The organism is Phormidesmis sp. 146-33 (genome assembly GCF_052939515.1).
Window position 1 is genome coordinate 1 of sequence record NZ_JBJPHU010000027.1, and the last position, 57671, is coordinate 57671.

Consider the following 57671-nt stretch of genomic DNA (forward strand, 5'->3'; position numbering starts at 1 on the left):
TTTCATATAGAAGACTGGTCTCCTCTATCCGTAAATAGAGGAATTGCAGGCAGTGAAGAAGCTGTAATCTACTTAAGCCAAGAATTAGCTAAGTTGGGATACGAGGTGACTGTTTTTAATCGATGTAATGATATGGAAGGGGAATATGCGAGTGTCGTTTATCAGTCTGTTGATAAATTCAATCCTCAAGATAACTTTAATGTTTTAATCTTCCATCGCGCTTGGACACAGCCGATGCAAATGAACGTTAAAGCTAGAAAAATTGCTGTATGGATGCATGATAATCCTCAATTATTTCCCCCAGTAGAAGAGGCTCAACGTGAAGCTTTTTTAGCAAGCTTTGATAAACTTTTTGTGTTGTCAAATGCTCATGCATCCATGTTCCCTGAGTGGATTCCTAGAGAAAAAATGTTTTTAACCAAAAATGGAATTAACATTCAGGACTTTAACATTAATTCGATTGACAGAAACCCGAGAAGACTCATTTATATCAGTGACTATATGCGGGGTATAGAACATTTATTAAGACGATGGAGCGATGTTCTTCAAGAAGTGCCTGATGCCGAACTGCACCTTTTCTATGGATGGCAATTAATTGACGCTTTAGCGAAGTCTCCAATGGCTGAGAAGATTCCGAAGTTAAAAACACAGAAACAAGAACTCTTGCCTCTAATGCAACAGAAAAATGTTTATGAACATGGCAGAGTTGGACATCAGCAGCTAATCGAGGAATTGTTAAAATCTGGAATCTATGTTTACCCTTGCCACACACCAGAAGTTTTTTGCATCAGCGCTATCAAAGCCCAAGCTTGTGGTTGTGTCCCTATTGTGACCGATCTTGCTGCTCTAGATGAAACAGTACAATCTGGAATCAAAATTAAAGGATGTGCTGGCGATGAGGAAACCGATCGTAAGTTCATTGAAGCTGTCATAGACCTGCTAAAAAATCCTGAAAAACAAGAAGCTTTAAGGCAGAATGCATTCGCGCTTAAAGCTTCATTGGGCTGGGATCAAATTGCTCAACAATGGCATCAGCAATTTATCCGTTAGTTCCCCACATCAATTCAAGATTTTGGGAGTCTGGAGGTGACATTCACGGTTGGATCGAGGTCGCCTCCTGTTTTGTAGACATAGTTAAACGCACCTTGATCGCCGAGGAGTTGCGATCGCAAAAACAATCCGCTCCACCGTCCGATCGCTCCGCTTGCTGTCGCTTGATCGAGCGTGGGACGACTGGGATCGCGATCGCTATCTTGATTGGTAATGCCGTAGTGATTCGCGCCTTCAACAGTAATCAATGCTTTCGACGGGTCTTGAATTTTGACATAAGTAGAAGCAGTTTCACCTAAATCAGACACACCATCCAGTGTTCCTGCAATCAGTCCGACTGGAATTCCTTGATTATCAATGGGCGGAAACACACCGCTATTTTCCGCAGTCTGAAAATTGGTGCCATAAAAGATACCCGCTTTGAGTTCAGGTGGTCGAGTATAGTTACCGGAAGAGACCAGTGGACTATTAATATTTTGAATGGCCGCAAGTCCCGCAAATCCTCCAAATGAGTGTCCTAACAGTCCGAGTTTGCTGGTGTCTACAATTTCAAAAATCGGTGAGTGAGCATCTGTATCTTCTAGTTTCATCTGAGCCAAGACATCATTCACTTGCTGTTGATCTGCTAACAGCCCTGTCACCGTTTGTCCATTGGGTGCGGTAATGCTTCGCTCATTGTTCGGAACCACTACCACAAATCCATAGCTTGCGACTTCTTGGGCATAGTTAGAGTAGTCTGCTTTATCGATCAAAGCACCTTGGAGCATGAGCGCGATCGGTAGTTGATCCGCAGTCGCGTTCGGTAGGATTGGATAGTAGACATCTGCTTGATCACCATCGGCTGCAATGGTTGTGGTGTAGCGTTTTACCTGGTCATAGATGGGACAAGGGTTAAACGGTTCCGCTTGACTCAACCGTAGCACCTCGCCCTGTCCCGCGACAAAGCCTTTGTTTGAGATGTAAATGTCACCGTCAGAGCCAATTTCTAAGCCCGTTGGATTCAAAAGCGCGTCGGTGGCTGTGGTGCGCGTTTTGCCATCCGGAGAGAGATAAACTAAAGCACCTGAATCACTGCCTGTCAAAAGACCATCTGCATCGTACTCCAACACATACAAGCCACCTGCTTGATCAAAAGCCAGATCAACAATGTTGGTGAATCCACTTGCGTAGATTTCTGGCTGTCCTGCTGCATTGAGTCGGTAAACTTGTGCGGCTCCTGCTTGCAACGGGTATCCGGTGAGTTCACCCACATAAAAAGCGCCATCGGAACCAACCTTAATCGCAGTCGGAACAGATTGCTGCACCACGGTTTGACCTGTGAATGGATCGATCGCGCTTCGGCTTGGAAAGACCGTTTCTAGTTCTAATTGATTGCTAAAGGCCCGTTGACTCAGTAGGTTATTTCCGCCTGCGTCAATCACATAGACCGTATTATCCTGAACCAGCAAATCATAGGGGTTTGTGTTGATGTCTTGCCCGTCGGGATTGTTGTTGAGTTCATACGCGCCAAAATCGATTAACCGAGTCCAGGACGAACCGCCATCGAAATTGTCGATCGCAATCAACTGAGCAAAATCAGGCACTTGCACGATACTGTCTCGATTGGCAGGATTGCTGGCAAAACCAAGGAGCGCATAGGCATTTCCAGCCGCATCAAAGGCAACATCGTTTACCCCTGTTGCATCTCCACCATCGGGTAATGCCAGCGATGGCAATCCGGTTACGACCCGTTCAACAACCCCATCTTGAATGCGAATAATCGCGCCTGTTGCGCCATAGGATAGCACCGCGCCCGGTATACTAGGGGATGGAATGCTTGCACCCGTCCCTCCCCGACCTGCTTCGGCAATGTAAAGCGCCCCATCTGAGCCAAAGCTTAACTTCCGTGGGCCATCCAGACCGCTTGCTATGACCTCAATTCTCAGATTCTGAAGAGTTTCTACCGTTTCAAAATCCGAAGATGCAACTGTTTCAGTCATGACTTTTTCCCTCAGTATATGGTATCTACTTGCTAAATTAACGAGGCTTCCCTGTTTGCAGGGGGTACTCAAAGCTAATCTCCAGTCTAACAATAGATGTAAATCACATAAAGTCTCTAAAACCTGCTGATTTGTTACGAGGACGTTCAAGCAGCCAGACAATGAAAGGCGTATCTGCTTGAGTGTCGATCGTTAACTGTTGCACTGTATCCTGCAAAGTACAGCAATTCGAGTTGATATACAATGGTTCCATGTGACCAGTCGGTACTTGCTTCGGTTGAGAAGTCAGGTTGAATCGAGTATCCATCGATAGCCTCCCAAACAATTTGCTGCAAAAGCGGAGATTCTTACACGGTAGAAGTGATGCGCCGAACAATCTGTAATCGCGCCGTCGATAGCGTCTGCTGCTCATCCCGAACTTTAGCAAAGATCTCCGAAGGCAGTGATTCTGGAAAGCTGTCGGTGAACAAAGTTGGATTATAGCCGAGTCGCAACTGAGTTTCTTGTGCGATCGCATCTCCCAATAGTTCTTGTGCGATCGCGCTTCCCAAGGCAAGTCCATCTGTCAGACTGCTTGCGGTAATGCGATTACAATCCACCACGATTCGGTCTGCAACAGGCTCCGCACCAAACATTGCTAGCAGCGCCAGGGAAGACCAGTCAGTAGTAGCACGATGCCCCCGCAGTAAGGTAGCTGCCGCGAGTAGCAGCGCTCCGCTACAAATTGAAGTGACGTAACGAGCGCGTTCGCCCTGTCGCTGCAAAAATTGGAGAAATTCTGCATCTTCTAGTTTGGCAGTCACACCCAAACCGCCCGGAACAAACAATACATCTAACTCAGGCACTTTTTCAAAGGATGTATTTGGAATTAGCGGAAACCCGGTGTCAGAGTAGATTGGCTCAAGCGTTGGGGCAACTCGGTAAATCTGAGTATTTGGCATATGCGAAAAGATTCCGTAGGGAGCCATAAACTCTAACTCGCTAAGATTTGGAAACAGCATCATGCCAATTTTGATGGAAGGAGTTTTCTTCTGAAACATTGTTTACCTCTTCGGTGAGCTTTAGCTAACTCAGCCTGTGTCAAAGCTAGCTCAAGTAATTTCTGCTCTAGTTGAGCAAGATAAGTCTGAGGAGAGCGGCGGAATTGCTGCTGTTGCACTTGCTTTTGCTCTTGATGGAGTAATCTTTCGTTAGGTCACGATCGTGAACTTTCCAGTTCGCAAATCATACTGACCGCCCACAATTTTGAGCTTGCATATCTGAATCAAGTCAGCCAAAATCGTTGAACTCTCCGCGAGCTTCTGTGCCTGATATTGAATGTTTGCAATCACCGCATCTTCTGTAGGCAAACGGATATTGAGCGATCGCTGCTTCTTGGAGGCGCGATTACGATCGCTGCGGTTTTTGGCACGCTTCGTCAACGAATCGCTGATTGCCTTCGAGCAAACGCTGTAATTGTCCAAAAATGTTTCCCGGACTGACATAGCGACAGACAAAGTAAGCGTTGCCCTCATGTTCATCAATGCTGGCAGATCCGGCTTGACTCGTATCTTTCCACCAAATCGCTAGTTCTTACACAGGTGCAGCCATGCTCCCTTTCTCGCAGAATCAAGCTCTCCCCTTGCATAAATCTTCCTTGCAGCCTCATAGCTGTCACTTGCAACACAGTAGGCATAGATTCCATAAGATGAATATCGAACGTTCTTGCCGCTATTTTGTGTGAATGTACCCGACGGAAAATCAAATTCATACCAAGGATCGTCAGTGATAAATTTGTAGCTGAGTTTTGTTGGATCGGGTTCAACACCTTCAAGACCGATGACATGCCCGGACTCAGAAGTAAACCAGCCATGAGTGATCAACTGATACCCTTGACTCAGCGCCTCTCGCATATCGAGAATGCTAGCGTTGTCGTTGAAATGATACTCACGAATCTTGGATTGAAGATATTGTCCCATTGTGCTGGGCGAACCTGGGTTGCCGATCGCTTCGAGTGCTACCCGAACTCCCATAACGTCCTCTGTCCCGATAATTCTAGCAACACAGGCAGATTGACAGGTGTAGCCGTTGGGTTGAGCAACATAGTCCAAAACTCTGGTTGTGGGTGTTTGAGTTGTCATACTTTCTCCTGGGTGATTTGTAATGTTCAATTTGTCAGTGTGAAGCGCTATCAAAATCAAACAAAGTGCAGATTTTTCACTCGCACGCTAATCGATCAGTTTTTCTCGGCTAGTTCGCAGAAGTAAACTTCGTTTGTATAGCCGCGAATTTATTCGCCCGACATTCATACAAGGGGTTTACTTTACAATCGAGAGTTAAGACTTAAACGTTCTACTTTCGAGCATAGAGTTTTTAAGGACGACTAAGTTTGTGCGCTGAGTTTAGGTTATGTCATGATAGGATTTCTTCTGTTAGGTTTATGGTTTCAGTAGCGTTGAACGAAAGCTATTGTGATTTGCTTTCACGCTTTTGCCTGCTTATCATCTTGGCGTTTCCGTCGCAATTTTGAAATCTATAAACCTCATACAAAACCTCATATTCAAACTCATTAAAAATAATTTAGAGTTGTAAATATTGTCCGCGTTGCCAATCCCGATCGAATCTGCTTAAATCACCACAGGTAGAACATGAGTTCGCGATTAGCACAGAGCGCAACTGCGAAGCAACCGCGCTATCCAGCCAGCGTAAAGAGTCCCGTTAAAGCACATCATTGAGGATGCACTATGGTTCGGTTTTGGATGCTGGTCTTAGGGCTAATGACCATAGTTGGATGGAGCGGTTCCTGCGGAGTTGCGCTTTGCGCTAATCGCTCTGTGGCTCAAGTTGTGCCCGATCAGACCTTGCCTGTGGGAGAGCGATCTGTGGTAACAGATATCTCTTCGAGATCGCAAGTCTCCGGCGATCTTGATACTCAAATCGATGGCGGCGCAATCCGAGGAAACAACTTATTTCATAGCTTTCAACAGTTCTCAATTCCCACAGGTGGCAGCGCTTCTTTTAACAATGCTCCGACTATCACAAACATCATTACTCGCGTTACTGGAAATAATCTTTCTAATATTGACGGATTAATTCGTGCAAATGGAACTGCCAATCTATTTTTAATCAATCCAAACGGAATTCTATTGGGTACAAATGCTCGATTAGAACTGGGCGGATCATTTCTAGCGAGTACAGCAGAGAGTTTCACGTTTGCGAATGGATTTGAGTTTAGTGCAACGTCTCCTCAAGCTCCGCCATTGCTGGCGATCGGTGTGCCAAGTGGGTTGCAGTATGGCAGTCGTGCGGGGGAAGTACGATTAGCGCGAAGCGCAACTCCGCAGGAACCGCAAGGCGCAATTTTACAAGTTCCGAATGGTCAAACCTTAAACCTGACAGGTGGCAATGTTGCGATCGACGGTGGGCAATTATTAGCACCTGGAGGACGGGTCACGTTAGGCGGCATTTCAGCAGCAGGAACCGTGGGATTGAATTCCGATGGTAGTTCGAGTTTTCCCGATTCCATTGCACGAGCCGATGTATTGCTGACGAATGCTGCTTTGGTCGATGTGACTGCGGGTGGAGGGGGTGAGATTGCGATCGCCGCTCGAAATCTAGAATTAACCGCAGGCAGTCGTCTTCAAGCCGGAATCGGAGAAGGTTTAGGATCTGCACAAGCACAAGCTGGCAAGATCACCATTCAAGCAGCGGAAAACGTCACGCTTCAAGGATCAGTCATTGAGAATTCGGTTGCTGACAGCGGGATCGCGAATGGTGGTGACATCGTGATTGATGCACGATCGCTTTTTCTGACTAACTCAACAGTATCAGCTCGTACCTTGGGTGAAGGAGCAGGTGGAAATTTGATGGTGAAAGCCACGGACTCGATACAACTCATCGGAACGACGGCAGATAACCAGTTTTCCAGCGGCTTGTTTGCTCAGGCTAACAGTGGCAGTCGTGGCAATGCAGGGGATTTAAGCATTGAAACGAGAAATCTAATCGTCCGCGATGGGGCACAAGTATCATCTGGAACCTTTGGTGAAGGAGCAGGCGGGAATTTAACCGTGAAAGCCACGGACTCGGTGCAAGCTATTGGAATCAGAGCAGATGGTCGGTCTCCTAGCGGCTTGTTTACTCAAGCTAACAGTCGTGGCAATGCAGGGAATTTAAGCATTGAAACGGGAAATCTAATCGTCCGCGATGGGGCACAAGTAGGATCGGGTACTCGCGGTACTGGAGCGGGCGGAAATTTAACCGTGAAAGCCACGGACTCGATACAACTCATCGGAACGACGGCAGATAATCGGTTTTCCAGCGGCTTGTTTGCTCAAGCTAATAGAGGCAGCCGTGGCAATGCAGGAAGTTTAAGCATTGAAACGAGAAATCTAATCGTTCGCGATGGGGCACAAGTAGGATCTGCTACCTTCAGTGAAGGAGCGGGCGGAAACTTGACCGTGAAAGCTACGGACTCGGTGCAAGCCATTGGAGAGTCGGCAGATGGTCAGCTTCCCAGCGGCTTGTTTACTCGAACTAACAGTCGTGGCAATTCAGGGAATTTAAACATTGAAACGAGAAATCTAATCGTCCGCGATGGGGCAGAAGTAGCATCTGGTACTCGCAGTAGTGGAGCGGGCGGGAATTTAACCGTGAAAGCCACGGACTCGATACAAATCAGTAGAACCTCAAAAGATGGTCGGTCTCTCAGTCTCTTAACCGCAAGAACAGAGGCTAGCGGCAATGCTGGAGATATCACGCTGAAAACAAGGCAACTCATGATTGAGGACGGGGGAGAGGTCTCTAGTCAACAAACGACCGCAACGGCAACCGGAAGCGTTGGCAATATTCGTATTGAAGCAGAATCGCTTTCTGTGGGAAACAATGCAAGTATCACTGTCGAAGATCGAAGAACTATCGTCGCTCCTCAAAGAACCGCATCCGTTGGCAATATCAACATTCAGAGTAACTCTGTGAAAGTCGATCGCGGACTCATCTCTGCCGCAACTGCCAGTACCGATGGCGGAAACATTGATCTCGGTGTGCAAGATATATTGCTGTTACGGAACGGGGGTCTGATCTCGACCAATGCTGGAACGGCTCAAGCAGGCGGCAATGGCGGCAACATCACGTTTAACGGTAACTTCATTGTGGCAGTGCCGCGAGAAAACAGTAATATCTCAGCCAATGCCTTCTCTGGTCGCGGCGGCAACATTCGCATCACCACACAAGGACTGTTCGGGATTGAGCCTCGTTTCAGAGAAACATCTTTGAGTGACATTACGGCGAGTTCTCAATTTGGCATCAGTGGCACGATCGCGCTCAATACCCCAGATGTTGATCCGAGTCGAGGCTTAGTGACCTTGCCGACCGAACTGCGAGACACAAGCGGATTGATTGCCAGCGGTTGTCCAGCAGATGAAGGCAATTCGTTTTCGATTACTGGGAACGGCGGATTACCCGAAGATCCGCGACAACCCTTGATGGGCAACGAAGTTTGGTTAGACGATCGCGCCACGGGACAATCTCAATCCTCAATTCCTCAATCGGTGCCAACGATCGTAGAAGCACAAGGATGGATTCGCGATCGAGATGGAAGAATTACTCTAGTTGTCGATCGTCCGGGTGCAATCTCTCAAACTTCTCTGCCACTGACTTGTTTGTTGCCATTTGTAGGGAATGAGCGATCCGACCAATAACCCTGATTACGCAGACGTAGATTGTGCCATGCTAGAGATACGATACTTCGTGTGCAAAGAGGCAGCTTATGTATGCAGTCATTTCACGAGACAAAATTCGGCTTCCACCCGGAACCGTTGTACGGATGCCCGGTTCTTGGCAAGACTACTGTGCCCTCAGAGACAGCCGAGGCGATGGCTCCATTCCTCGAATTAAATACCGTGACGGAGAAATCTTACTGATGAGTCCCATGCCCCGACATGGACGGGAAGCGCATCTGCTTGCCAGGATTGTAGAGAGCCTTCTAGATCGGGACGATCGCAATTATGAAGCCTTCACTCCGATCACAATGGAAGTGCCTGAAGAAGGAGGCATTGAGCCAGACTATTGCTTCTACATCAACAATTGGCAAGCAGCCGTGGGTAAAGACCGCCTCGACTGGCAAACCGATCCATCCCCCAATTTAGTGATTGAAATTGATGTGACAACCTACACCGAGGCAGTTGACTATCTGCCTTACCGAGTGCCAGAGGTGTGGCTGTTCAAAAAGAATCGGCTGCTAATCCATTGGTTGGAAAATGGCGAATATACCCTACAAGAAACGAGCCAGTTTTTTCCCAATGTGGACATCAAGACGATCGTGGCTCATTGCTTGCAAGTAGCAGCAGAACGCGGCACAGGAGTTGCCCTACGAGAATTGAGAACTAGCCTGTTGCCTGAGTGATGCAGCAGTTCTTTACTGGGACTACCGCAGCGGCTCTGTGGCGATCGCTTCCAATCCGACGGTCGGTTGTGTCAGAAAACTTGCCCAGGTTTTGTCTAAATCTGCATTGTTTGGTTGCGATCGTTTAGCTTCTGCTAGAGTCGTCAGGGCATCATACCAAATTCCTTGTTTGCCATATTGTGCGGCTTGTTGCAAGGTAGTCTGTAAGCTGAGTTGTTTAGTAGGTTGTTCTCGACGAACCCAGGCAGATACAACCGGATCATTGGGGCTAGGTCGATCGCCACACACAAGCACGATCGCCCACTGATAAGTTTTTCCAACTTCTAGAGTCGGCGCATCCTCAGCCGCTTGGATACCAATCACGCCGGGTTGTCCGGTAATTGAGACAAAGCGTTGAGAATGATGCTGATTGCCCTGTTTGATGCTGAGAACAATTTGACGAGCAGACGTTTGTGGCACATACACCCAAAACGTGGGGCGCGCTAACCAGGTTAAGCCATAGTGATCGCCGGGAACAAGGGCAGTGAGGGAGGACTTCTCAGTTGTTTGTGTGGAGAGTGGACTATCTTGGGAACATCGTCGATCGTCCCGTGAGCCTGCTCCTCTAGTAGTGCCCGGTGTTCCTTCTTGTGGCGGTGGCTTAAAGAAAATCGGGGCATTTAAACCGTTGGAGCGTTCCAGCTGACTTGAGGATTGAGCAATGTTCTGAATTGCAGGTCGCGCTGATGCAGATTCAATGCCTGTTAGTAAGAGCAATGTAACGATGAGTGTTAACAATGCTTGAAAATTCATTGTCCTTCTCCTAATAAGTAAGTTATTTCTCAAGATGGTGGATTTTTTATCGAATCGCTTCTCATCTCATGTCAAAGTTTGGGATAGTTTAATTGAATGATTACTACAGCCTCTCACACCAACAATCCTAGAATAAAATTGACGAAGCTAAAATCCGTAAATCTCATACAAAATCTCATATTTAGAACAACTAATGCTCTTTTAATTGCTGGTCGATCGCTGCCTGATTTTCCTTCGTTTCCGATTGCTTCAAATACTCGATCGCAATGCGTCCAGCCGTTGGATAGTCTTGTCTGGCTCTCAAAAGTAATGTCAGAGTATGCCGAAATCGCAGGTGATCCAGTTGTTTACTTGTGACAAGCCATAGCGCGATCGCACTTCCCCACAATCCCAATAACGCAGGCGCAACAGGCAGCCACCATCCTAATAGAAACCCCCCATAGCATCCTCCTACAAGTCCACTACTGGCTAACACTATTCCCACAACCAACCGAATTGGAGATTTGAACCGCCAGCTAATCAAGGCTCCAACTCCTGTCCAGACTAAAATCCATATGCCTTCCAGGGGTTCAGACCAGGGGCGAATCAGCGGTCGTCCCTCTAGAGCAGCACTCAAAAGCTGGCTGACAATGTTGGCGTGTAACACAACTCCGGGCATTGGCTGAGATGCACCAAACCAGCGATCGCTAAAAGGCGTTTGGAAGACATCTTTGACACTTTCTGCGCTAGTTCCAATCAAAACAACCCGGTCACGAAGTGGAGCGTCTCCGCTCTCACGCAAACTTTCTGACGGGGCTTGACGCTTCAAAACTTGTTGCAAAGAGAACGTGGCAAAATTTGCTTGTGTCCCGCGATAGTTTAGAAGAATTTGATACCCCCCGGTTTCTGCACTGACATAGCCGCCAGCATTGCGTTCTAGTCGCTCGAAAATTACTTTACCCAGACGTAAGCGTCGATCCTCTGAATCTAATGGCTCAGGGGTAATCTTGTCAGATTTTAGATAGTGTAGTGCGAGTTGGGTAGATAAACTGTACTGAATGTTATTTTCGGACGAGACCGACAACAAGGCTCGACGCACTGTTCCATCACTGTCCTCAACTTGATCAGAAAAACCAACCTGCTGCAATTGGCGCAACATAGGAGGCGCTGCGACTCGACTCCCGACAACTTTCTCAATCCCAAATAGATTTGGTGTAGATCGAAAGACTTGCACCAGATCTGAATGTCCTGGCTCGACAGGCAAATCTCGATAGTTATCTAAGCCGATCGCTCGTGGTTTCTGTGCTTTGATCGCATTAATGGCTTGAGCTAAGACACGATCGGGAATCGGATAGCCAAACTGCTTGAGATCAGACTCCTCGATCGTAACAATGGCAATTCGTTCATCGCGCCGTTCTACAGGTCGCCACCGCAAAAACTGATCAAACAAATCCAACTCCCAGCCTTGCAACAATCCCAGAACTCGGAGCAATAGAACGGGCGCTGTAACTGCGATCGCGACTTTAGGAATCCAATGAAAGGGAATTCGCTGCTGAGGAACCTCCTGACTGGCTTTCTGTCTGGCTTCTGCCAAAATGTGATTTGCCTGTTCAATAGCTTCTAATGCGAGTTGGGCTTCCCATTTGGCAAGCTCCTGACTTGCGCCCAAAAACTGATAGTCCTGATCCGCGAGACTTTTTCCCAATGCCCAGGCGAGTGCATCTTGCAACGCTTGACCCCGTAATAGGCAGGCACTATCTTGTTTGCCACTGGCAACCCAGGCAGCACAAAGCGGCGCATAAGGGCGAAGATAGGCAAGTTGTTGGCTCACCCAATCTGGATGAAAAACGGCTCGATAGATGGGATTTTTGACGACAAGCTGCCCTCGCTGATTGGACACTAGCCCAGATAACAAAAGCTCAATTTGCTCATCGCTGCCATCAAAAGGGACTGTTGAATCTAGCACTTGCTGATACAGTCCGAGTAGTCGGGTTGATCGCTCCGGATTGCTCAACACACGATCGCGAATCGTTCTCAAGTGTTCTGGCTCATCCTGAAATTCCCAAGATTGAAGAATGCACTGCTGCACAACTCTAGCAATGTGCTGGCGATCGTCTATTTCTGAATCGTCTATTTCTGAAGTCGATCTCTTCGAGTTACCCGCAAGAGGTCGCGATTCCCCAACTAACCGACATAATTTTTGCGTTAGAAAAGGCTGTCCACCCGCCCATGTCAAAATTTCTTGAAGTGCTAGTTGAGGATCATTGACCGCATCTGTTAGGCCCCGCGCCAATGGTTGAGCTTCGGATAACTGAAAACCATCAAGCGCGATCGCCTGACCAATATTAAATGGCGTTCGCTGAGAATCAGTCATCAAATCTGAAGGTCTTGCCACCCCCAAAAAAGCGAATGTGAGCCGTTGATACTCCGGCTGAAGACTGCGACGGTTGTAGCAAGCACGAATCAGGGCAAAGAAATCTTGTATAGAAAACTCTAAACTACAAACACTATCGACCTCATCGAGAAAAATCACTAAATTTGGACGCGAATGATTTGCAGACGTAACATCAACTAAGAGTACAGTTTCAATCCATTGTCCCAGTCGTTGCACCGAAGAAAGATCCTGCCGCTCCTGCCACCAGGTTCTCAAATTGACCGACTGCACGAGATCAAACGCTTGCCAAAGCTCAACCGCCAACCCCTTGTACCACTGCTCTAGGGTTACGTTCTGGCTCCCAATGCGAGAGAGGTCGATCGCAGCACAGGCAACCCCCTGATTCTGAAGTTGATGAAAAGCCCGCACCATCAAGCTAGATTTGCCCATTTGTCGAGCATTGAAGATGTAGCAAAACTGACCTGTACTTAAGGCGTGATAGAGGTCAATATCTGCCTGTCGTTGCACATAGTTAGGATCATCGCAACGGAGGCTGCCCCCAACTTGATAGTGATTCATGTTACACAGCTATCTCCCTTCTTCACGCCTTTAGGAACCCTTTTCTCATTTAATCGCTTATGCTTGATAATTAAACCCGGCAACCTCATAAAAAATCTCATGAAAAAACTCATAAATCACTTTTTAGTGTGATTGACTTACGGAGTGTAGACGAAATAAGTTGTGGTCACTGCTGGTTCAAGACCGACACATTCATCCACTGAGGGGCGATTCTCCATGAAGCTAGATATAAAACTAGATATGAAGCTAGATAATCTTTTTGAGACTCTCAACCACAAACTAGTTTCTTGCAACAATCGACCATTAAATTCGACAGAAACGCTGCTTTTACAGGGAATCTGGCAATGTCAGACCTATAGCCAGATTGCTGACGAAATCGGCTACAGTCCTGGGTATTTGACGAATGTTGTTGCACCAGAAATGCTACATCGACTTTCTCAACTGACAGGTCAGCGTCTCACCAAGAAAAACTGTCGCATCATTCTAGAATCGTTTGTCGCTCAGTCTGTGCCTCAGTCTACCTCAGAAACTGATTCGCTAACTAGTTCGCCTAACTCATACACGCTTCCGATCGCCGCCACTGCTGCCCTATCGTTGCCCTCCTTTCCTAGCGGCCCGATCGCGGTCAACTCCCCCTTCTACATTGCCCGTCCGCAGATCGAAACCCAAGTCTTTGAAGAACTCCAAAAACCCGGAGCATTGGTACGAGTGAAAGCCCCTAGAGACATGGGAAAAACTTCTTTGCTCTTACAGGTGTTGCATCAGCTTGATCAGGTGGAATGTCACACGGTTTACCTTTCTTTGGGGCAGATCGATCAGGCCATCTGCAATGATCTGAATCGGTTCCTGCGCTGGCTCTGCGTCAGTGTATCCAGACAATTACAGCTAGAACCCAAACTTGATGAGTATTGGGATGATGACGTTGGCAGCAAAGTAAGCTGCACGCTCTACTTTCGCAATTATCTACTGAAAAAACTCAATGCGCCGCTAGTCTTAGCCTTAGATGAAGTAAACCGTATTTTTGAACATCCAACCGTTGCCCAGGATGTCTTACCTTTGTTGCGCTCCTGGTATGAAGAAGCCAAACGGCTCCCCATCTGGCAGAATTTCCGTCTGATCATGGCTCATTCGACCGAGGTGTATGTACCGCTTCAACTAAATCAGTCTCCCTTCAACGTCGGGCTTGCTGTCCAATTACCGAGCTTCAGTTTGGAGCAAGTCCAACAACTCGCGCAACGCTATCATCTCAACTGGGACAATAGCAACGCAGCCCATCAACTCATGAACCTGGTTGGCGGACATCCGGCCCTGATCCACGTTGCACTCTACTACCTGAGCCGAGGAGAGTTTATGCTCGATCGATTGCTCGAAGTTGCGCCGACTTCAACAGGCATCTATCAACATCATTTACAGCGCCACTGGGTCACACTTCAGGAACAGCCCGCCCTAGCTCATGCTTTCAAGAAACTTTTAAGTACGACTGAGCCGATTCACACTGAGTCAACTCTCGCTCACAAGTTGACCAGCATGGGGTTAATTCAACAATCGGGCAACGCAGCGATCGTCAGTTGTCAGTTATACCAGCAATATTTCCGGGAGATGCTTGATCACAGTGCCACGTAAATGGACACCAATCAGCAGATTATATCAAACTGCTCAACCAGTCGGGAAGGCTGGAATCGAACCATTTCTAGTGCAACTGAGCTATCCAACTTCACTTTCTCCACGCTTGGCATTACCTTTTCCAGAATGGGCGACGATTTATCCGCATTGGCTGCAAGGGATCAATTTTCGGCATTGCTGAATTGCAATATGAAATGCTAGATTTGCCCTCACCCTCACCCTCGCCCTTTGGGAGAGGGAACAAGAACTCTGGCTCTCTTCTCCCCAGGGAGAAGGGTCTACCGTGTATACACAAGTCTATACTCACTTCGTTCTAGTCGGCTTCAGCCCCCTAAATCCCCCATTCTGGGGGACTTTAAGCAAAAAAGACTTCCAGAATTTAGAACCCTGATCAGCATTCAAAATCCCCCAAATTTGGGGGATTTAGGGGGCGAAGGATTACGGCAAGTCCAGATCAATCGACTTATGTATACACGGTAGGGGGAGAAGGGTTGGCGAGGGCTGTGCCCCACTTCGTGAGGAGGGCAATTCATATTTGCATTCAGCAATGCCCAATTTTCTACTGTCGTGCATCACTCAATTCAGCCGTTGATCTAGCCTTTATTAAACTCAATTTGCCCGACATACTCGTATTGACCATACTGTTGCTTTCCACTAAACAGTGCGACTTCATAGGCTCCAGCACTGGGCAAAGGACAAGAAAGCTGTGAACCTTGACTGGTTTGCTCGACACAGCGTTGAGATTGGTTGCTGCCTTTGGCACTGTAGGTTGCCATCAGCCATCGTCGCTGCGGATTCTCAAGCTCGATCGCCGGATCACCTGACACATCTGTTTGCGATCGCGTCGGCGAAATCAGTTTCAGCCCTTGAGCAAAAAACTGTGGTTGCAGCATGGGCTGGCGCAAAAACTCACCCCGCGACAGCGGCTTTGCAAGTAGTTGCCACGCGACTTCTTGGGGAAAATGGCTAATTGACATGACGGTGGGCGGTGGAAACAGAAAGTCTGCGCGGTATCCCTTCTTGAACCCGGAAGCATCTACAGAACCACTATCCCAGGTCGCATCGATTAAGTACCAGGTGCCCTTCACCTTTGCGGCATTCCAGGCATGGGACTGACCATTGAGATCGCTCGTCTCAGTCCGAGCATCACCGACGACGTAGACGATTTCTTCCCCGATCGCGTTTCCCAGCGCTTCTAAAAGTTTGGCATAGCCCGCACAAACCGCTGTCCGTCGGGTAAACACCGTTTCAGCGTCTTGAGGTGGGTAACGCCCTGCAAAGTAGGAAGGCGCGTCATACGCAATGCGGTCAGCTACATAGTCGTGCAAAGCCTTGACCCGCAGAAATGGATCGCGCTCCTGTTGAGCAATATACTGAGCAACCGACGCAATGCTGGTTTCTACACTGGCCGGGAGAGTGGCGATCGCCGGATGAATCTGGGTGTTAGCCCAGGGCCACGGACTTGAACTTGGCTGCTCAAGCTGAGACGGTGCGGTAGGGAGTGGGCTGGGTTGAGGAGAGAGTTGGGGGTCAGAAGCAGGGCGAACTTCGCGACTGTCTGCATACTGTTGATAAGGATTTTGATGAACTGCAAGGTACAACCACTCCAACCGATTAGCCGCCTGAAAGAGCGATCGCCGCACCCATTCAACTTGAGTACCTTGTTTGCCGTCAAGCATCCAGTCGCCACGAGTGGACAGCGCTAGAAAGGCTGTTTGCGGGCGTAGGGCAAGTAGACAGCCCAAAAAGACGAGGTTGAGCAATAGGGTTCGCAAAATAATGCGATCGCCGCAGGTGATAATCTGCGGACGGCGTTGACGGCGTTTTCTGCCCCATAAGTCCCAGGCGATCGGGAGCAGGGGAAATAACAGAATGCCTGACAAGACGGCTAGCTCGATCGGCCCGTTTGTATAAGCAACAAGCGACGATGCCAGCCAAACGCCCAGAACTGGAGTCAAAAAAACCAGAACCGTCAGCAATCCTTTGATCATCAAGAATGGCAGGTCAAGCAAGATCAGGCGCATAGGTTGGATGAGTACGGGGAGTGTATCCCCATTAAAGTTCCCTTTCTGGCTACTACAGCCTACCAGCGGCAGGTTGCAGAAAAAATCGTTTTAGGGGATGTTTGAAAAGTCTAAATCTGGGTTGCCCCACCCGTCGAATATGGGCTTCGTTTCGAGATTGAAGCAGGATTTCTTGATGACAAATCGAATGGCTTTCAACTTGAGTGCTTACAGATTCGCTAGGCTCAAATGCTCTCTCGCCTCTGTCTTGTCTTAGCGATCGCGACGCTCTATCTCAGTGCAGTGGGAACTGAAGGGATCGAATCTGGATATCTTCATTTTGTTGACCCGCATTGGTTGCGCGGCAGTCGCTATCTCAAGATCCATTGGCGCTGGATTCATCAATCCTTGGTACAGGGTTGGAATCTACCAACTCGCTTAGAGTGTAGTTTGGTAGATGCTCAACTGCTAACGATCGACCAACAATGCCGCCATTGTCGCGCTCACCCAAGACAAGCCTGCACAAATCAACATAACTACCCGAAAAGTATCCACAAAAGCTAACTTAACGGCTATTTCGATAGCATTGAGTGTTTGTGGCGCAAGGTCTGGCAAGACGATCGCTTGTCCAAATTGGCTGGCTCCTGCTTGGAGTGCGATTTGCACCTCGGTGGATAGATTGAGACTTGCCGTGTGAGTGGTCAATGCTTCTGCAAAGGTACTGAGTGCTATCGAACCGACAATCGCGATCGCTAACACTCCTGCCGTCCGTGCTACGGCATTGTTAATTCCTGATGCAGTTCCGGCATAGTGTGTGGGCACCGATCCCATTACAGCCGTGGTCAAAGGGGCAACCGTCACCGCCATTCCTAGCCCAAAAACAAGGATGCCAGGGAAAAAAGTAGTCCAGTAGTCAGCAGATCCGTGAGTGAGTCCGACGATCGCCAGCAGTAGAAACCCCAGCCCAGTCAAAAAAGGGCCAATCATCAGGGGTAGTCGTGATCCATAGCGATCGGTTAACCTTCCAGCCCAGGGCGATAGTCCGGCTAACATGAGTGCAAAGGGCAGATCGGCAAGTCCCGCGATCGCCTGTCGATAGCCTTGTGCTTCTACTAGATTGAGGCAGAGGAAAAAAGGGCCGACACTAAAGGCTGCATACAGAAATAAGGTGAGAAGATTCGTACCGCTAAAGGTGCGCGACTGAAACAGGGAAAGGGGCAACATTGGGTGAGCGCTACGAGCTTCGACGATGCCGCAAAGAACTAGCGTAAAGGTGCCGACTAGTAGTGATCCACAGCTATGCAGATTGCTAAATCCCAATTTGGGCAGAGAGATAAAGCCATAGGTGAGTCCTGTCAGTCCTACCATCATCAGAATTGCGCCTGGGTAGTCAATTTGAGAAAAAGCGGTTTCATCCCGACTTTCTGGAACTTTCAGGTGAAGGATGAGCAGTGTAATCAATCCGATCGGTAGGTTAATCAAAAACACGCCGCGCCAGAGTCCAATATCTGAGAGACCGCCGCCCAAGACTGGCCCCGCGATCGTGACGATCGTCGTTGCTGCCGACCAGGTGCCGATCGCGTGTCCTCGCTTTTCTGAACTAAACGTAGCCGTGATAATCGCCAGGCTACCAGGAATCATCATTGCGCCGCCGATGCCCTGTATAGTTCGTGCCCCGATAAGTAGCTCGGTCGTTGGCGTTAGCCCACAAACTAGAGATGCCAGAATGAATAGGCTAATTCCTGCCATGAATACTTTTTTGCGTCCCAGCTTATCACCGAGTGACCCACTAACTAGAATGAGTGCAGCCAACATTAGCAGATAGACATTCACAATCCACAGTAGTTGTATTCCACTTGCCTGAAGATCTTTTTGTAAAGAGGGTAAAGCAACATTCAAGGCAGAGGCATCAATAAAAGCCATGCTGGAGGCAAGAATGGTGGAAAACAAGACCCAGCGTTCTCCTCCGGGCGAAAGATCATGTGCGATCGTCTCCTGCTGAACTTTAGTTGCTATCACAATGAGCGAGTTCTCCTAATAAAGCAATCATGACCAAAATTTTGTCTTTGCCGCAACATTGAGAGAAGACTTTAGTAAGGAATTTTAGTCGCCTGAACATCGATCGTGATGGGAGATGACGAGTAGGTTCGCGATTGAGCTGGCCCTTTTTTCTGAAACAAAGGTAATATCCTTGAATGTTGTTCAATCAAATACTGATCGAGTACTTCATCGATAATTTGTAGCTTCTCAACATTTGTATTGATGCGCTTGAGTGTTTCTGCACAAGTAGAATTTGGATGCCCCAGCATTGAGTGGCTTGCTTTAAATTCGGCGAGTCTCAAATGGATGATGCTCAAAAACTTTCCAAAGTTTGCTTGAACCATAGACTCGGTGGAGTAATTTGGAATCTTACTAGCCTCAAAGCTCTCATACTCAAGAGACTTAATCAGGAGTGCAGCGCTGTAAGCCCGATCGAGCGCTCTTTCAGGTGTACTCAAAAACCATTGTTTCGCAGCTTGCCAAGATGCCTGGCAGGTTTTATGGAGATGCCCTTTGCTCTTGACGAAAGTAGAAGTTTTCATGCAAAAGAATTTATGCTAATGGATTTTATGCTGATAGATAATGCGCAGACCCTTGCACCCTGATTGACTGACAAATCTTTTCAGGTAGGTTGGGTTGAACTTGGTGAAACCCAACGTTAGCAACGGTAAAAAGGCTGCTGTTGGGTTTCGCGTTGCTCAACGCCCTACGAAGCATCGGGGTTTCAGGAGTTTTGTCAGTCAACCAGCCATTGCACCATTATTAACGGCATCTTATTGCGACTTAAAAAACAAAGTCTAGTCCTGTATTGCAGATCAAGGGTACGGGTTCTTGCTCAAAACTGATTAGCGATAGGTGGTCAACATTGTCTAATAGCTTTTGTGCTGCCAGGAATCCAGCGATCGTCCAAGTTTGAAACTTTCTGGCTTCTTTACCGACTAATCGCCCTTGTCTTCCATCGTAGTATTCGGGCCACTGATCTCGCGCTAGTCGATTTTGAGCGATTGCCAGCGCTTTACAAGCGATTTCTGGTCTCCCGCATTTCTGAGCGGCAGCAGTGAGTAGCCACAGCATCACGGGCCAACTCCCTCCATTGTGGTAAGACCAGGGAGTATTTTTTGGATCACACCCTGTGATCAACCGCCAATCTTGCCCTTCAACTGCTGGGAAGCAGAGCTTCATCGGCATCTGTCCAACTAAATCATGCCAGCGATACTCAATCATATCCAGGATGGCATGGGATTGTTGTGGGCTTGCTAGAGACATCACGATCGCAAGCAAGTTGCCTTGAGTAAAAAAGCGAAAGTCCATTTGGGCAGGGCCTAAGTTTCCAACAAAGTAGCCGCCTTTTTCTGGCAACCACTCTACTAACCAATCTGGAATTGTGCCAGGATAAATGTTCAGCCAATTAACAACTGACTCGCCAAACTCTTCGACTCGGTAATGGTAGATTTTTTCTAATCCATCTAAATCTAGCCAGTAGTAAGTACGAATGTGATGTGCGAGATGACTGAGCCGATCGCGAATAGCTTGTAAGTAGAGTGTCCCCTTCTCATCAGGTAGCAGTAGCTCACTAGCGGCTTGCAGCGCTCCATATAGCAAACTCTGAATCTCAAGTGGGTAGCCATAGACTCCCATTCGTCTGTCAATCATGAATGAGCCATCAGGAACTAGAAGCGTGGGAAACATGTCGAATCGAGGAGTTAAACACAGGTCAAGGATCAGTCGGAGACCTTCTTGAAATTCAGGTTTGTGAGCCAGGGTTAGATCACCTGTGGCTTTCCCATAAGCGCGCAATAAGATGGGCCACCAAAAGCAAGAATCGATCGGCGCAACACGAGCGATCGCCTGTTCACCAAAATCGGCACTAATAAATTCGCTGATTCCTTTAGAAGCTACCTTAAAACTAGCAGGCATGATGCCTTGACCTGGTTTGAAGCAATTTAACTGCTTTTCATGACTTTGAAGCTCTAGAGTCAGCGTGAGAAAATTGCGAACAATTTCAACTTCGCCCTGCATCAAAAAGACTAAAGCAGAAACGACAAAATCACGAGTAAAACACTGGTCATAATTGAGTGTACTCATTCCTGGATCACAGGCGGCGACTGTTCCAACAGGGGCCTTCTGATAGTAAACAATTGAAGCTTGCAGAGCTTCGCGTGCTTCGTCTATTGCTGTTTGAATCGGTTTCATTGTGTATCACTGGATGTTAACAAGTGGCTGGATGGATAATTGTGCAACTTGTTGGTCACTGTTTAACGTCAGTTCGATGAGAGGGACTCGCTTCGTTTGAATCGGCTTCAGCCCCCTAAATCCCCCAAATTGGGGGACTTTGACCAAGAAAAAATTCTAGAGTTCAAAGAAATTATGCTGATTCAAAGTCCCTCAGAATGGGGGATTTAGGGGGCGAAGCGCTCAATAACGAAGCGAAAAAACTCCATCGAATTCACGTCTGTTTAAGAGAGTTTCTACTAGCGGGAGTGAGAGGAAGGAAGCACTTTGATCAATGTAATCTGCAACAATCCTCCCTCGCTTTTAGACAGAATATGACGCTTTTAGAGTCCTCTCAGTAAGCTCTGAAGACGCTTTGCAGTTTGAGGGCGGTGAAGTTTTTGGATCGCTTTGGTTTGAAGCTGAAGCACACGGTCTTCTGACAGGTTATATAGACTGCTCACTTTATCTAGTGGGGACGGTTCACTTTGAAAAAGACCATAGAGAGAAAAGACAATATCCCGTTCGCGGCTAGATAGCACTTCATCCAGGATATTTCGCACCTCTTGATGGATAAGAGTCTCGGCAGTTTGTTCTTCAAGTAGCTGAGAGGTATCTTCTAGCAGGTCTACTAGCTCAGTTTTTTCTTCTTCACCAACGGTATGGTTGAGAGAAATAGCACGGCGGCGCACCCGTTGTAGCGCAACTAACTGACGTGGAGAAACTTCTAAAATTTTGGCTAGTTCGCCCTCTGTAGGGCTACGCCCTGATGTTTTGTGAAAGTCGCAGATGACTTGTTTAAGCTTGTTGAGCTTGGTCACTGTCTGGTAGGGCAATCGAACAGTGTGGCAATTGTGAGCGATCGCCTGATTGATGCACTGATGTACCCATCCATAGGCATAGGTTGAGAATTTATAGCCTCGCTCTGGATCAAACTTCTCAACAGCACGGTTTAGTCCCAACACGCCTTCTTGAATTAAATCTGGGAGAAGCTCTTTGTGATTGGGATACTTGTGAGCGATCGAGACCACCAATCGCAAGTTTGAGCAAATCATTTTGCGCTTGGCAATGCGCCCTTGTTTGCAGCGTTGCTCTAATTCAGATATTTCAATTGTCAGCCTTGCTGCAAGCTCAGAGGGTTTAGGAACTCGACCCAGTTCTTGAGTGAGACCATTGCGCTGTTCTTCAGCAGATATTAAAAACCTGACTTGTCGAGCGAGTTCAATCTCCTCAGTTGCTTTGAGCAGAGGGTAGCGAGACATGACCTGCAAAAAAGCAGGCACTGAGTCTGCTAGGGGACTGATGTAATGCTCAGAGGGTGATGGTGAGTCTTTGTCAGGAGCAAGGTTGTCTTGTGGGGGTGTCTGGCGATCGATACTTTTTGTACGTCTGAGACGTGTTGTTGCTTGCCGGGCAGATTTCATGGTTGCGATCGGGTCTAATGCCTTTAAACTCTTCATAATTCAGTACTTAAAGCAATCAGTTGCGGAGTGTTAGTAAGTTTCTACATGCCATCTTCCAGCTTTCTTCAATTGCTTCTGGTACTCAGCCCAATCGACTCCATCCTCAAGCGCAGCCTGACTTAAAGCCTCATTAATTCCCCCTTCCATGCCTTTCAGCCCACAAATATAGACATAGGTGCTTTCTCGCTGAAGAAGATGCCAAAGCGTTGTTGAATAGTTAGCAATGAGATCTTGGATGTACATCTTGCCACCTCTACTGTTCCTCTGCTCACGGCTAATTGCATACTGGATGGTGAGTCTTGTTCCATCTAAGTCTCGCAGATACTCCAGTTCGTTTCTGTACAGAATGTTGGCAGTTGTGGGAATCCCAAAGAACAGCATGGCATCACCATTGAACATATAGTCCGCATGATATTCATCAAACATTCGCCACAGGAAGGCTCGGAAAGGAGCAATCCCTGTTCCAGTTGCCATCATGATGATGGTTGCATTTGGGTCATTGGGCAGTAGGAAACTATTACCTACCGGGCCCACAATCTGTACTTCATCACCTGGCTGCATGTTGCAGAGGTGGCTGGAGCAAGTCCCGTAGATGATTTCGCCTGTTTCTGGATGGGGGTATTCTAGAAGTCTGACACAAAGCGAAACGGTCTGATCGTCCCCGTGATCTCCATGCCGAGTGGAGGCGATCGAGTAAAGGCGCAGTTTATGAGGTTTGCCTTTACTATTGGTTCCGGGTGGAATGATGCCAATGCTTTGCCCTTCTACATAGCGGAAGTTTTTATCAGGCAGTCTGAGAATGATATGGCGAACATCTCCAACTGCGCCCGGATGAACAAGTTTTTCGTTGAGCAAACATTGACCAATCAGGGGATGATCTGGACGATACAGATTAACGGGAATGCTGGCTGTAGTCTGTGTCATGATTTTTCTCACTTGCAGTGCTTGAAGAAAGTTTAGTAGACACCCGATGACTCTTATGACTGCTAACTCAGCGGCTATTTATCAATGTCGCAATTTCCACTCTATAGTTGACCCTAAGCCCAGGGTGCATTGTTGCAGAGTGCCTGGTAGATCGCCGCTTCCAGTAAAATTAAAATAGATACCGATTAGACTTACTGCTATAGCTTAAGTAGATAAGAGTGACAAACTTGGGACAATCTAATCTCAAGCTGAAAAGAAATAAAATTTTACTAGCTAGCCAACCTTTGTCCGTAGATATCACAGCCTGACAGCTTTAGAGTCCATCAAACTTTGTGTCTCTACGTTGACTGAGGCTGCTGTAGGGGAATTTGAATCGAAAACTCGGTGCCTTGTCCGATCGCCGATCGACAAGATAGCTTTCCGCCGTGTTTTTCTACGACAATCTGGTAGCTGATTGAGAGACCCAATCCGGTGCCTTGGCCTACAGGTTTGGTGGTGAAGAAGGGGTCAAACAGCTTGGAACGGACAGTTTCACTCATCCCTTTACCATCGTCAGCAATGCGGACTGTTGCCCAGTGATTGCTAGTAACCTCCGTGTAAATCCGAATTGTACTAGGGTTGGCTTTGATCTCCTCAAACGTGCGCTCCTGGTTAGATTCTTCTAAAGCATCGATCGCGTTACTCAGAATGTTCATAAACACCTGGTTGAGTGGCCCTGCATAGCAGTTTACTAACGGCAATTGTCCATACTCCTTAATCACTCGGATTTCTGGACGCTGTGAGTTAGCTTTCAAACGATTGTTTAGAATGACGAGTGTGCTATCGATGCCTTCATGAAGATTGACAGCCTTAATTTCGGCTTCATCCAGGCGAGAGAAATTCCGTAGAGACAGCACAATTTCACGGATACGATCGGTGCCCAGATACATTGATTGAACAACCTTCGTGAGATCTTCTACCAGAAAATCGACCTCGATCGCGGCAATCTCGGCTTGAAGTTTGGGTGATGGATTGGGGCAGTCTTGTTGATAAAGCTGTAACAGTCTGAGCAGGTCTTGAGCATACTCCTCAACATAGCTGAGGTTGCCATGAATAAAGTTAATCGGGTTATTAATTTCGTGGGCTACCCCTGCGACCATTTGCCCAATGCTGGACATTTTTTCACTCTGAATCAGACTCAGTTGAGTGCGTTCCAGTTCTTTTAACGTTTGCTCAAGTGAGCTATTTTTCTCGCTGAGTTCATGCGTTCTAGTTTCAACCTGTTGCTCTAGCGTGTGACTATAGACTTCTAATTGTTCATTCGCTTCGATTTGGGCTTGTAGCAGGTACTTTACTTTCCAGATCAGTTGGTTGAGTGCTGTCGTTAATTCGCCTACTTCATCCTGGCTGGTGACAGGTGCTTGTAGATCAAAATTTTCGGTCTGGATAACCTGCTGGGCAACATTAGCAGTCATTTGAATCGGATGAGCGATCGCTCGGCTGGTGGAGATAGCGCAGAAAATGGCGATCGCGATCGAGAATAGTAGGCTAATTGTAATGATCTGGGTTCGCAATTCCAGAGCAGCCTCTATAGATTCGTTTGCTTCCTCATGCTCCTCAAGCGCAACTTTCAGCAGATTATCCACCCGCTTTGAGAATTCATCAAACTCAAAGACTAGCGAATCGTTATTCGCCTCGATTAACTGAGTCTGAGCCGCCTTTCTCTCTTCTGGTGGCAAGTTCTGTGGATTTAGCTGCTGAAGCTGTTTTTCGACTTGCTGTAAGCGCAGATCCAAACCCTCGTAGGACTGACTCAACTGGTCAAGTGCCTCTTGCTCGATCGCGGATTCTTCAACTTCGGGATTGAGATATCCTTGAGACGATTTAAACTCTGCCCATACCTGACGGGAGGATGCTAGATGAGTCAAAAAATCGGCATACTCTATTTGCCACAGGATCGGCTTTTCCATCAACAGGACGAGTTGTTTTTGGTGAAGATGGGCTTCTAAGACATCACCCTCCATCCGATAGAGCAGACTGATCTCCTCCGTGGCATCTTCTTCCGCTTCATAGGCCTCCCGCTGATAGTAATCTGCAACTAAAAATCCGGCCGTGATTCCCACAACGGCGACTCCCAGTGCCAGACCATACCCACCACTAATCTTTTGTCCCACCTTCAAGCGACTAAACCATCGGCCCCACCCCTTTTTTACAGAAGACTGTATGTCAGGAAACTCCCCTACCGTTTGGTGAATTGGCTGAGGGGGTTGATTCGTTGGAGTTCCTTGAGATTGAGGCATGGAATCGTCTAAAGATGAAGAGTTAGAGCAGGCACGAGGTCACTATCTATCAGAATACCCCTGAGACCTCTAATAATCTCTCTTCAACTGTAATTAGGTAAAGGGTTGTCGATCGACCAATCTCTCTATTTTGCGCCTGGCTCTTTTTGTCCCAAGTTTATCACCCTCTAAAGTCTAAGCTTGCTGAAATACAGAGCGGTTGTTGATCCTGCCGATTTCCGATTTGAGGTTCTTGCTGTAAGAACTCACTTTTTGCGAGTTGAATAGGCAACAACTTTACTGTATTTGAACCTGGTCAAAACGATATTCTCAAAGCCTTGGGGTGCAGAACCGATAGACAACCTTCTCCCAGCTAGAAATAAGTGGGGCAGAGCCGTGTGGAGAGAGTAGATCGTTTGCCTGCTAATCATAAGGAGACTTTGATGATTTATAACCACAACCCTTCTCAAGTGTCCAAAACTGTTTACTTCAGAGTAAACGTCAACGGGAATATGCAGCTTCTTCCAATGGAAGTGAATACTCAAGGCTTGCTTAGATACATCGGAAAATATGAATGCGATCGCTCAATTGTTGATTCACAGATTTCTAAGCATCTTGAATAGCTGGGATGTTTGTGATGACTCGAAGCAATCTTCAGCAGTATGAAGTGGAGCCAAGGCTCGTGAAGGGGTTTTCCCTTAATTTTGATTCTCATAGACGCTTAGATATCGCTCTACCTCGGCGACCTTTAGCAAAATTGGTGAGCGATCGATCGTTCCAATGATTTACCTTTTTGAAATTGGAGAAATCACTATGTTGACTGACCTGACAATCAATTCTTGGACAGCAATCATCTTGGGACTCAGTGTGATCTTGTGCCCGACTCTGTGCTGGATTCAAGCTGCCAGAGTTCGCAATCTTTACCGTTAGTTTTATCGGCGTTGCTGAATTGCGGTATGAAATGCTAGATTTGCCCTCACCCTCTCCCAAAGCGCTACCGTGTACATACAAGTCCGGAGTCGCTTCGTTTCAGTCGCCTTCAGCCCCCTAAATCCCCCAATCTGGGGGACTTTGATAAAGAGAGACTGCGAGCGTTCAAAGTCCCCCAATTTTGGGGGATTTAGGGGGCGAAGGATCTCGGCAATGACGAATCGATCAACTTGTGTGTACACGGTAGCCTAAAGGTCGAGGGGACAAGAGTTCTGGCGGGAGCATCCCAATTGTGCAAAATCTCGGATTGCCCTCATCCCCAGCCCTTCTCCCCAGGGAGAAGGGAGTCAGATCTCTTGTTCCCTCTCCTGGGGGAGAGGGTGAGGGTAGAAAGACTGTGCTACACAATTGGGATGCTCCCGTTCTGGCTCCCTTATCCCTGGGGAGAAGGGTTGGTGAGGGCTTCGCCCCACTTCGTGAGGAGGGCAATTCATACTTGCATTCAGCAATGCTGTTTCATCCAGGTATTAGGGTGTGTTTTGATTGCAAGATTCACCCTAATATTCAAAGCTTTCTATCTTAATGATCCGCTCCAAATTGTTCGTTTTGCAGGGAGTTCTGCGTAAGCCGTGAAAATTCCAAGTAGTATTTTAACGCTAGTAGCGGGTATCCTTCTCGCCTGGGTGAGTCTATGGGTCGGTCAGCACCACGGTTTGTTACCCATTGCCGCTTCTAAGGAAGCCTTTTTAGTCGATGGGTTGTTTAATACGATGATGACGATTTCAGTAGGGTTGTTTATCATTGTGCAAGGGGCGATCGTGTTTGCTGCGATTCAATTTCGGCAGCGTCAAGGAGATGACACCGATGCTCTACCCATCCACGGCAACATTCCCCTCGAAATTTTTTGGACTGCTATTCCTGCGATCGTTGTTTTGGGACTAGCCGTTTACAGTTTTGACGTTTATACCCAGATCGGGGGGCGCGACCCGATGGATCACAGTGCCCAGGCTCACAGTAGGTCGGCGATCGCTCAAGTGCCTGGATCAGCCATCGCCGCCTCTTTACCGTCTAATGCACCCTCAAATGCGGTTGTAGAGACTGTTGCAGAGACCACAGTTCCTTCAGAATCCCCTACAGGAGTCATCGCTCAGAATCAACCTGCTTCAGCCTTGACGGTGAATGTAGCAGCCATGCAGTTTGCCTGGATTTTTAGTTACCCAGACAGTGGGGTGATGGCTGGAGAGCTACATGTTCCCTTGGGTCGTGAAGTGCGGGTCAATCTCTCAGCCAATGATGTGATTCATGCCTTTTGGGTGCCTGAGTTTCGCCTGAAACAAGATGCAGTCCCAGGTCGAGAATCTGTGTTGAGCTTTACGCCGACCTCTGCGGGAACTTACCCTCTGATTTGTGCAGAACTTTGTGGTGCTTATCATGGAGCAATGAAATCGCAAGTCATTGTGGAAACACCCGCAGAATTTGATCGTTGGATTCAGACGCAAATTGCCAGTGGAGCAGCAGACCCTGAGACCGCGATCGCTCAAAATCCAGCAGAGATGACTCCCTCAGAGTTTTTGGCTCCCTATGCTCAAGAAATTGGAGTCACTCCTCAGATTCTAGAGCAACTGCCTCATTTGTATCAGCCAAGCCAACAGTCGGCGTAGTCGTGTTTGTTTCCTCGATCGGCTTGGGAGAGCCAAATTTTGCCCTCTGACCATCAACTTCTGCGAAAGGTCATCCAACTCGACCAGCACAAGGATTAATTTTGTATGACACAAGCGCAGCTTCAAGAAACGACCAATTTTGTGCCCCCTATCCCTGACGAAGAGCCAAAGGGGACACACTGGCGAGAATACTTCGGATTTAGTACAGATCATAAAGTAATCGGCATTCAATACCTGGTGACAACGTTTGTTTTTTACCTGGTTGGGGGAGCGCTGGCGACGATGGTTCGCACAGAGTTAGCAACTCCAGAAGTCGATTTTGTGAGCCGCGAAGTTTACAACAGCTTATTCACAGTTCATGCGACAGTGATGATCTTCTTGTGGATTGTCCCCGCTGGGACAGGTGGCTTTGGAAACTATCTAGTGCCTTTGATGATTGGGGCACGAGACATGGCATTTCCTCGCTTAAATGCGCTGGCATTTTGGATGATTCCACCCGCAGGGTTATTGCTGTTGAGCAGCTTCTTTGTCGGTGCCCCCGGCGCAGGCTGGACTTCTTATCCACCGTTAAGCACAACGGGTGACAAAGCAGGCGAGGCGATTTGGATTCTCAGCGTCCTACTGCTTGGCACGTCCTCTATCTTGGCAGCCTTAAATTTCATCGTCACCATCTTTAAGATGCGTGCCCCTGGGATGGGATTTAACCAGATGCCATTGTTCTGTTGGGCAATGTTATCAACATCCGCCCTGGCGCTGATTGCAACCCCTGTATTAGCGGGTGCGTTGATCTTGCTGGCGTTTGATTTGCTAATAGGAACTTCCTTCTTTAATCCCACAGGCGGTGGAGATCCGATCGTCTATCAACATCTGTTCTGGTTTTATTCGCATCCGGCAGTTTATATTATGATCTTGCCCTTTTTTGGGGCGATTTCAGAGATTTTGCCCGTCCATGCTCGTAAACCCATCTTTGGCTACAAAGCGATCGCTTACTCCAGTCTTGCAATTAGCTTTCTAGGCTTGATTGTTTGGGCACACCATATGTTTACCAGCGGCACACCGCCCTGGTTGCGAATGTTTTTCATGATCACGACGATGATCATCGCTGTGCCCACGGGCATCAAGATCTTTAGCTGGGTGGCCACGATTTGGGGTGGTAAGCTGCGATTAAATAGCGCCATGCTGTTTGCATTGGGATTTATCTCAATGTTTGTGATTGGTGGTATTAGCGGGGTTATGGTTGCTGCTGTTCCCTTTGACATTCACGTTCACGATACTTACTTTATCGTGGCTCACCTCCATTACGTTTTGTTTGGTGGTAGCGTGTTTGGGATTTATGCCGCCATTTACCACTGGTTCCCCAAAATGACAGGGCGAATGCTCAATGAAACATTGGGTAAAATTCACTTTGTGCTGATGTTGATCGGGTTTAATGTCACCTTCTTCCCAATGCACAAGCTAGGACTAGAAGGCATGAATCGACGGGTTGCAGAATATGATCCAAAGTTTGCAGCGATCAACTTGATTTGTAGCATCGGTGCTTACTTGCTGGCAGTTTCGACCCTTCCCTTCGTTGTGAATGTTATCTGGAGTCTCATTTCAGGCCCCAAAGCTGGGAATAATCCCTGGCGAGGTCTGACGCTAGAATGGATGACAACCTCGCCGCCGCCAGTAGAAAACTTTCTCATTGATCCCGTTTTGGTCACAGGCTTCTATGACTATGGCGGCGTACCTGATCATGGGACAGGAAGCAATCATCAGAAAGATGGCTTTGTAGATGTGTTGTTCTCTGATCCAGCAGGTTCTTCGATATCAGATCCCGATGATCTAGCTGTTCAGTCTGCTCGATCGTTGACTCATCCTGACAGCCAGGAACAAAGCCTTAGCCAGGAATAAGTAAACCATCCTTCAAAGTGTATGGGTTAATTAGCAATGACGGCGTTGCTGAATCATGGGACGAATTGTCCTAAAGCGAAGGGAAACCCAATGCTCAAAGTCCCCCAAAATTGGGGGATTTAGGGGGCGAAAAGATTGGCACTTCCCACGCATTCATCCCTCCAATCAGCAACGCCCAATGGACTAGTGGACTGTCAGCTTTGATTTGAGGGGTTGTCGAAATCTGGAACATCGTTTTAACGCATGTTTTGAGAACTGCCAACCCCTCATTTCAACCTTGACAGACTACTAGTAGCCCATACACCGTGACTCGACAATCCTTTAAAACCGAACCAACACTCATGCAAAGCTCAACAACCAATCCGGCTGAGACAGCCAACCACGATTATCTGACGGCCGAAACGACGATCGCCGCCCATTCTGAGCATCATGACTACCGTATCTTCGGGCTGTTTATATTCCTACTTGCCGAAGGCATGATCTTCTTAGGCTTGTTTACTGCCTACTTAACCTTTCGATCGGTCACCCCCGTCTGGCCCCCCGCAGGCACACCGGAGCTAGAGTTGTGGCTACCCGGAGTCAACACCATTATTCTGATTGCCAGCAGTTTCGTGATTCACAAAGCGGATGTCGCCATCAAAAAAAATGATGTTGCAGGCCTACAAACCTGGTTTTTGATAACTGCGGCGATGGGAGCAATCTTTCTGGTCGGTCAAGCCTATGAGTACTTTCATTTAGAGTTTGGTTTGACGACAAACTTGTTTGCCAGTACGTTTTACGTTCTAACGGGCTTTCACGGGCTGCACGTCGCATTTGGGCTGGTTTTGATGGGGGCAGTGTGGTGGCGATCGCGTAAAGAAGGACATTACACCAGTGATCATCACTTTGGGGTAGAAGCCGCAGAACTTTACTGGCACTTTGTGGATGTCGTGTGGATTCTTCTATTCTTTCTGCTGTACCTTCTCTAACAAACATCAGGTCATTCTAGCGTTGGCGTTTTAGCAGCCTAGAACTAGTAAATCGCTAGAGATTCCTCTAGATTGCCAAGATTGCAACAACTACAAGTGATGTAGCCATTTGTAATTTGTGTGAAGAAAAAACTGTTGTAGAATACATTCACCAACATGCTCAATCGAATTATCAACAGCAGTCGAATATCGATTTTAGTTGCTGTACTGTGTTCATTTGCAATCTCAATCACACTTCTGCTCTATGGCGCAGTTCAAACTTTTGTTACGATCGGTCTTGCTCTAAAAATAGGGCATTCCAGTAGTGAGGCAAAGACGATAATTCTATCGTTTATCGAAATTATCGATTTGTTTTTACTAGCAACTGTTTTTCACATCACGGCACTTGGACTCTATTTACTGTTTATTGACGAACGCCTTAAAGTGCCTCCCTGGTTAGAAATTCACAACCTAGATGATCTCAAAGGCAAACTTGTGAGCGTCGTAGTGGTGATCTTAAGTGTTTTGTTTCTAGGGCGAGCCGTGAAGTGGGAAGGTGGAACAGATATTCTAGCCTTCGGAGTTAGCATTGCCTTGGTGAGTACAGCGTTGACGTATTTTCTGGGCCTTCATCACAAAAAGCCTAAAGCAGAAAGTAATCTTTCGGAGGAGTACGAGCGCTATAAGGCCCGCCACCTGGACTAAGGTTGCCCTACCCAAACTCTCTCACCAGAGCTAGTCACGACAATTCACACAAATCTAATCTTCAACCTGCTGGTAGCGGTACTCAAAAAGTCGCTATCAGCTTTTTTCATGCTTAAATCCCCCAATTCTGGGGACTCTGACTTTGAAAGATCTCGGAGTTGAGGCAGACGATAAAGTTTTCCTAACAAATCTCTTAAGCTCTAACAGACAAGTTTTGACAGGCAAGTGAAGGCTTCTCAAGTAGAGTGCGGATAGAAGCCAACAACTCTCTGAGCTTATAAGGTTTAACCAGGTAGCCGTCAGCACCCGCATCTAGCCCTGCTCTCCAATCTTGGAGGGTATCTCGCGCTGTTAGCATCAAAATCGGCATACAGTAGCCATGAGAGCGTAGCCGCCGACAGAGACTAATCCCATCTTCTTTGGGCAAAAATACATCCAGTAGAAGTAAGTCATAATCAGAAGCTACCACTGACTCCCAGCCGGCCTGACCATCTAGCGCAATGTCGATCGCATAATTCTCGCCAGCAAGAGCCTCTGCCAACAGTTCAGTAATACACTGATCATCCTCAACCAGTAAAAGTTTCATAGCAAGTCATAAAAGTAGATGCAAAATCTGAGTTTACGAACAGGGCGGTGAAGTGAGCCTGTGCCATTGATTTATACTCGCTTTGATTAACGACTAGAATACCGATCTCTGTTTGAGAAGGTAGCTCTATAAACTAAAAGTTCTGCTAGAAGGTTTTAATTTAGCAGATCCCTAATCAATCACGGGTCAGGCTTTCGACAGGAAAGTGGTAAAAAATCCTTCGCCGCTGCTTTCAGCGCAAGCGCCTTAGAAGGGCTGCCAGTTGCAACCCTCGATCGCAGCAGACTTAGTTAGCTCTTGATGTCAGCTAGTTTACACTAGTTAAATGTAATTGCCCATACCATTTCAAAAAATATTTTTCGCGTACCCTTTGTTGGTAGATAAATTCATATCAGCAGATGTACTTGTCTCCGATTTGAATTTTTTCGTCCCTAGTTTGTCACCCTTGTAACAGTTATCTTAAGTGAATTCCAATGCTTTGACGGTCACCCTAAAGAGTGAATTTAAGTGGCAAGCAAAGCAAAGGTGAATGGGAATCTACCAGAGTGATGATTGATCAGCCCGTCCGATCGATACCCAGGGACGGAGCCTCTTTCCTGAGAAATTCAGGAGGTCTAAACTATGACATTACTAGTAGAAAATCCTGCGTGTTTTTCGCCTTTACCTCCGCTTAAAAGCAAGTCTGTTACGGTTGTCATTCCTGCTTTTAATGAAGAGGGCAACCTGGAACCGCTGCTGATCTCGATCGAGCAAGCTTTCAAAGCGCTTGGCTTCACGTTGCCAGTCCTCGTCATTGACGATGGCAGCACCGATGACAGTCCGAATGTTCTGGCGCTTTTGAGTCAGCAATACCCCTTTTTGAACGTGATTCGTCATCCTCACAGGCGGAGTGTGACAGGTGTGTTGAAGACAGCCCTCGCGCATACTACAACAGATTGGATCTTCTGGGGACAAGCCGATCTCGAATCTGATCCTCAAACGGATCTCCCATTGCTGTTAGAAGCCTGTGTGCCTGGAGTGGATGCTGTAGCGGGCTGGCGACAACACCGAAATGATGGCAAGACCCGTGCATCTAGTCTGGCAAACGCTACCTGTCGTCAAATGTTTGGCTTGGGCATTCACGACATGAACTGGATCAAATTGGTGCGGCGAGATGTATTGGCAACTTTGCCATTAGAACTTGTCACCCATCGCTATACATTGGCGGTGATGGCAGGTTGGGGGTGTCGTGTGGTCGAAGTGCCGACACCGTGGCATCCGCGCCATTCTGGAAAGAGTAAATTTGGTCGTGGACGGTTGATTTCATCGGCGATCGACTTCTTTAAGGTCTGGTATTGGTTTCAATCGGAAGGTCGTGTACTCACACCGATGAAACTGGAGCGGCTTGGATGGCTAGCGAAACAATAATGACCAGTCTTCGAGACAAACACATCTTAGTGATGACATCGGTTTATCCGCTCACGTCTGATGGTCATCATGGCGCCTTTGTGCGGGAGGCAAATCTGCGTCTGCAACCCACTGGGGCTAAGTTCACAGTGTTTGCCCCTGCCTACGAGGGTAGTTCATCCTATTGGCTGGATGGAATACAGGTTTATCGTTTTCGCTATTGCATCAAACAGTTTGAGAACCTAGTACGGGATGGCGCTCCGACTAAGCTGCAACAGCAACCGCTCTACTTATTGGTTGCTGCGCTATACATCCTACTAGGAACCTGGCAAGTGTTTTGGATGTGCCGTCGAGAAAAACCAGATTTGCTGCAAGTCCATTGGGCATTTCCCCACGGGTTGATGGCGTTCCCTGCTAGTAAACTTTTGGGCATTCCGATGGTGTTCTGCTTTCACGGCGGCGAACTGCTGTTGGCGAACAAGTTTGGCTTCGTGGCAACAATTCTGCGTTGGCTCCTGCCGATGACTAAAGGAGTGACTGCCAATTCTTCGTTTACTCAAGGGTTAGTTCGCAAACTTTATGACGGGCAAGTGACGATCGTGCCCTATGGTCTGACGATTGAAGCCAAAGCTCCGAAAGCCCGATCGCCCGAAGAACCTCCCAGACTCTTGTTTGTCGGTCGATTAGACGAGCGCAAAGGACTGCGATATTTGCTGGAAGCACTCCCGATCGTACTCGCAAAACAATCGGTTCGGTTGCGAATTGTCGGCAAGGGCATTCTGGAACTAGAGATTCGCACTCAATGCAAAGACTTGCGTTTGGAAAGCGTTGTAGACTTTCTAGGGTTCGTCACGAAAGAAGAACTGGCGAATGAGTATGCAACTTGTGATGTCTTTGTGTTGCCTGCGATCGTCGATAGTAAAGGTGACACTGAAGGTTTGGGAGTTGTCTTGATCGAGGCCTTAGCTCACGAAAAGCCCGTAATTGCCAGTGCAGTTGGCGGCATCGTGGATGTGATTTGCTCCGGTAAAACGGGTTGGCTCATTCCTGAAAAAGACCCGGTGGCGCTGGCTCAAGCGATTCTCACTGTTTTAGAAGATCCCGTGTCGGCTCAAGAATTGGGATGCGCTGGTTTGAACGATGTGCAAACTCGGTTTAGCTGGTCGCGCATTGTTCCCCTGTGGCAATCCCTGTTTAGTACCGCGTTAACGAATGCTTCTGATTCTGATAGTTCTGTTACCTGCGATCGAGAATGATGCAATCCCAACTTCCCTCCCGTCTAATTTTGAGTGCTTTAGTTGCTGCGCCTGCAAGCCTCATGGGTGCGCTCACTGTCACCGTACTGTTGCCGACTCTGCAAAATCCAGAGTCTAAATTTTATGGTTCCCGCTTGGGGTATCCAGCGCTGCAACGCATCAAGGGCGACCCGATTAAAGTACAAACTGCATCGGTAGGGCTAAAAAGCGTAGAGGAAAGCGTCGCAGCACCGGGGGAATCAGCAGCACTGCAAGCCGTCAACATTCGTCCGCTACTATCATCACCTGTTGAGAAGGTGTATGTGGTCGAAGGACAACAGGTGCGTCGAGGTCAACCACTCCTTCGGCTACAAAAGGCTCCCTTTGCGGCTCAGGTCGATCGTGCCCGCAACAATCTGGCCAATGCTGAACAAAACCTGCGTTCTCTACAAGTTTCTGCACCAGAAAGAATGCTGGAGCGAGAAGGGAGCATTATGGCAGCCCAAGCCAGACTTAGCGCGGCTGGAACGAAACTGAGCCAGATTGATTCTCTAGCAGAACGAGAACTCAAGAACAATGTTGAAGCGGCTCAGGTCAGATTGAAGACGGCTGAAAGAAAATTGCAACAGCTTGAACCTTTGGCGAAGCAGGGAGCTATCTCTAAGTTTCAGTTGTATGACATGCAAGACATCTATGCCACGCGCAAAAAAGAATTGCTGTCGGCACAACAAGGCGTAGTGAACACAGAAACGCAGCGATTTAACAATCGAGACTTTGTGATTACTCGCCAACGCGATCTGGCTGATGCTCAAGTAGCGAGACGGCTTGACCAAACCGCGATCAAGCAGGAAATCACCACGGCTCGTCTAACGCTGCAAAACAGCAAGATTGCTCTCCAGGAGGCGATCAGAGAACTGAGCAACACGGTGATTTATGCCAGTAACGATGGGTTGGTGAGTCAGGTCAATATCCATGCTGGGGAATTGGCGGACATGCGCGATCGTGACCCGTTGATCAAGCTAGAGGAAGGCGTTGTTTTCAAAGCATTTGTTGATCAGGCGCGATTGAATGCAATTAAGATGGGCGATGTAGCAACCGTTCGCTTAGTTGCCTATCCTGGACGCACTTACAAAGGGCGCGTGATCCGGCTTAATCGCACGGTGGAAACAGAAGCTGGGAAGTCAAGCAAGGTCAGCATTGATCGACAATATACCTATTCTGTGTGGGTGGCTGTTGACGGTCTCCAGATGCCTCCAGGGTTGCAGGGGTATGTGCAGTTCGATCGGGGTAAGGCAGGGTTGTTTATTCCAGAAAAGGCAGTGACTCACTTGTCAGGTGGTGAAAGCATGGTCATGGTGCCTCAGTCAGGTCAAGCTGTGGTTAAGAAAGTGAAGCTAGGGAGATTAGCGGGCAATCAACGAGAAGTCTTAGCAGGTTTATTGCCGGGAGACGAGGTGATTCTCTTGCCAAGAGCTTTAAATCCTGGCGATCGATTGGAGGTGCAGCCAATGCAAGCAAAATCGTCCCAAATTAATTAACAGTTAATTAACAATGCAAACTTTGCTCCACTTACTGAACTGGTTTAACCGAGAACGGATCAGCCTGCTCGTCGGTTCGTTTGCGTTAGTTCTAGGAGCGATCGAGCCTTGGTATAATTTGCCGCCCCATGCGCTAGAAGCCTTCGGAATTAATCTTTCTGTCATCAATGCAGGTAAAGTTCTCGCTGCATTATTTGCACTAATCGGATTTGCGTTTGTTTTCCGGCTCAGAATCGATCGTGCGCCGCGTTTATTTTTCTGGAGCGGTATCATTGCAGTTTTACTCGTTCCATATCTTGTTACTACGTTTTCTCCCACGGTAACTCTAGTGGCGAAAGCTTACTATGAACAGGGACAACAGATTAACAAGCACGTAGAAGTTAATTTTCCTCAGGTGCAATCGCAGTGGAAACAAAACATTTCACTGGAGCAGTCGAGTCCCATCACATCGACGTTTTTCTCCATTGAAGATAGCCGATTTTTTCAACTGTCATTATGGGACGAAATTTGGACAAGAGGCTTGGGCTATAGCAATCACTTTTTTGGATTTATTGGTCAGGGCTGGGTGTTTACAACGATCGGGCTGGCAATCGGACTAATGGCTTTCTATTTAGGACTGGCTGATGAAACGCTCGATCGCTTTCTATTTGATATGGGCAAAGTGCTGCCCTGGGTGGGTTTAGTCGCTGGCATCATTGCTTTCTCTCTGCTCGTGCCCAACCTGATCAATCATCAACTCGACACAATGTTTGCCAAAGGCGAATATCACCCCGTTGTTACGATCAGCCGAACATTAGCCGCCTGGTATCCGCCCTTGCAAGGTGATGAAGAATTTCTTCAGCGTAGGGCAGCAGCCGGATTTTATGATGGCGAACCTGATCTGGCTCTGATCAACGTTGCCAAAGGGCTAGAACGCTATCATCTGAGAGACTATCTCAAAGCAGAAGATTATTTTCAGCGCGCCTTAGCGATCGCACCCGACCAGTTTTTTGCCAGACAATATCTCGCAACGGCGATCGTCAACCAGGGCGTAAACTACTTCAACGAGGGTGAAAACCGCAAGCCTGGAGCGGCGATCGATCGCTTTGAAGCCGCATTGAAGATCTTTCCAGGACACCTCGAAGCAATGTATGACTTGATGTTAGCCAGAGTCGTCAATGGTGAATTTGACCAGTCATCACGGGTGGCGCGACAGGTGATCCAAGATCTCAGCCATTTTCACAAGCCCAGTTTTGCATTACTGGGTCAAGCCTATTTGCACTCATCCTGGGCGAGCTATCACAACGGCGATTTAAAGCAAGCCTGGAAACAATATCGCCAATCGATCGACAACACCGCCTGGGATAAACCGATCAATGAAGAAGCCTTGCACCCCTTTGATGAGGGAGGTTAGCCATGAAACATAGCGATCGTTGGCTTTCGTTAGCACTCATTGTGATTCTGGGCTGCTTACTAGGAATGTTGAGCTTTGTGCTTTGGGATAAACCGCCTGCTCCCGTTGATCGGGTCGCTTGGGCGGCTGAGACACAATGGATTGGTTCCCAGGAGCCAGGTTACTCGTTTTATGCCCGTCGCAGCTTTGACTTAGCAGAAGATGCTCAGGCTGGCTGGCTAAAGCTGAGTGCAGATAATGATTTTGTTCTGTATGTGAATGGTAAAGACATTGCTAAAGAAGTTAGCACCGTTAATAACTCTCTCGGATTTGCGAGTAAGTTGAGTGAACCGTTTCAAAATGTCAACGACAGCGTTAATTACCGTAGTAATGGTGGAGCTTTCTACTCACTGAGTAATACTCGCGATTGGAAATTAACAACATATGTCGATCTAACCCATGATTTGCGTCCCGGCAGAAATACGATCGCGCTAGCCATTCAAAAGAATCGCCAAAATCCGCGTGTGGTCATTGAGGGAGCCGTCTATCCGACACAAGGAAGCGACCTGATCGACCTCAGCACCGGAGCAACTCCCTGGAAAATCTCTACTCTGGCAGAAAATCATCATGGACTGCGGTGGTTTGATCCAGAGTTTCCCGATCAGAACTGGGTAGCAGCGAAAGCGATCGCACCCGTTCAAGCACCGACCTATAGTCGGCTGAGTCGTCATTTGTTCGATCGCTTTCTAGCAGGAAATTGGATCACTGGTCGGGAAAGTACACAAGGAGAGGTATGGCTGAGAGGCAGTTGGCAGACTCCCCAAGTGCGGCAGCGTGCCTTTGTAAGGGTGGCGGGAGATGGTGAGTATGCCCTGTTGCTCAATGGTCGGCTGATGAATCGATTTGGGGCGAATGATGGCAACGAGTTACACCTCTATGAAGTGACAAACCTCCTGAAGTCGGGTGTTAACACACTGGCAGTACGGTTGGCTCGTCCTCTTGATCCAGACTGGTCTACCAAACGCAATGGCGCGCTCACCCCAAACGGTGCATTAGGATTTTTTCTAGACGGTTGGGTTGAGACTGATCGAGGAGAAATTACAGCGACGATCGCTACCGATAATACCTGGACTGCCTTACCCCAGCCTGTATCGGGTTGGGCGGAGGGTTTAGGTCAAGGTCAGCCTGCCACAGTGCTAGAATCGCCAGTCCCACAGGCTTTTAAACGTACCTTTGAAGGCGATGCTTATCTGCTCGACTATCCCAGTTTTCTTTGGCATCAAAGTCTCTGGCAATTAGGAGCAACAGGGATTGTCGCGATCGCTGCCTGGGGTCTCGGTCGATTTTGGTTGGGTCGTCTTAGCGGGTGGGATAGCATCACCGCAGGGACAGGACTGCTGTTACCCGGAACCTTGTTTCTGATCGGCATTGGGTTACTCAAACATCGATATGCTGAGTCAGAACGAGGGCTACTCTTCGCTCAGTCTCAAAGTCCTACGCTCGTCTTTCTGGGATTTGTGGGAATTGGGGTCTTGATGCTGCTGTGGAGCCAGATGAGACGACGGCAAAACCCGCAAAGTGGTTTAGTTGAATTAAGTGGTTTAGTTGAATTAAGTGCTACCCGTGCAAAGGCGTTTCCTGCAACGTCTCTACATTCCTTGTCGCAAAATCCGCATCGATCGGGTCTAGAAATCTGTCCTTCCTGGACGCTGTGGTTTTTATTCGGTGTGATTCTGTTTGTGGGCTGGAGTCTGACAGGTGGAATGGCGGTATCGTGGGCTTCGGGAGCCGTCTTAGCTTACCTCAGCATCAGTGTTGCGATGATTCGGTTTCCGATGGGTGGGCGATCTTTAGCAAGCATTGGACGATCGAGCATTGTAAACAGATTTCAAACGCTATTTAGAACACACTCTGGCTGGAATCAGTGGGGGTGGTTGAGTGTGATTGTCATCATTGGATTTGTACTTAGGGTTTATCAGATTGGGTTTGAATCGCTAGACACCGATGAGAGTATTTCCTTTGATGCGATTCGCGGAATTCTTCGCACAGGCGCTCCTGAAGCCACGTCTGGTATTTGGTATACCCGCTCCCCTTTCTATCACTACATGGTGGCGCTCTGGCTGCAACTGGTAGGAAGTTCTGCCGTTAATGTTCGCTTGCTATCTGCGCTTTGGGGAACTGCGACGCTCGTGGTTGCCTTTGTTCTCGCTCGCCAAATCACTGGAAAAGTTTGGGTGGCTTTAGTCGTGACGGCGCTATTAGCGATCGACCCCTGGGAGCTTTGGTATTCCCGATTTATTCGGTTTTACCAGGTGTTGCAATGTATGAGCCTGGTAGCATTTTGGTCGTTTTACAAAGGATTTATTGAACGCGAAGGGAAACGCTATCAATATATATTTTTTATTGCTGTGACATTGACATTGCTCAGTCAAGAAGTCACCATTACGCTATTGCCTTGTTTTCTGATTGGCTTTCTGTTCTTTTATCGACCGTTTCGTTGGTCAACCGACTGGACGATTCTGCTAGGCAGCGCGACGGTGATGTCAATTTATGTCTACAACATCATCTTCTTTTCGATCAAATGTTTAACGCCCTGGATTGCGTTATCTTCTGGCACAGAATCTTATTTAAAGCCGCATTTGCGAGACATTGCTGGTTTTCTTTCTTGCCTGTTTGTCGGCCCCAGCCGCATGTATACAATTTATAGTCTTTTCTTTCTCTTAGGGTTTGCCTACTTTCTGAAGCGTCGGGATGGAAAATTAATTTTCTTCTTTAGCCTAACGCTACTCTATGTCCTGAGTGTGACGATTTTGCTCTATCAGATCACTCCCCGATATACCTTCCCGGTCTATCCCTTGCTGATCACATTAGCAGTTTACAGTGCGGTTTGCTTACTAGAAAGCTTAGGGCGAAGATTTGAGAGCATCTTAAAGGGGTTACTGCCATTGAGACAGATTGCGATCGCTGGCGTTGCCCTGATTCTAATTAGCAATATTGAACCGGGTCGGGTGCTAGCCAGCTATCACGATTCGCTGATTAGACGAAATATTGAGGTGTTTGAATATGTTCACGATCGCCGACAGCCGGGGGATGTAGTGATTTCTCCAACCCCATCGGGAGCCGCGATCGTGCTAGGCGGATTAGATTACTTTTTCCCATCCGTTTTACCTGTAGATGCTCTCTATTTTCGCGATGGACGGATGATTGATCGGGTCAGTCGCAGTGTGATCATCAGCAATTTAGATCAGGTCAGCCACATTCTAGAGCAGGCTAAACGGGTGTGGATTCACCTCGATGATGCAAAAGACAATGCCTTTACGCCCGAAGTTTCTCAATATTTGGAAACGATCGGTCAACCTGTTATGGAAACCTTTGGGGCGCGGCTGCGATTGTGGCAACGCGAGGATGGAATACTGCCGCGAGTTCGGAATCAGGGTAGAGATTTGGGTGCTTACTAATTCAGAACTGAAGGCTTAAATTCTAAGAATATTCTCAATGTTTAACAAAGTTTTCGATCGCAGAAATCAGATCAATACTCTGATTCTGGCAGTCTTGGTAACGCTGGTAATCAGCTTATTTCCGGGCATTGATGCAGCCACATCTGCTGATATTCAAATCAGTCCAGGAGTGCCCATTCTAATAGATGCTGGGCAAGATAGAGCCATTCAAAGAGCCGTCAAAGACCTCCAGCGAGATCTACAAACGGTGTTTGGGCAAGAATCACCGATCGTCACCAGTGCCTCAGAATTGGGCGATCGTGACGCGATCGTGATCACGCGCAATGGTTCCCAAACGGCTGATTCAACATTAGTAGGGACGGAAGCACATTCCATTATGGTGAAAGAGGCTGGAGGGGCTACCCGGATTGTTTTACAAGGAACAGACACACGAGGAACCATCTATGCAATCTACACCTTTTCTGAACGGTTCCTGGAGGTTCCTCCACTTTGGTTCTGGGCTTCGTGGAAACCTCAGCAGAAAACAGAAATTACCATTCCCCGAAGTACTAACTTGCGGTTTGGTTCGCCCCATGTTACTTGGCGGGCATGGTTTCCCAACAACAAAGATTTACTTAGAGGTTGGCAGAAAACCAACCCAACGATTGACGCAGACGACGTGATTTTTGAAACCATGCTGCGGCTAAAGCTCAATGTGATTAACGTCGGAGAAGACATAGGAGATTACCCCTCACCCCAAGCGGGTTTGAAGCGTGCGCGTCAAGCCAGCGATCGTGGACTCGCCATCACAACTCCCTATTTGGGGTCATTCAGATATTGGGACAAGTACTGGCAGTTAGTTCGGCAACAAGAGCCTCCGCAACTTGCCTTAGCGAACCGCGAAAAATTTGATGAGTTCTGGACTTACCACATCAATCTACTACTGCGCGAGAAGTTTGAAATGGTGTGGGGAATTGGCTTTCGGGGAGCCAAAGATCAAGCCTTCTATGATGCAATGCCCGATGCACCTCAAGAGGATGCGAGCCGCGCCAGAGTGATCCAGGAGATGATTTTACGACAGATCACTTTGCTGAAACGGATTACCAATCAAGCACACCCGGTAATGCAAACGATGCTTTACGCCGAAAATTCAAAGCTCTTTGCTCAACAACTACTCCGACTACCAGAAGAACCGAGTCTGATTTGGACATTCTCTTCAGACAACCGAGATCACTTTCCTGGAGTCGAGCTAAGAGGCGCGATCGCTCCCCCCAACCAGCCGATCGGCTACTACATGAACTTCCAATTTACCTCCTCCGGAGCGCACCTAGCCCAAGCTGAAAGCCCCTGGAAAATGGAGCAAAATTTCCGCATTGCTCAGTCCGCCTCCCAACAACCCCTGCAATTCTCGATCGTCAATGTGGGCAATGTGCGGGAATTTGTTTTAACGATCGCGGCTAATGCTCAGATGATGTGGAGCTTTACAGAATATAAGTCAGATACCTTTGTAAAACAGTTTTGCGATCGCTATTTTGGTGCGAGACACGCCAACCAAATCGCCTCACTCTACAAGGACTTTTTTGCCTCTTACTGGCAGCAAAAACAAGGAGACATTCCTGGCTTTAGTCAACAATATCTCTTTCACGACCTCCGCATCTCACACGCCAGCAAAGCGTTACTCAAACACATTCAAACCGGGCAACTAAAAGCCAACCCATTGAGCGATCGCCCAGATTTCTACCGCATTGAGCCTGCTAATGGTCAGACCCAAGTAGATGCGATTATTCAGGGCACGGATGGATCAATCAAAAAGCTGCGATCGGTACTGTCAAACTGTGATGCACTGAATAAGACCTTAGATCCACAAGGTCAAACATTTTTCAACGATAACCTGTGTGTGCAGTCCGACTTCATGCAGCAAGCAAATCGGCTTCTAAACTCGCTTGCCCATGCTTTCAAGTCTCTTCCAAATCAACGAAAAACAATAAGGTATCTCGCGCAAGCAAAGCAAGCAGCTAGAGCCATGCCGCGAACCCTGAAAGCAGCAGAACGAGATCGCTTTGCAGGCTGGTATGTTAACGAACAAATTTTCGGGGTGAAAAAACTGAACGATGCCATTGATCGAGCCGCGATCGCACTCTCAGCAACCCGATAAAACTAAAGCCAGTGAAACTAAAGCCAGTCACCGCTCTGAAAACAATTGTTAGCCTAGCACTGCTTGTTTTTGTCTTAACTCAAATCGACTTCCATCAAGCCTGGACTCAGTTTCAGCACCTTTCCTGGCAGTTTATTCTGCTTGCGCTGCTCTTTTACACAGGCTGTCAGTGGTTAAGTTGCTTACGCTGGAGTGTTGTCCTTCAATCCAGCAATCATTCCGTTCCGATGAGCCATCTACTCAGCAGCTACTTCGCGGGAATGTTTCTCAACATCTTTCTTCCCGGCGCGTTGGGAGGGGATGCTTACCGAGTCTACCGGGTTGCTCAGATCACAAAAGATCCAGAAGTCGCCCTAGTCTCCGTCTTTCTGGAACGATTCACAGGTTTGGCAGCACTCTCCGCTCTTGCCGTATTAGGATTGCCGCCCGCCTTTCGCTTAGTAGGACGTTGGGATATTATTCTGCTATTTATGTCCTGCGTTGGCGCACTGGTGGGAGCAGTTCTACTCATATCGAGTCCTAAACTACTGATATGGATTGAGCCTTGGCTAGAAAAATTTCGGCTGGGGCGAGTCGCCGATCGCTTTGCCAAAATTCAAATCCTCTTAAGAAAGTTCGCTCAACACCGTCGCGCTCTGGCATTGTCTATGGGGCTTTCCCTGTTACTCCAGCTAGCGATCGTGTACTACCACTATCTCGTTGCCCAGCAGCTTAAAATTCCGGTCTCCTACTTAGAACTGCTCGTTTTCATTCCGATCGTGGTGGTCGTCACGCTGCTTCCTATCTCATTGGGAGGGTTAGGAGTCAAAGAAGGCTTGTGGGTCTATTTGTTTAGTCGCGTAGGGTTAACCGCAGAACAAGCCCTCCTACTTTCTCTAACTATTACCGCATTAAGTTGGCTGTTGAGCCTTCCCGGAGCCGTAATTTTGCTACTAGACTCTGCCGGGTATCAACAGATTAGACGGGGAACCCTTAAGTAGCTCCACAACCGATAAGTCGCTGGTCAGTAGAGGGGTTGGGGATGATAGTGAACCTCAGAACTTAGCAATGCCCTTTTTTCTCCGTCTTTACTCAAATGGCACTACCGAGGAGTTGAGTGTTTTGCTTGAGTCGTTACTCATCAGGGATTGTGCTACAGGCGAGGTAATTATCTTAGAGTTGGTGCCAAGGAGGGCGATCGCTGTTCTCGTAAATCCTGAAATTGTGTTGCTTTCGTAGACATTGTAATCGTTATTTATATTGCGTTCGGCGATTCCATTGCGGTAACTGTTTGTGGTAGAGCGAATGGTGTTGTTCCGAATTAAGTTGTTGGTAGATGACTTGACTCCACCTGTAGAAAAGTCATCCAGATAGATACCGTAGTAAGTGGTTGGTGCTGCGGTTCCGTTGTCGGCAATGGTGTTGCTAGTAATCGTCGTGAAGGTTGATCCTCTCAGACGAATGCCGTGTTGAGCATTACCGACGATCGTGTTGCCTTCAACTTTGGTGTTAGCAGCCAGTTGAACTAAGATGCCAGACAGCTTATTGCCGCGAATCACATTGTTAACAATAGAGTTTGCGTCAGAGGTTCTGCTAGTTTCTGTACCGGGTTGAATTGTAATTCCATTGCCACCATTGTTAGTGACGACGTTGTCTCTCACACTGTTATTTTTGGCAGCCGTCACGATATTGATTCCATGCCGACCATTGGCATCCAGAATGTTGTGAGTGAAGGTGGAATCGAGGCAATTGTCGATCGTTAATCCATCGACTCCATTGTGATCCGCCAGATTCCCAACCATGCTCAGCCGGACAGTAGGCACACCCGCCGCCGAGTTTTCGTGAGGGTCAAATCCATAGTGAGGAAAGTCATGTGCCCGAATATCGACAAAGCTACTGTCTGCATAGGTGCCAAAATTCGCATAGCTGTTCTGATAACTGGTGCCACCGTCTTTGTTACCATCTAGCGACAGGTGCCGGAAGTGCTGATTTGAGAAGAAGGTTTTGACTTGGTTTTCTGCTTCGGTGTGATAAGCCGATCGCAACAGTCCCGCATCTTCTAGCTGGGCATTATCGACCAATCTCAGTACCGATTTCCAGCCAACTCCCGTCAGGACGACGTTATCATAAAGCACTTCAACATTGTCGGAGATATTGTAGGTGCCTTCCATTAGCACAATTGTTCCACCACCCTTTGATCCCAGGCTTGCGATCGCTTGTTCAATGACAGTTTGGTCAGCCGTGCCTGTCGCTATGTAGTCCGCCAGATTTGCATTTACAGAGTTACTAGCGGAGATCGTAACGGTGTTAGGAGCGTTGTGGCGCATTAGATTGAAGGTGTAGGAACCCGGAAGGGCGTAGTCAGGATTTCCAAGGATGGCAGTAGGTGTGATCTTGACGTAATAGGTGCCTGCCGCTAAGAACGATGTGACCGAACCTCCTGTCGCTGAGGAACTGCTATTTGAAACAGTGCCACTGTTCGTCGAGTCTTGCAGAATCGTTCCTGCACTGTTGAGCAGATCCAGGCGGTATCCTGCACTCAGCCCATTCAAGAACACGCTCACCGCATCAGAAACTCCTAGACTGAATTTGAAATAATCGAGCGGGTCACTACTGCCGACGAAATCTGTCACTGATTGCAGACGATCTGCTGCACCGAGATCAACCGCAGTCTCCAGGGTGTTGTCTGAGAGTGGGTTAGCTGCTCCGGTTTGAGTTGGGCGAGGAGTGACATCTACGGGTGTCACAACAACAGGAGTCGTGATAATTTTGGAGTTGGGCGCAAGCACGACGATCGGGCTTCTGGTCGTGCCTGTGATGAGGTTGTCCTGGTAAGTATTATTGTCATCACTGACGCTGCGTTCGGCAATTCCGTTGCGGTGGCTGTTTGTGAGAGAACGGATAGTATTGTTCTTTACCAGGTTGCGCGTAGAGGCCACAAAGGCAGGAGTTTCAGGTCTTGTGCCTACATAATCATCCATGTAAATTCCGTGGAACTTGTTGGTCAGGGAAAGACCGTTATCAGCAATCAGGTTGTTGGAAACGGTAGAGTTGCTGACTCCTCTGAGGCGAATTCCATGCTCACCACTGCCTTGAATGATGTTACCTATGATCTCAGTCTCGTTGGAGAGTTGAACTAAGATACCAGATAGTTGATTATCGCGAATGGTGTTGTTGAGTAGACGGTTTGCATCAGAGGCTCTACTCGTTTCGCTACCTGGCTGAACAATAATACCAACGCCCCCATTGTTGGTGACGATGTTGCCTCTAACTAAGTTGTTTTTAGAAGCCGTTACCACGTTGATTCCATGCCGACCATTGGCATCAATGATGTTGCTGCTGAAGGTAGAATCGAGACAATTGTCGATCGTCAATCCATCGACTCCATTGTGATCCGCCAAGTTTCCGACCATGCTTAACCGGACGGTGGGCACACCCGCATCGGAGTTTTCGTGAGGGTCAAACCCATAGTGGGCAAAGTCGTGTGCCCGAATATCGACAAAGCTACTGTCGGCATAAGTCCCAAAGTTTGCATAGCTGTTCTCAAAACTTGCGCCGCCATCTTTGTTGCCATCTAGTGATAGATGCAGAAAGTTCTGGTTTGAGAAGAAAGGCTTCTGAATATTTTGCGCCTCACTCGGAAAAGCTGATCGTAACAATCCGGCATTTCTTAGTTGAGCATTATCGACCAATCTCAAAGTTGACTTCCAACCCACTCCAGACAGGGTGACGTTATCATAGAGGACTTCCAGATTGTTTGAGATATTGTAGGTGCCTTCTAATAGGAGAATGGTTCCGCCGCCCTGAGTGCCGACTTGAGCGATCGCTTGCTCAATGATGTCTTGATCATTCGTGCCTGATGCCACAAAATCAGCCAGTTCGCGGTTGTTGGAGTTGCTGGCAGCGACCGTAACGGTGTTGGGTGCATTATGGCGTTGTAGATTTACTGTGTAGGAACCCGGAAGAGCATAAGTTGGGTTTCCGGTGATGGTAGCAGGAGTCACTTTGACATAGTAAGTTCCTGCTGTGAGGGAAGACGTGACCGACCCGCCTGTGGTTGAGGAGTTGAGTGTCCAAGTCGTGCCCCTGTTGGTTGAGCTTTGCAGAAGGGTTCCTGCGCTGTCCAATAGATCCACTGTGTAGCCTGCACTCAAGCCATTCAAGAACAGGCTAACTGCATCAGAAGTGCCGAGACTGAACTTCAAAAAATCTACGGGATCGGTGCTATCTACTGCATCGGTGAGCGATACTTTACTGTCTAATGTACCGAGATCCTGAGCAGTTTCTAGCGTGTTATCAGCGATCGGGCTAGCGGCGGCGGCAAGTCTGCTCTGGGTGAGAGGCGTTTGCAGCAGGGACGATTGCCCAGAGGTCAGCAACCCAGCAGTTGTCAGGTCTGTATTAGTGAGACTAGAAAAAGTTGCATTGGAGGGTGAGATAACCATAGGTGTGACCAAGAAAGAAAGGATACAAGGCTAAACTTCCTGCATGAATACTCCGCCCTCACCCTAGCCCTCTCTCCAAGGAGAGGGAACAAGAGGTTTTGGCTCTTTTTTGAGTAGATTGCTTTGCTTTATGGAAAAGAGCTAGAAGAGACGATCGGGGCTTCAGCCGGAGTCACATTGCGCCAAGCGATCGGGGCCTGAGTAAAGCTTCCATCAAATGCAAGATATTCTAAATGGGTATCCTTGACCTCCTGTAATATCAGCGCATGAGTGCCGCTACCCTGAAATTGCAGATTGCTGAACCAGGTTTGATTGACCCGTTTCACCATTAGAAAAGCGTCTTCTGTAGAGTCTTTGAGCAATGTTAGATGAGAAAGTTTTATGTCTTTTAGTGGCTGTGCTTTGTTGGGCGGCGAGATCATGACGATCGCACCTGGTTCACCTGCAACTAAATGCAGAATGCTGCGGGATTGTCCTTGACCTTTGAGAGCCGTCTGACTTCGATGCAGCGCTAATGGTTGCGAAAGAGTAAGTTCTCCGGGGGGTAGATTGATTTGAATGCGTCCTTGAGGGGGCAAGCGATCGAACAGTTTCTGAAGAGCCGGGGCATCATCGAGATCATCATTGGAGATCACCCCATAGTCCGTGGCTTGCAGAATTTGTATGGGTTGCTCAACGGTGCGATGGTGTTGCCTCCACCACCAAGCTTGAATATCGACTTGGGGAGAAAGATAGCCTACGAGACAAAGCAGCGCAATCACAAAGGTAAATCCTTGAGCAGCTAACAAAAATCGAGAAGTTCCCAGCTTCATCCAGCGCTTGAGTCCGGTTCCGGCGACCGATCGACTTTGATTGCCTCGGTTTGACCACTTTTGTTGCGCCAGATTCATTTGCGTATAAATCTTGACCAGCGAAGAACTCCACTGAGACAGCAGTTCGTGCAGTACATGAATCGGCTTGAGCATGGCTTCTCGCTGCCACTGATATACTAATAGCCGGAGCGGTCGAGTAAACAAAATCCAACTGACAATCAAGCTTAAGCCAATCCAGTTGCCTTGAATAAGATAAATCAGCATCAAGGTCGGTGCAACTAGGGCAGTCCAAAAGCTAATGCGCTGATCTAAGAGACAATACCAGGTGTATGCACCGACTCGCGCCGGGCCCAACGCCATTGCTCGGCTTCCGTTTCGCAGCATGTTGCCAAACCAGCGCCGCATATTCTGGTACATTCGCATCGGCACATTTCCAGTCACGGTTTCCAGGGTTTCCACCATCACATCTGGAACGTAGATCATGTCGTATCCGGCTCTTAGCAGCCAATACCAAGTGCTTTTGTCATCCCCCGATAGAAACTTGAACTCGCCCCATAACCAATCTTGAAGCGTGTCATTTTCTAGTAAATCTGCAAAAGAAGGATCTAAAGCAGCCTCGGCACGATAGAGCGAATATCGACCTGTCAGACACAAGATTTTGCGCGAGAGGGAATGGGAACACATGTAAAGGTGACGTTGAGCAAAGCGCAAGTCTAGCCACTCTCCAAAAACTTTAGAGCCATCAACGGTTGCTTTCTCGTCGGTTGTCAGTCCGCCCAGTTTGGGAAAGAGCTTGAAGAACGGCAAGCACTTTCGCACGGCACCTTCTGAAATGATGGCATCTCCATCCATCAAGACCACAATGTCAGGGCGAGAAGACTGCTGCGCTAGAGTCCGTAGCCCGATCGCTAATGCCCCCCGTTTTCCTCTTGCAGGATCGAGCAGCGGCACATAGTGAATCATTCGCATATCGGGATCGATCGACCGCAAAACTTCGGCGATCGCAATCATTTCTTCGGCGGTGGTCACAGCGACCAGGGTGAGCGGTTTAGAAAGCGTTTGAGCTTCACGAGCGATCGCGCCAAATACTCGCTCTGTAATCCAAGGTTCTTCTCGAAAGGTCGGCACCACAATGCCCACCGAGGGTACTTCCTGCTGATCCATCCGATTCGCCCGTTTGCGCCACTGAGGAAAGACCCAGTACACATACAAGCGAGAACGAATCGCCTGTAGCCCAAACCAAGACCAGCGCCAAGTTCCCAATGTACCTGCACTAACAACGGCCCAAAATCCGGCTTGTTGAATGCGATCGGGATCGCGCAATAGATAAAGACCGCACAGCCCCAAAGCTGAGAGGAGCAGCAGACAAAGTAGATTCAACCCCTGCTGAATCCGCTTCTGAAATCTTCTAGACTCTAGAGACTGTTGCATTGTCAAGCTCCTTGGATGCAAGCGTTAGTCTGAAAGCGAACACTATCGTCTTCTCCCAGATACTCATTGTTGGCATTGCTTAGTTGAGGAATGAATTGCTCTCCTCACGAAGTGGAACGAAGCCCTCGCCAACTCTTCTCCCTGGGGCGAAGAGAGCCAAAAGTTTTGTTCCCTCTCCTTTTGGGGCTACCGTGTACACACAAGTCTTTCGATCAGTCATCGCTGAACGCTTCGCCCCCTAAATCCCCCAGACTGGGGGACTTTGAGCAGGGAGACTTCCCACTTTTCAGCAAATTTACAAGGTTCAAAGTCCCCCAGTTTTGGGGGATTTAGGGGGCTGAAGCCGCCTGAAACGGAGCGATGTTTGCAGAGAACTTGTGTATACACTGAGTGGCTCAGGCCGCAACTGCTTCCGCATCAGCGACGACAACAGAAACTGCTTCAGGGTCAGCGACTGCAATAGAAACCGCTTCGGGGTCAGCAGAGACAATCTCGCTGAGGTGAGCAAGATCAACGATCGCTGTGCTACCTAATAACCCTTGTAGAGAGTCAAGATCCTTGGTGATCACAGCCACCTGTGCACCTCTAAGTGCTTCGTGCAGATCACTCTTGAGAATCTGAGGAATTTGAGGTAGCTGCCGTTCGAGGTAAGCACGATTTGCTCCTACCATGCGGTCTAGCTGCACATCGGGATCATAGACTGCCAGTTCTACGCCGTCTTCCCAAAGCTGACGAATCAGATTGATTACCGGGCTTTCGCGCAGATCATCGGTGCCAGTCTTAAAGCTTAGACCCAGAATTGCGACTTTACGGGGATTGTGTTCGTGAATCTTGAGGCGAGCCGCTTCAATTTGAAGCTCGTTGCTGGGGAGAACCGCTTCCATGATAGGCAAAGTTCTGCCTAAGCGACGGGCATTAAAGGTGAGCGATCGCAAATCTTTGGGCAGACAGGAGCCTCCAAAGGCAAAACCGGGGCGCAGGTAGGCGGCGGAAATGTTGAGTTTGGTGTCCGCGCAGACAATGTTCATAACTACGTTGGCATCCAGAGAAAGGGGCCCACACAAGCGACCAATCTCGTTTGCAAAGCCAATCTTGAGGGCGTGGAAGCAGTTGTTTACGACTTTGATCAGTTCAGCCTCTTCGATGCCAATGCGATAGATCGGAGCCTGAATGCTGGTGTACAGGTCTGCCACCGTTTGACCAGAGCGATCGTCTAGCTCACCAATCACCGTATAAGGCGGCGCATAGAAATCTTTGATTGCTGTCGTTTCGCGCAGAAACTCCGGATTGATTGCTAAACCAAAATCTTGACCACAGGTTTTCTGAGCATATTTTTCTAGCCACGGCAACAACTGGGTGCGCGTTACATGGGGAAAGACCGTACTGCGGAGAACAACAGTGTGATAGCGATCGCTGTTTCGCATTCCTTTACCGATATCCCTGGCGACACTCTCAATGTAGTCCAATACAGGGCTGCCGTCGGGCGCAGAGGGAGTCCCCACACATATCATCGAAACATCTGCCCAGTTCACATATTCTCTACCAGAAGTCACTGCTCTTAGTCGTCCTGCATCAATGCCTTGCTGAATTAACTGATCCAAATCAGGTTCCTTGATGGGGCTACGTCCTAAATTGAATACTTCTACTTTCTCCGGATTGGTTTCAACGCCAATCACTTCATGTCCCATTTCAGCAAAGCAAGCTGATACAACCGTGCCGACATAACCCAATCCCCAAACCAAAATCTTCATTAACTGCTCCTGAATTTGTCTAGTAGTTAAACGTGTGGACGGTCAAACTTGTCCACAAACTTCCGAAACTCGCAGGCTAAAACGGGACAGCCTCAATAAGGGTTGCCGTTGTTGCCGTTGTCGCCGAAAAAACTGAACGCCTGATTTGCGAAGGTGGGCTGAATGCGATCGCTCCACCCTTTCGGTCAGATCGTTTGTAGAGATCCCCTAAAAACTTAGTGACTTTTTGGTGAATGTCACTTGGGCAATTTGTCCAACTCCACAAAACTCCTGGGGTTGGCTTACTTTCGCGGTTGGTTGGATGCGAACAATCACCCGCATCAATGCTTGTCCCGCCAAATCAGCTTTGATTGGAGGTGTCAACGCCTGTAGCTGAGTGACGTTAAGATGATCAGTACCTTGAGAATTAGCTGATGGAACGGGAGTGTTCCCGACTGCTTGCATTAGCTCCACCGTACCGCTCAAAGGAGGGCTTTCTCCAGACAAACTGACTTGCACAGACTGACGGGTGTTAATTTGACTAGCCTGTTGAGCAGTCACAACCCCTTCAACCCACAGGTTTTGACAATCTAATATCGTCATGACGGGTTCTAGTTGGTTGACTTGTTCACTTTGTTCACTAGTAACGCTATAAATCACGCCAGAAAAAGGGGCTGACACCACAAAATCTTGCTTGTCGCTGAACTGAGATTGCAGTTGGCTCAACTGTTGATTGAGACGATCTCCTTGCGCTTTTAGCGTTGCGATCAAACTTGATTGAGTTTGAATGACTTGTCCAAGTTGCGCTTGCTGATCAGAAACACTCAGTCCTGAGGCGCTAGATTGGGTGCCTGATTGGGTCGCGTTTAACGCAGTTTGAGACTGTTGCAAGGTGGCTTCCGCCCGCTTGAGTGCTGCTTCTGCGGTGTCTATGCCCAACTTCTTTTCATCAACAACGGACTGAGCGATCGCACCATCCGCAGCGAGGCTGGCGTACCTCTGATGGACAGCCCGGGCCTGATGAACGGCTGCACGAGCTTCATCAATATCAGAACGCTTTGCCTCCACTCCGGCTGCTGCGATCGCTGAGTCGGCAGCGACAACCGTCGTTCCAGTTTGTCTGAGTTGAGCAATCTGCTGCTGGGTTTGAGCGAGTGCCTGTTCGGCGGCGGTGAGTTGAGCGAGGTTGGCTTGGCGCTCTGCTTCTAGGGCGGTGATCGATTGCGCTTGCTGCATGTTGGGCTTGATGCGAGCGAGAATTTGCCCTGCTTTAACCTGCATCCCAGGAGTAGTGTAGACCGCGTTGAACTGCCCAGGGATCGGGGCGCGAACTCGCATAATTCGAGCATTGATGATCGCATTGTCGATTGTGAATTGACCAGCGCGTGACCAAATGCTCAATCCACCCATGGCGATCGCACCAACTCCTACAGAAAAGAAGCTAAACGCGATCAAAAATCGTCTTGCTATTGACCTCTTCTCAGGTACTGGAACACTTGGACTCGGCTCTAAAGCCTCTTGTGTAGTTGTAGTTTGCACTCAACCTTCCTCTATGTAATAGGTTAGCTGTGACTCGCCTGGTTTCTCATCTGATGAATGTTGTGACCATTCGGTACGAGACTGAAGTAGTCACCCAGGCGCAATGGTAAGCTTGGAAACTCGCCTCATGGCATCCGTCAAGTAGTCGGAAGTAGGAAGAAACATCTGCACAATTAGAGTGCAGCCCATTTTCAGGAATCTTCTTAAAAAATGGTCGAAAGCCGGGTAGAGTTGACTCTTGAGCAATTTTTCTCACTACTAATCGACTAGCTTCGTCGATTCTTGTCGGGTCAGTAAGCTTCAAAACTTCTGAGAATAAACCATCTCAGCCCTGACAGTCCTGTTTCCGCCATCATTTCTGAGGCTTCACTTCAAACATGCCACCTGGGACGGACTATTTGACGATACTTTCAGGCTGTAGGTTGCGAACCGCTTTTCCAGACAAAATACTAAGGAGTTGAAACCTGTATCTTAGGTTGCTTGGTTAAGAACGGCTGGCTTTCAATTTGAAGCAACAATGCCACAACAATAAATACGTCCCTTAAACGTTACGGGAAGGAGGCACCATATTTGCTGGGTAGGCTAGGCGGCATCCTTTGGAACTGTGGCGTTTGTTTAATTGGTGAGACTCAAAGCATCAGTCAGGTTGTGAGCTAGCTACTTTTGCGTAAGTCTACTGTAAAGATGTAAAAAGCTCTTCGATCCGGGGAGGGAAACTGCGTAGTTTCCATGAGTCCAATCATTATTCTTTTCCCGGTATATGCCAATAGCAAATTAATACTCTTAATCAATTAGACCTTTTGCTTAAATATTTGATGAAACATTCAAAAATTGCCGCTTGATATACACTTATTTTGTGCGATCTCTGGTAAGCGTTCAACTTACTAATTCAACTACTGAAAAAGCCTTCAAACTGACCAGAATAAGGGTATCTTTATTATTTCTGAGTAGTCTAATATCACAAGAAACAATAAAGTCTGTCTTTAGCAGGATGAGCAAGGACGAGGAATTGTGTATATGAACTATTATTGCTCATTTTAGAGCCAAAAGATCACACAATTAAGACATAATTAAGATCGTGTAATTGCCAATCATCATAACCGTGCTGTCTGCTGATGACCAGTCCGAAGCATTGACTGCCTCATTCCAGAGCGAACGTGCGTTTGGGAACTAACAGAGTTATCTGACAGCATTAATCTGCTTATTCCTTTGTAAAATGCTTTAGAAGTTATATCCAACCTGCTTTTTATTGTAGTTGAGACGCTTCTTAGTAGAAATTTTCTAACTCACCCATCGTGAGCATGAAGCGATCATTGAAATCAGATACGCGATTCTGGTCGATCATATAGACGACGTTGTAGCCCTTCAGCCGAACATGAGTATGTTTGTAGGTTAACCGCTGACTATCATTCACCATTGCTACACACTTTTCGCTCTGGCAATGCCCCGTCTTCCAATGCTTACTTCAACCGCAGGTACAGGGGTGGGCGAAATCAAACAACCCACTCAGCAGATCAAAGGTGAGATAGCTTTTGCAGTACAACACGATGAGTAGCCTCTCTGGTATCGCGCCCAAAGTTGCTCGGTGCCCCATTTAATATGTTGGTAATTGTCAAAAATTAGGTTTTAACCTCTTCAGCCAAGCAATTTATTATTGGTATTCCTTAAAAAATACAAAATACTTAGATTCTATCTACCTTGGTTTTTTACATCGTAAATCTATGAAATTTGTCGAAGAGATTTTCATTTGACAGTCTCTTGAATTTAGAATAATCACTTTTCTAGAGATGAGCGATCGAGGTTAGTTTCTACCGATATAAATCTCTTTCTCTTCATATAGATATTGACCAAACTCGGTTCAGTCTGTTTGGTTTAACTAACTATATCTTAATGCGCTTACAGAGATATTTCTGCGTATACCATATCTGATAACTGTTAGCAATAGTAAGCTGAAAGTTTCTAAATATCTGAGTCAAGCTAAATAGAAAGTCCTCCTTATGAAGCGAATCAAAAACGTCCTTAACCTTCATTTTTAGAAGAAGAGAGGGGGAAACTTAGCGCTCTAACCTTTGCTGTAGAGTAGCTTCAGACATTCTTTCATTTGATTGAATCTAAACACTTGCTACTTGTAAGAACAACCTTAGAGAGTTCAAAGTCTAATTACTGAGCATAAATATACAAGCGTTTTCTGGATGTTTTTTGGATCTGGTTTGTTGAAGCTTTCACTAAAAGCAGAAATAAAAATCTCTTCTCTATCATCTTTTACGCCACTGATAAATATATATTTGTTATCTTCATAATAGATTTAAGAAGTGCGATTTTTCTTATTCAAAAGCTTTGCGAATTAGTCTATTAATTACTTGAAAACTGGGGAACTTAAGAAAAAAGCGGCCCGTCTTCTTGCACATGAGGACAGAAAAGCTTGGCATTAACTACTTTCTAAATAGCTTCCGCTAAACGTTGAAGTTTTGTAGTTGATCCCTCGTGCTTCTAGACTCTGTAAACCAAGATAGAGGAAGTCTAAAATGTTGAAAAGAACTGTTGTTATTGGTCTACTGTCTGCGATCGCTCTGACAGGTTCTGCCTTATCAGCAAGAGCAGGTCAATCACAATCAAGTGTGCAAGAGTCTAACCAAGAATCTGCTGTGATTGGCGACTTCAATAGCGTTTATCAGCACAGTGGGCAAGCAACTATCCAGCAACAAGTTGGCAACCTTAAAAAAGGATGCGGGACATCTGTAAGCCAAGATCAAGGCAGCTACCAAGGCTCTAATCAAGCTACCGGAGTCGTCGGAGTCGGTAACTCTGTTGGACAGGCTAATCAACAGCTTACTGTTCAACAACAAATCCAACGCCGTTCTTTCAAAAACGCACCCTGCTACAAGAAGGTTGTTAGATAGTAGGTGAAAAACTTGGGAAGCCCCGTTAGTGCGAGGCTAGAGCTTTCATGAAACAGGGTTTCGAGTGATTTGCGTCTCACCGCACGACGGGTTTAATCATTGAGTAAAAGATGCCCAGGCACTTTTACAGTGCTTGGGGTTTTTACCTTTCACGAGACCTGGTGCTTCTGTGTACCAAAGCGTCAGCCGTAGTTCTTTCTTGAATAGCGGAACTGTGTCATTATGACCATCAAAAAGTCAATTTCTTGGCTGGTTTTTTCAGCCTTGTTGTCACTGCCTAACATCGCTAATGCTAATGGCATTGATATTCAGTCTGACAACACCAGAGTTCGAGTGGAAACAGGCAGCATCAACATTCAAACTAGAGGAGTTAAACCGCTCTCTGGAATTGGATCATACCGAAGTCTACCGAAATTCCAGTATCCCAGAAACTGGAATAGCCGCTATTCTGGCTATCTTCGTAGCAATTGTCGCAACAATAGCTATAGCTACAATAGCACTCAGAGAGATGTTTCAGGTACAAGTGTTGTTCAAACGAGGAATTATGTATCTACAACGGTGTGTCGTTAGCCAAAAGTGCCCGAATCTTTAGCAAGGAGTTTAATGTGGAATTGAAGATTTTCTCCCTCAGTCTGCTCTCTCTTTCGGCGATGTTAACGCTAGCATCTTCCTCAACTCCGCCTGCTTTAGCGCAGTGTGTCATGGCTGACGTTTCGGTTCAAGCTGCAATCCGGGGTTCAAGAAAACCAGTGCAGCAGACCAATGATGTTGATATGCAGAGTAAGGGAGCATGTGTTGGTAACACAAGTGTCCATACTGGGACACAACTTTATGTTGGCGGTGGCGATCAAGTAATCCAACGCCGAAACAGTAAGCACCGTTTAGAAGGCGGTTCCTCTCCTGTGACTGGGGTGGTAGGCCCGACTGTGAAAATCCCAGTGAATGTGCAGGTAGATGTCTACAACCCAGCAGAGCGTCTTAACCGCTGAATAGCTTTGCTGATGGAATCTGTCTAATACTATTTGAGGACTGAAAAATGTTGAAGAAAGCTTGCGTTGTTAGCCTATTGTCAGTGGCTGCTTTAGGAATGATTTCCTTGCCCTCCAAAGCGGGACAAGTACAAGAAAGTGTTCAGGGTACTAGCCAGAGTGCCGCGATCGTAGGAGACGGAAACGTCGTCAACCAGTACATCATTCAAAATAACGTGCAGAAGCAAAGAGGACAGGGACACCTGAAAGGGAAAAAACAGCAGCAACAAGGTTCTTTTCAAGGTGCTGGTCAAACGGCGGGTGTTGTAGGGAACGGGAATCAGCTTAACCAAGTCTCTGAGCAACTG

Annotated in this window: 38 protein-coding genes (1 of these 38 running past the window's edge); 18 read left to right on the forward strand and 20 right to left on the reverse strand. The window is 47.7% G+C overall.

Features of this window, described 5'->3' with window-relative positions:
• Positions 1 to 1050 (forward strand): glycosyltransferase family 4 protein (locus tag ACJ2PR_RS13130; protein ID WP_446877328.1); only part of this gene is annotated, 1050 nt, incomplete at its 5' end.
• A gap of 14 nt (positions 1051 to 1064) precedes the next feature.
• Here the strand turns inward: ACJ2PR_RS13130 and ACJ2PR_RS13135 are convergent.
• The 5 genes from ACJ2PR_RS13135 to ACJ2PR_RS13155 all read right to left on the reverse strand — a co-directional run bounded on the left by ACJ2PR_RS13135 (position 1065) and on the right by ACJ2PR_RS13155 (position 5149).
• Entirely contained in the window at positions 1065 to 3029 is a 1965-nt protein-coding gene (locus tag ACJ2PR_RS13135) for a ScyD/ScyE family protein (protein ID WP_446877329.1), read from the reverse strand.
• A gap of 103 nt (positions 3030 to 3132) precedes the next feature.
• Positions 3133 to 3336, reverse strand: a complete 204-nt coding sequence (locus ACJ2PR_RS13140; RefSeq protein ID WP_446877330.1) for a hypothetical protein — start codon at positions 3334 to 3336, stop codon at positions 3133 to 3135.
• Positions 3337 to 3376: 40 nt separating this feature from the next.
• Positions 3377 to 4069 (reverse strand): DJ-1/PfpI family protein, encoded by a 693-nt coding sequence (locus ACJ2PR_RS13145; RefSeq protein ID WP_446877331.1) that lies wholly within the window; start codon positions 4067 to 4069, stop codon positions 3377 to 3379.
• 150 nt (positions 4070 to 4219) lie between these two features.
• Positions 4220 to 4543, reverse strand: coding sequence for a hypothetical protein (locus ACJ2PR_RS13150; protein ID WP_446877332.1), 324 nt, complete (start codon positions 4541 to 4543; stop codon positions 4220 to 4222).
• Between the two features lie 51 nt (positions 4544 to 4594).
• Complete coding sequence (locus ACJ2PR_RS13155; protein ID WP_446877333.1) at positions 4595 to 5149, reverse strand: hypothetical protein; 555 nt, start codon at positions 5147 to 5149, stop codon at positions 4595 to 4597.
• A gap of 603 nt (positions 5150 to 5752) precedes the next feature.
• Between ACJ2PR_RS13155 and ACJ2PR_RS13160 the strand changes: the two genes are divergently transcribed.
• Entirely contained in the window at positions 5753 to 8704 is a 2952-nt protein-coding gene (locus ACJ2PR_RS13160; RefSeq protein ID WP_446877334.1) for a two-partner secretion domain-containing protein, read from the forward strand.
• A 68-nt stretch (positions 8705 to 8772) separates the two neighbouring features.
• Positions 8773 to 9408: a Uma2 family endonuclease gene (locus tag ACJ2PR_RS13165; RefSeq protein WP_446877335.1), complete on the forward strand. Its 636-nt coding sequence runs from the start codon at positions 8773 to 8775 to the stop codon at positions 9406 to 9408.
• A 21-nt stretch (positions 9409 to 9429) separates the two neighbouring features.
• On the opposite strand, the gene ACJ2PR_RS13170 is transcribed toward ACJ2PR_RS13165, so the two are convergent.
• Together ACJ2PR_RS13170 and ACJ2PR_RS13175 are read right to left on the reverse strand one after the other, a co-directional pair.
• A complete protein-coding gene (locus ACJ2PR_RS13170) occupies positions 9430 to 10200 on the reverse strand; it encodes a DUF928 domain-containing protein (RefSeq protein ID WP_446877336.1) in 771 nt (256 codons plus the stop codon).
• 190 nt (positions 10201 to 10390) lie between these two features.
• Entirely contained in the window at positions 10391 to 13132 is a 2742-nt protein-coding gene (locus tag ACJ2PR_RS13175; RefSeq protein WP_446877337.1) for a CHASE2 domain-containing protein, read from the reverse strand.
• A 216-nt stretch (positions 13133 to 13348) separates the two neighbouring features.
• Between ACJ2PR_RS13175 and ACJ2PR_RS13180 the strand changes: the two genes are divergently transcribed.
• Positions 13349 to 14755, forward strand: coding sequence for an AAA-like domain-containing protein (locus ACJ2PR_RS13180; protein WP_446877338.1), 1407 nt, complete (start codon positions 13349 to 13351; stop codon positions 14753 to 14755).
• A 593-nt stretch (positions 14756 to 15348) separates the two neighbouring features.
• Here ACJ2PR_RS13180 and ACJ2PR_RS13185 read toward each other — a convergent pair.
• The 7 genes from ACJ2PR_RS13185 to ACJ2PR_RS13215 all read right to left on the reverse strand — a co-directional run bounded on the left by ACJ2PR_RS13185 (position 15349) and on the right by ACJ2PR_RS13215 (position 25675).
• Positions 15349 to 16779, reverse strand: a complete 1431-nt coding sequence (locus tag ACJ2PR_RS13185) for a transglutaminase domain-containing protein (RefSeq protein WP_446877339.1) — start codon at positions 16777 to 16779, stop codon at positions 15349 to 15351.
• Between the two features lie 447 nt (positions 16780 to 17226).
• Positions 17227 to 18777, reverse strand: coding sequence for an MFS transporter (locus tag ACJ2PR_RS13190; protein ID WP_446877340.1), 1551 nt, complete (start codon positions 18775 to 18777; stop codon positions 17227 to 17229).
• A 71-nt stretch (positions 18778 to 18848) separates the two neighbouring features.
• Positions 18849 to 19340: a hypothetical protein gene (locus ACJ2PR_RS13195; RefSeq protein WP_446877341.1), complete on the reverse strand. Its 492-nt coding sequence runs from the start codon at positions 19338 to 19340 to the stop codon at positions 18849 to 18851.
• Between the two features lie 241 nt (positions 19341 to 19581).
• Positions 19582 to 20991: a glycoside hydrolase 100 family protein gene (locus ACJ2PR_RS13200; protein WP_446877342.1), complete on the reverse strand. Its 1410-nt coding sequence runs from the start codon at positions 20989 to 20991 to the stop codon at positions 19582 to 19584.
• A gap of 362 nt (positions 20992 to 21353) precedes the next feature.
• Positions 21354 to 22469, reverse strand: coding sequence for a sigma-70 family RNA polymerase sigma factor (locus ACJ2PR_RS13205; RefSeq protein ID WP_446877343.1), 1116 nt, complete (start codon positions 22467 to 22469; stop codon positions 21354 to 21356).
• 33 nt (positions 22470 to 22502) lie between these two features.
• Complete coding sequence (locus ACJ2PR_RS13210) at positions 22503 to 23396, reverse strand: ferredoxin-NADP reductase (RefSeq protein ID WP_446866584.1); 894 nt, start codon at positions 23394 to 23396, stop codon at positions 22503 to 22505.
• 338 nt (positions 23397 to 23734) lie between these two features.
• Complete coding sequence (locus ACJ2PR_RS13215; RefSeq protein WP_446877344.1) at positions 23735 to 25675, reverse strand: ATP-binding protein; 1941 nt, start codon at positions 25673 to 25675, stop codon at positions 23735 to 23737.
• A 1538-nt stretch (positions 25676 to 27213) separates the two neighbouring features.
• On the opposite strand from ACJ2PR_RS13215, the gene ACJ2PR_RS13220 reads away from it, so the two are divergent.
• The 4 genes from ACJ2PR_RS13220 (at position 27214) to ACJ2PR_RS13235 (ending at position 31790) form a co-directional block, all read left to right on the forward strand.
• The gene (locus ACJ2PR_RS13220) at positions 27214 to 28245 is read left to right on the forward strand and encodes a cytochrome c oxidase subunit II (protein WP_446866586.1); all 1032 of its coding nucleotides are present in this window, start codon (positions 27214 to 27216) and stop codon (positions 28243 to 28245) included.
• Positions 28246 to 28350: 105 nt separating this feature from the next.
• Positions 28351 to 30138: a cytochrome c oxidase subunit I gene (gene ctaD, locus ACJ2PR_RS13225; RefSeq protein ID WP_446866587.1), complete on the forward strand. Its 1788-nt coding sequence runs from the start codon at positions 28351 to 28353 to the stop codon at positions 30136 to 30138.
• A 341-nt stretch (positions 30139 to 30479) separates the two neighbouring features.
• Positions 30480 to 31106, forward strand: coding sequence for a cytochrome c oxidase subunit 3 (locus ACJ2PR_RS13230; protein WP_446866589.1), 627 nt, complete (start codon positions 30480 to 30482; stop codon positions 31104 to 31106).
• A 156-nt stretch (positions 31107 to 31262) separates the two neighbouring features.
• Positions 31263 to 31790 (forward strand): YqhA family protein, encoded by a 528-nt coding sequence (locus tag ACJ2PR_RS13235; protein ID WP_446857880.1) that lies wholly within the window; start codon positions 31263 to 31265, stop codon positions 31788 to 31790.
• Between the two features lie 193 nt (positions 31791 to 31983).
• On the opposite strand, the gene ACJ2PR_RS13240 is transcribed toward ACJ2PR_RS13235, so the two are convergent.
• The gene (locus tag ACJ2PR_RS13240) at positions 31984 to 32376 is read right to left on the reverse strand and encodes a response regulator transcription factor (protein WP_446857879.1); all 393 of its coding nucleotides are present in this window, start codon (positions 32374 to 32376) and stop codon (positions 31984 to 31986) included.
• 621 nt (positions 32377 to 32997) lie between these two features.
• Here ACJ2PR_RS13240 and ACJ2PR_RS13245 point away from each other — a divergent pair.
• From ACJ2PR_RS13245 to ACJ2PR_RS13275, 7 genes are read left to right on the forward strand one after another with little or no spacing between them, the layout of a single operon-like run.
• Positions 32998 to 33783, forward strand: a complete 786-nt coding sequence (locus ACJ2PR_RS13245; protein WP_446877345.1) for a glycosyltransferase family 2 protein — start codon at positions 32998 to 33000, stop codon at positions 33781 to 33783.
• Positions 33765 to 35018, forward strand: a complete 1254-nt coding sequence (locus ACJ2PR_RS13250) for a glycosyltransferase family 4 protein (RefSeq protein ID WP_446877346.1) — start codon at positions 33765 to 33767, stop codon at positions 35016 to 35018. The genes ACJ2PR_RS13245 and ACJ2PR_RS13250 overlap by 19 nt, the downstream gene beginning before the upstream one ends.
• Complete coding sequence (locus tag ACJ2PR_RS13255) at positions 35015 to 36535, forward strand: HlyD family secretion protein (RefSeq protein ID WP_446877347.1); 1521 nt, start codon at positions 35015 to 35017, stop codon at positions 36533 to 36535. The genes ACJ2PR_RS13250 and ACJ2PR_RS13255 overlap by 4 nt, the downstream gene beginning before the upstream one ends.
• 13 nt (positions 36536 to 36548) lie before the next feature.
• Entirely contained in the window at positions 36549 to 37928 is a 1380-nt protein-coding gene (locus ACJ2PR_RS13260) for a tetratricopeptide repeat protein (RefSeq protein ID WP_446877348.1), read from the forward strand.
• A 2-nt stretch (positions 37929 to 37930) separates the two neighbouring features.
• Entirely contained in the window at positions 37931 to 41365 is a 3435-nt protein-coding gene (locus ACJ2PR_RS13265; RefSeq protein ID WP_446877349.1) for a glycosyltransferase family 39 protein, read from the forward strand.
• A gap of 37 nt (positions 41366 to 41402) precedes the next feature.
• Positions 41403 to 43499 carry a glycosyl hydrolase 115 family protein gene (locus ACJ2PR_RS13270; protein WP_446877350.1) on the forward strand — a complete coding sequence of 699 codons (2097 nt, stop codon included), beginning with the start codon at positions 41403 to 41405 and terminating at the stop codon, positions 43497 to 43499.
• A gap of 11 nt (positions 43500 to 43510) precedes the next feature.
• Positions 43511 to 44479 (forward strand): lysylphosphatidylglycerol synthase transmembrane domain-containing protein, encoded by a 969-nt coding sequence (locus tag ACJ2PR_RS13275; protein WP_446877351.1) that lies wholly within the window; start codon positions 43511 to 43513, stop codon positions 44477 to 44479.
• 87 nt (positions 44480 to 44566) lie between these two features.
• Here the strand turns inward: ACJ2PR_RS13275 and ACJ2PR_RS13280 are convergent, their stop codons facing one another.
• From ACJ2PR_RS13280 to ACJ2PR_RS13300, 5 genes are all read right to left on the reverse strand, one after another.
• Positions 44567 to 47923 (reverse strand): right-handed parallel beta-helix repeat-containing protein, encoded by a 3357-nt coding sequence (locus tag ACJ2PR_RS13280; protein WP_446877352.1) that lies wholly within the window; start codon positions 47921 to 47923, stop codon positions 44567 to 44569.
• Between the two features lie 128 nt (positions 47924 to 48051).
• Entirely contained in the window at positions 48052 to 50166 is a 2115-nt protein-coding gene (locus ACJ2PR_RS13285) for a glycosyltransferase (RefSeq protein ID WP_446877353.1), read from the reverse strand.
• Positions 50167 to 50561: 395 nt separating this feature from the next.
• Positions 50562 to 51917, reverse strand: coding sequence for a nucleotide sugar dehydrogenase (locus ACJ2PR_RS13290; protein ID WP_446877354.1), 1356 nt, complete (start codon positions 51915 to 51917; stop codon positions 50562 to 50564).
• A gap of 207 nt (positions 51918 to 52124) precedes the next feature.
• Positions 52125 to 53435 carry an HlyD family secretion protein gene (locus ACJ2PR_RS13295; protein WP_446877355.1) on the reverse strand — a complete coding sequence of 437 codons (1311 nt, stop codon included), beginning with the start codon at positions 53433 to 53435 and terminating at the stop codon, positions 52125 to 52127.
• Positions 53436 to 54702: 1267 nt separating this feature from the next.
• Positions 54703 to 54852 carry a hypothetical protein gene (locus ACJ2PR_RS13300; protein ID WP_446857867.1) on the reverse strand — a complete coding sequence of 50 codons (150 nt, stop codon included), beginning with the start codon at positions 54850 to 54852 and terminating at the stop codon, positions 54703 to 54705.
• A gap of 1108 nt (positions 54853 to 55960) precedes the next feature.
• Between ACJ2PR_RS13300 and ACJ2PR_RS13305 the strand changes: the two genes are divergently transcribed.
• The 3 genes from ACJ2PR_RS13305 to ACJ2PR_RS13315 form a co-directional block, all read left to right on the forward strand.
• Entirely contained in the window at positions 55961 to 56335 is a 375-nt protein-coding gene (locus ACJ2PR_RS13305) for a hypothetical protein (protein ID WP_446857866.1), read from the forward strand.
• 605 nt (positions 56336 to 56940) lie between these two features.
• Positions 56941 to 57324: a hypothetical protein gene (locus ACJ2PR_RS13310; RefSeq protein WP_446877356.1), complete on the forward strand. Its 384-nt coding sequence runs from the start codon at positions 56941 to 56943 to the stop codon at positions 57322 to 57324.
• A 47-nt stretch (positions 57325 to 57371) separates the two neighbouring features.
• Positions 57372 to 57671, forward strand: the 5' portion of a protein-coding gene (locus ACJ2PR_RS13315) for a hypothetical protein (protein ID WP_446857863.1). The gene runs 69 nt beyond the window's last position; 300 of the gene's 369 nt are visible here — the first part of the coding sequence; its start codon is at positions 57372 to 57374; its stop codon lies beyond the right edge, outside the window.

What these genes read in the sequence shown, in the direction of transcription:
- ACJ2PR_RS13145 (WP_446877331.1), bottom strand. Translation starts at nt 4,069, where the DNA reads ATGTTTCAGAAGAAAACTCCTTCCATCAAAATTGGCATGATGCTGTTT.
- ACJ2PR_RS13135 (WP_446877329.1), bottom strand. Translation starts at nt 3,029, where the DNA reads ATGACTGAAACAGTTGCATCTTCGGATTTTGAAACGGTAGAAACTCTT.
- ACJ2PR_RS13230 (WP_446866589.1), top strand. Translation starts at nt 30,480, where the DNA reads ATGCAAAGCTCAACAACCAATCCGGCTGAGACAGCCAACCACGATTAT.
- ACJ2PR_RS13160 (WP_446877334.1), top strand. Translation starts at nt 5,753, where the DNA reads ATGGTTCGGTTTTGGATGCTGGTCTTAGGGCTAATGACCATAGTTGGA.
- ACJ2PR_RS13250 (WP_446877346.1), top strand. Translation starts at nt 33,765, where the DNA reads ATGGCTAGCGAAACAATAATGACCAGTCTTCGAGACAAACACATCTTA.
- ACJ2PR_RS13170 (WP_446877336.1), bottom strand. Translation starts at nt 10,200, where the DNA reads ATGAATTTTCAAGCATTGTTAACACTCATCGTTACATTGCTCTTACTA.
- ACJ2PR_RS13175 (WP_446877337.1), bottom strand. Translation starts at nt 13,132, where the DNA reads ATGAATCACTATCAAGTTGGGGGCAGCCTCCGTTGCGATGATCCTAAC.
- ACJ2PR_RS13260 (WP_446877348.1), top strand. Translation starts at nt 36,549, where the DNA reads ATGCAAACTTTGCTCCACTTACTGAACTGGTTTAACCGAGAACGGATC.
- ACJ2PR_RS13155 (WP_446877333.1), bottom strand. Translation starts at nt 5,149, where the DNA reads ATGACAACTCAAACACCCACAACCAGAGTTTTGGACTATGTTGCTCAA.
- ACJ2PR_RS13300 (WP_446857867.1), bottom strand. Translation starts at nt 54,852, where the DNA reads ATGGTGAATGATAGTCAGCGGTTAACCTACAAACATACTCATGTTCGG.
- ACJ2PR_RS13270 (WP_446877350.1), top strand. Translation starts at nt 41,403, where the DNA reads ATGTTTAACAAAGTTTTCGATCGCAGAAATCAGATCAATACTCTGATT.
- ACJ2PR_RS13290 (WP_446877354.1), bottom strand. Translation starts at nt 51,917, where the DNA reads ATGAAGATTTTGGTTTGGGGATTGGGTTATGTCGGCACGGTTGTATCA.
- ACJ2PR_RS13185 (WP_446877339.1), bottom strand. Translation starts at nt 16,779, where the DNA reads ATGCGCCTGATCTTGCTTGACCTGCCATTCTTGATGATCAAAGGATTG.
- ACJ2PR_RS13265 (WP_446877349.1), top strand. Translation starts at nt 37,931, where the DNA reads ATGAAACATAGCGATCGTTGGCTTTCGTTAGCACTCATTGTGATTCTG.
- ACJ2PR_RS13215 (WP_446877344.1), bottom strand. Translation starts at nt 25,675, where the DNA reads ATGCCTCAATCTCAAGGAACTCCAACGAATCAACCCCCTCAGCCAATT.
- ACJ2PR_RS13195 (WP_446877341.1), bottom strand. Translation starts at nt 19,340, where the DNA reads ATGAAAACTTCTACTTTCGTCAAGAGCAAAGGGCATCTCCATAAAACC.
- ACJ2PR_RS13205 (WP_446877343.1), bottom strand. Translation starts at nt 22,469, where the DNA reads ATGAAGAGTTTAAAGGCATTAGACCCGATCGCAACCATGAAATCTGCC.
- ACJ2PR_RS13255 (WP_446877347.1), top strand. Translation starts at nt 35,015, where the DNA reads ATGATGCAATCCCAACTTCCCTCCCGTCTAATTTTGAGTGCTTTAGTT.
- ACJ2PR_RS13140 (WP_446877330.1), bottom strand. Translation starts at nt 3,336, where the DNA reads ATGGATACTCGATTCAACCTGACTTCTCAACCGAAGCAAGTACCGACT.
- ACJ2PR_RS13150 (WP_446877332.1), bottom strand. Translation starts at nt 4,543, where the DNA reads ATGAGGGCAACGCTTACTTTGTCTGTCGCTATGTCAGTCCGGGAAACA.
- ACJ2PR_RS13210 (WP_446866584.1), bottom strand. Translation starts at nt 23,396, where the DNA reads ATGACACAGACTACAGCCAGCATTCCCGTTAATCTGTATCGTCCAGAT.
- ACJ2PR_RS13180 (WP_446877338.1), top strand. Translation starts at nt 13,349, where the DNA reads ATGAAGCTAGATATAAAACTAGATATGAAGCTAGATAATCTTTTTGAG.
- ACJ2PR_RS13235 (WP_446857880.1), top strand. Translation starts at nt 31,263, where the DNA reads ATGCTCAATCGAATTATCAACAGCAGTCGAATATCGATTTTAGTTGCT.
- ACJ2PR_RS13200 (WP_446877342.1), bottom strand. Translation starts at nt 20,991, where the DNA reads ATGAAACCGATTCAAACAGCAATAGACGAAGCACGCGAAGCTCTGCAA.
- ACJ2PR_RS13240 (WP_446857879.1), bottom strand. Translation starts at nt 32,376, where the DNA reads ATGAAACTTTTACTGGTTGAGGATGATCAGTGTATTACTGAACTGTTG.
- ctaD (WP_446866587.1), top strand. Translation starts at nt 28,351, where the DNA reads ATGACACAAGCGCAGCTTCAAGAAACGACCAATTTTGTGCCCCCTATC.
- ACJ2PR_RS13305 (WP_446857866.1), top strand. Translation starts at nt 55,961, where the DNA reads ATGTTGAAAAGAACTGTTGTTATTGGTCTACTGTCTGCGATCGCTCTG.
- ACJ2PR_RS13245 (WP_446877345.1), top strand. Translation starts at nt 32,998, where the DNA reads ATGACATTACTAGTAGAAAATCCTGCGTGTTTTTCGCCTTTACCTCCG.
- ACJ2PR_RS13285 (WP_446877353.1), bottom strand. Translation starts at nt 50,166, where the DNA reads ATGCAACAGTCTCTAGAGTCTAGAAGATTTCAGAAGCGGATTCAGCAG.
- ACJ2PR_RS13165 (WP_446877335.1), top strand. Translation starts at nt 8,773, where the DNA reads ATGTATGCAGTCATTTCACGAGACAAAATTCGGCTTCCACCCGGAACC.
- ACJ2PR_RS13280 (WP_446877352.1), bottom strand. Translation starts at nt 47,923, where the DNA reads ATGGTTATCTCACCCTCCAATGCAACTTTTTCTAGTCTCACTAATACA.